The 55,022-nt window shown below is 69.3% G+C and carries 54 protein-coding genes and 1 tRNA gene (2 of these 55 only partly in view); 22 read left to right on the top strand and 33 right to left on the bottom strand.

The window, feature by feature from the left end:
• The 11 genes from ACO2TI_RS12035 to ACO2TI_RS11985 all read right to left on the bottom strand — a co-directional run.
• On the bottom strand, positions 1–1,169 hold the 5' portion of the coding sequence (locus tag ACO2TI_RS12035; protein WP_423284608.1) for an aldehyde dehydrogenase. It extends 337 nt beyond the left edge of the window; only the first 1,169 of its 1,506 coding nucleotides appear in the window; it begins with the start codon at positions 1,167–1,169; its stop codon lies off the left edge, out of view.
• Positions 1,170–1,384: 215 nt separating this feature from the next.
• Positions 1,385–2,836 carry a DUF3138 family protein gene (locus tag ACO2TI_RS12030; protein WP_423284605.1) on the bottom strand — a complete coding sequence of 484 codons (1,452 nt, stop codon included), beginning with the start codon at positions 2,834–2,836 and terminating at the stop codon, positions 1,385–1,387.
• A gap of 80 nt (positions 2,837–2,916) precedes the next feature.
• Positions 2,917–3,795, bottom strand: a complete 879-nt coding sequence (locus tag ACO2TI_RS12025; RefSeq protein WP_423284603.1) for an ABC transporter permease subunit — start codon at positions 3,793–3,795, stop codon at positions 2,917–2,919.
• Complete coding sequence (locus tag ACO2TI_RS12020) at positions 3,792–4,742, bottom strand: ABC transporter permease (RefSeq protein WP_423284748.1); 951 nt, start codon at positions 4,740–4,742, stop codon at positions 3,792–3,794. The genes ACO2TI_RS12025 and ACO2TI_RS12020 overlap by 4 nt, the downstream gene beginning before the upstream one ends.
• Before the next feature lie 40 nt (positions 4,743–4,782).
• Entirely contained in the window at positions 4,783–5,901 is a 1,119-nt protein-coding gene (locus ACO2TI_RS12015) for an ABC transporter ATP-binding protein (RefSeq protein WP_423284601.1), read from the bottom strand.
• Between the two features lie 109 nt (positions 5,902–6,010).
• Positions 6,011–7,132, bottom strand: a complete 1,122-nt coding sequence (locus ACO2TI_RS12010; RefSeq protein ID WP_423284599.1) for a polyamine ABC transporter substrate-binding protein — start codon at positions 7,130–7,132, stop codon at positions 6,011–6,013.
• A gap of 64 nt (positions 7,133–7,196) precedes the next feature.
• Entirely contained in the window at positions 7,197–8,597 is a 1,401-nt protein-coding gene (locus tag ACO2TI_RS12005) for an aspartate aminotransferase family protein (RefSeq protein ID WP_423284597.1), read from the bottom strand.
• A gap of 34 nt (positions 8,598–8,631) precedes the next feature.
• The gene (locus tag ACO2TI_RS12000; protein ID WP_423284596.1) at positions 8,632–9,999 is read right to left on the bottom strand and encodes a glutamine synthetase family protein; all 1,368 of its coding nucleotides are present in this window, start codon (positions 9,997–9,999) and stop codon (positions 8,632–8,634) included.
• A gap of 88 nt (positions 10,000–10,087) precedes the next feature.
• A complete protein-coding gene (locus ACO2TI_RS11995; RefSeq protein WP_423284595.1) occupies positions 10,088–10,891 on the bottom strand; it encodes a gamma-glutamyl-gamma-aminobutyrate hydrolase family protein in 804 nt (267 codons plus the stop codon).
• A gap of 82 nt (positions 10,892–10,973) precedes the next feature.
• Positions 10,974–12,335, bottom strand: a complete 1,362-nt coding sequence (locus ACO2TI_RS11990) for an NAD(P)/FAD-dependent oxidoreductase (RefSeq protein WP_423284593.1) — start codon at positions 12,333–12,335, stop codon at positions 10,974–10,976.
• A gap of 58 nt (positions 12,336–12,393) precedes the next feature.
• Positions 12,394–13,701, bottom strand: coding sequence for an aspartate aminotransferase family protein (locus ACO2TI_RS11985; protein ID WP_423284592.1), 1,308 nt, complete (start codon positions 13,699–13,701; stop codon positions 12,394–12,396).
• 190 nt (positions 13,702–13,891) lie between these two features.
• Between ACO2TI_RS11985 and ACO2TI_RS11980 the strand changes: the two genes are divergently transcribed.
• The 18 genes from ACO2TI_RS11980 (at position 13,892) to ACO2TI_RS11895 (ending at position 30,256) form a co-directional block, all read left to right on the top strand.
• A complete protein-coding gene (locus tag ACO2TI_RS11980; RefSeq protein ID WP_423284590.1) occupies positions 13,892–14,344 on the top strand; it encodes an Lrp/AsnC family transcriptional regulator in 453 nt (150 codons plus the stop codon).
• A gap of 63 nt (positions 14,345–14,407) precedes the next feature.
• The gene (locus ACO2TI_RS11975) at positions 14,408–15,433 is read left to right on the top strand and encodes an AAA family ATPase (protein WP_423284588.1); all 1,026 of its coding nucleotides are present in this window, start codon (positions 14,408–14,410) and stop codon (positions 15,431–15,433) included.
• Positions 15,430–16,311 carry a DUF58 domain-containing protein gene (locus ACO2TI_RS11970; protein WP_423284586.1) on the top strand — a complete coding sequence of 294 codons (882 nt, stop codon included), beginning with the start codon at positions 15,430–15,432 and terminating at the stop codon, positions 16,309–16,311. The genes ACO2TI_RS11975 and ACO2TI_RS11970 overlap by 4 nt, the downstream gene beginning before the upstream one ends.
• A 4-nt stretch (positions 16,312–16,315) precedes the next feature.
• Entirely contained in the window at positions 16,316–17,275 is a 960-nt protein-coding gene (locus tag ACO2TI_RS11965; RefSeq protein ID WP_423284585.1) for a hypothetical protein, read from the top strand.
• Between the two features lie 5 nt (positions 17,276–17,280).
• Entirely contained in the window at positions 17,281–18,357 is a 1,077-nt protein-coding gene (locus ACO2TI_RS11960) for a vWA domain-containing protein (protein WP_423284584.1), read from the top strand.
• On the top strand, positions 18,348–18,989 hold the full coding sequence (locus ACO2TI_RS11955) for a hypothetical protein (protein ID WP_423284582.1): 642 nt from the start codon (positions 18,348–18,350) through the stop codon (positions 18,987–18,989). Before ACO2TI_RS11960 ends, ACO2TI_RS11955 begins: the two co-directional genes overlap by 10 nt.
• Positions 18,986–20,101, top strand: coding sequence for a vWA domain-containing protein (locus ACO2TI_RS11950; protein ID WP_423284580.1), 1,116 nt, complete (start codon positions 18,986–18,988; stop codon positions 20,099–20,101). The genes ACO2TI_RS11955 and ACO2TI_RS11950 overlap by 4 nt, the downstream gene beginning before the upstream one ends.
• 266 nt (positions 20,102–20,367) lie before the next feature.
• Complete coding sequence (gene aceA / locus ACO2TI_RS11945) at positions 20,368–21,666, top strand: isocitrate lyase (protein ID WP_423284579.1); 1,299 nt, start codon at positions 20,368–20,370, stop codon at positions 21,664–21,666.
• 222 nt (positions 21,667–21,888) lie between these two features.
• Positions 21,889–23,808, top strand: a complete 1,920-nt coding sequence (thrS, locus tag ACO2TI_RS11940) for a threonine--tRNA ligase (protein WP_423284576.1) — start codon at positions 21,889–21,891, stop codon at positions 23,806–23,808.
• 86 nt (positions 23,809–23,894) lie between these two features.
• Entirely contained in the window at positions 23,895–24,443 is a 549-nt protein-coding gene (infC, locus tag ACO2TI_RS11935) for a translation initiation factor IF-3 (protein WP_423284747.1), read from the top strand.
• Positions 24,444–24,587: 144 nt separating this feature from the next.
• Entirely contained in the window at positions 24,588–24,791 is a 204-nt protein-coding gene (gene rpmI, locus ACO2TI_RS11930; protein WP_423284575.1) for a 50S ribosomal protein L35, read from the top strand.
• A 32-nt stretch (positions 24,792–24,823) separates the two neighbouring features.
• Positions 24,824–25,180 (top strand): 50S ribosomal protein L20, encoded by a 357-nt coding sequence (gene rplT / locus ACO2TI_RS11925; protein ID WP_423284574.1) that lies wholly within the window; start codon positions 24,824–24,826, stop codon positions 25,178–25,180.
• Between the two features lie 109 nt (positions 25,181–25,289).
• Positions 25,290–26,339: a phenylalanine--tRNA ligase subunit alpha gene (locus ACO2TI_RS11920; protein WP_423284572.1), complete on the top strand. Its 1,050-nt coding sequence runs from the start codon at positions 25,290–25,292 to the stop codon at positions 26,337–26,339.
• A 45-nt stretch (positions 26,340–26,384) separates the two neighbouring features.
• Positions 26,385–28,808: a phenylalanine--tRNA ligase subunit beta gene (pheT, locus tag ACO2TI_RS11915; protein WP_423284569.1), complete on the top strand. Its 2,424-nt coding sequence runs from the start codon at positions 26,385–26,387 to the stop codon at positions 28,806–28,808.
• Positions 28,809–28,841: 33 nt separating this feature from the next.
• A complete protein-coding gene (locus ACO2TI_RS11910) occupies positions 28,842–29,183 on the top strand; it encodes an integration host factor subunit alpha (RefSeq protein ID WP_423284567.1) in 342 nt (113 codons plus the stop codon).
• A 36-nt stretch (positions 29,184–29,219) separates the two neighbouring features.
• The gene (locus ACO2TI_RS11905) at positions 29,220–29,681 is read left to right on the top strand and encodes a MerR family transcriptional regulator (protein ID WP_423284565.1); all 462 of its coding nucleotides are present in this window, start codon (positions 29,220–29,222) and stop codon (positions 29,679–29,681) included.
• A gap of 58 nt (positions 29,682–29,739) precedes the next feature.
• Positions 29,740–29,816: transfer RNA gene (locus ACO2TI_RS11900), tRNA-Pro, on the top strand.
• A gap of 152 nt (positions 29,817–29,968) precedes the next feature.
• The gene (locus tag ACO2TI_RS11895) at positions 29,969–30,256 is read left to right on the top strand and encodes a DUF2249 domain-containing protein (RefSeq protein WP_423284563.1); all 288 of its coding nucleotides are present in this window, start codon (positions 29,969–29,971) and stop codon (positions 30,254–30,256) included.
• 37 nt (positions 30,257–30,293) lie between these two features.
• Here ACO2TI_RS11895 and ACO2TI_RS11890 read toward each other — a convergent pair whose 3' ends face one another.
• Positions 30,294–30,965, bottom strand: coding sequence for a response regulator (locus ACO2TI_RS11890; RefSeq protein WP_423284561.1), 672 nt, complete (start codon positions 30,963–30,965; stop codon positions 30,294–30,296).
• A gap of 15 nt (positions 30,966–30,980) precedes the next feature.
• The gene (locus tag ACO2TI_RS11885; RefSeq protein WP_423284559.1) at positions 30,981–32,870 is read right to left on the bottom strand and encodes a type IV pili methyl-accepting chemotaxis transducer N-terminal domain-containing protein; all 1,890 of its coding nucleotides are present in this window, start codon (positions 32,868–32,870) and stop codon (positions 30,981–30,983) included.
• Between the two features lie 157 nt (positions 32,871–33,027).
• On the opposite strand from ACO2TI_RS11885, the gene ACO2TI_RS11880 reads away from it, so the two are divergent.
• From ACO2TI_RS11880 to ACO2TI_RS11870, 3 genes are read left to right on the top strand one after another with little or no spacing between them, the layout of a single operon-like run.
• Positions 33,028–33,495, top strand: a complete 468-nt coding sequence (locus ACO2TI_RS11880; RefSeq protein WP_423284558.1) for an Rrf2 family transcriptional regulator — start codon at positions 33,028–33,030, stop codon at positions 33,493–33,495.
• Positions 33,492–33,827 (top strand): metal-sulfur cluster assembly factor, encoded by a 336-nt coding sequence (locus ACO2TI_RS11875; RefSeq protein ID WP_423284556.1) that lies wholly within the window; start codon positions 33,492–33,494, stop codon positions 33,825–33,827. Before ACO2TI_RS11880 ends, ACO2TI_RS11875 begins: the two co-directional genes overlap by 4 nt.
• On the top strand, positions 33,776–34,996 hold the full coding sequence (locus ACO2TI_RS11870) for a hypothetical protein (RefSeq protein WP_423284555.1): 1,221 nt from the start codon (positions 33,776–33,778) through the stop codon (positions 34,994–34,996). The genes ACO2TI_RS11875 and ACO2TI_RS11870 overlap by 52 nt, the downstream gene beginning before the upstream one ends.
• Here ACO2TI_RS11870 and ACO2TI_RS11865 read toward each other — a convergent pair.
• The 17 genes from ACO2TI_RS11865 to ACO2TI_RS11785 all read right to left on the bottom strand — a co-directional run bounded on the left by ACO2TI_RS11865 (position 34,906) and on the right by ACO2TI_RS11785 (position 53,427).
• Positions 34,906–35,475 carry a hemerythrin domain-containing protein gene (locus ACO2TI_RS11865; RefSeq protein WP_423284554.1) on the bottom strand — a complete coding sequence of 190 codons (570 nt, stop codon included), beginning with the start codon at positions 35,473–35,475 and terminating at the stop codon, positions 34,906–34,908. The genes ACO2TI_RS11870 and ACO2TI_RS11865 overlap by 91 nt on opposite strands.
• Before the next feature lie 7 nt (positions 35,476–35,482).
• Entirely contained in the window at positions 35,483–35,929 is a 447-nt protein-coding gene (locus ACO2TI_RS11860; RefSeq protein ID WP_423284553.1) for a universal stress protein, read from the bottom strand.
• Between the two features lie 16 nt (positions 35,930–35,945).
• Entirely contained in the window at positions 35,946–37,223 is a 1,278-nt protein-coding gene (locus ACO2TI_RS11855) for an NnrS family protein (RefSeq protein ID WP_423284552.1), read from the bottom strand.
• Positions 37,224–37,235: 12 nt separating this feature from the next.
• The gene (locus ACO2TI_RS11850) at positions 37,236–38,444 is read right to left on the bottom strand and encodes an NAD(P)H-dependent flavin oxidoreductase (RefSeq protein WP_423284550.1); all 1,209 of its coding nucleotides are present in this window, start codon (positions 38,442–38,444) and stop codon (positions 37,236–37,238) included.
• A gap of 114 nt (positions 38,445–38,558) precedes the next feature.
• Entirely contained in the window at positions 38,559–39,260 is a 702-nt protein-coding gene (locus tag ACO2TI_RS11845; RefSeq protein ID WP_423284548.1) for a carbonic anhydrase, read from the bottom strand.
• An 11-nt stretch (positions 39,261–39,271) separates the two neighbouring features.
• Complete coding sequence (locus ACO2TI_RS11840) at positions 39,272–40,057, bottom strand: peptidylprolyl isomerase (RefSeq protein ID WP_423284546.1); 786 nt, start codon at positions 40,055–40,057, stop codon at positions 39,272–39,274.
• The gene (gene narI, locus ACO2TI_RS11835) at positions 40,054–40,857 is read right to left on the bottom strand and encodes a respiratory nitrate reductase subunit gamma (protein ID WP_423284545.1); all 804 of its coding nucleotides are present in this window, start codon (positions 40,855–40,857) and stop codon (positions 40,054–40,056) included. The genes ACO2TI_RS11840 and narI overlap by 4 nt, the downstream gene beginning before the upstream one ends.
• 12 nt (positions 40,858–40,869) lie before the next feature.
• Positions 40,870–41,565: a nitrate reductase molybdenum cofactor assembly chaperone gene (narJ, locus tag ACO2TI_RS11830; RefSeq protein ID WP_423284543.1), complete on the bottom strand. Its 696-nt coding sequence runs from the start codon at positions 41,563–41,565 to the stop codon at positions 40,870–40,872.
• A gap of 3 nt (positions 41,566–41,568) precedes the next feature.
• Positions 41,569–43,092 (bottom strand): nitrate reductase subunit beta, encoded by a 1,524-nt coding sequence (gene narH, locus ACO2TI_RS11825; protein WP_423284541.1) that lies wholly within the window; start codon positions 43,090–43,092, stop codon positions 41,569–41,571.
• Between the two features lie 129 nt (positions 43,093–43,221).
• Positions 43,222–47,016: a nitrate reductase subunit alpha gene (locus ACO2TI_RS11820; protein WP_423284539.1), complete on the bottom strand. Its 3,795-nt coding sequence runs from the start codon at positions 47,014–47,016 to the stop codon at positions 43,222–43,224.
• Positions 47,017–47,037: 21 nt separating this feature from the next.
• Positions 47,038–48,474, bottom strand: coding sequence for an MFS transporter (locus ACO2TI_RS11815; RefSeq protein ID WP_423284537.1), 1,437 nt, complete (start codon positions 48,472–48,474; stop codon positions 47,038–47,040).
• 29 nt (positions 48,475–48,503) lie between these two features.
• Positions 48,504–49,778, bottom strand: a complete 1,275-nt coding sequence (locus tag ACO2TI_RS11810) for an MFS transporter (protein WP_423284535.1) — start codon at positions 49,776–49,778, stop codon at positions 48,504–48,506.
• A 254-nt stretch (positions 49,779–50,032) separates the two neighbouring features.
• On the bottom strand, positions 50,033–50,347 hold the full coding sequence (locus ACO2TI_RS11805) for a BON domain-containing protein (protein ID WP_423284532.1): 315 nt from the start codon (positions 50,345–50,347) through the stop codon (positions 50,033–50,035).
• 31 nt (positions 50,348–50,378) lie between these two features.
• Complete coding sequence (locus ACO2TI_RS11800; RefSeq protein WP_423284530.1) at positions 50,379–50,924, bottom strand: ferritin-like domain-containing protein; 546 nt, start codon at positions 50,922–50,924, stop codon at positions 50,379–50,381.
• Between the two features lie 23 nt (positions 50,925–50,947).
• The gene (locus ACO2TI_RS11795; RefSeq protein ID WP_423284528.1) at positions 50,948–51,403 is read right to left on the bottom strand and encodes a BON domain-containing protein; all 456 of its coding nucleotides are present in this window, start codon (positions 51,401–51,403) and stop codon (positions 50,948–50,950) included.
• A 241-nt stretch (positions 51,404–51,644) separates the two neighbouring features.
• The gene (locus ACO2TI_RS11790) at positions 51,645–51,872 is read right to left on the bottom strand and encodes a CsbD family protein (protein WP_423284527.1); all 228 of its coding nucleotides are present in this window, start codon (positions 51,870–51,872) and stop codon (positions 51,645–51,647) included.
• A 199-nt stretch (positions 51,873–52,071) separates the two neighbouring features.
• On the bottom strand, positions 52,072–53,427 hold the full coding sequence (locus ACO2TI_RS11785; RefSeq protein ID WP_423284525.1) for a CHASE3 domain-containing protein: 1,356 nt from the start codon (positions 53,425–53,427) through the stop codon (positions 52,072–52,074).
• A 61-nt stretch (positions 53,428–53,488) separates the two neighbouring features.
• Between ACO2TI_RS11785 and ACO2TI_RS11780 the strand changes: the two genes are divergently transcribed.
• Positions 53,489–54,121: a response regulator gene (locus ACO2TI_RS11780; RefSeq protein WP_423284522.1), complete on the top strand. Its 633-nt coding sequence runs from the start codon at positions 53,489–53,491 to the stop codon at positions 54,119–54,121.
• Positions 54,122–54,147: 26 nt separating this feature from the next.
• On the opposite strand, the gene ACO2TI_RS11775 is transcribed toward ACO2TI_RS11780, so the two are convergent.
• The 3 genes from ACO2TI_RS11775 to ACO2TI_RS11765 form a co-directional block, all read right to left on the bottom strand.
• Positions 54,148–54,525: a response regulator gene (locus ACO2TI_RS11775; protein WP_423284520.1), complete on the bottom strand. Its 378-nt coding sequence runs from the start codon at positions 54,523–54,525 to the stop codon at positions 54,148–54,150.
• A gap of 132 nt (positions 54,526–54,657) precedes the next feature.
• Positions 54,658–54,897: a hypothetical protein gene (locus tag ACO2TI_RS11770; protein ID WP_423284519.1), complete on the bottom strand. Its 240-nt coding sequence runs from the start codon at positions 54,895–54,897 to the stop codon at positions 54,658–54,660.
• A gap of 24 nt (positions 54,898–54,921) precedes the next feature.
• On the bottom strand, positions 54,922–55,022 hold the 3' portion of the coding sequence (locus ACO2TI_RS11765; protein WP_423284517.1) for a DUF1328 domain-containing protein. It continues 64 nt past the right edge of the window; the window shows 101 of its 165 coding nt (coding positions 65–165); the start codon falls outside the window, past its right edge; it ends in the stop codon at positions 54,922–54,924.

The following is a 55,022-nucleotide window of genomic DNA, read 5'->3' as shown; positions in this document are numbered from 1 at the left end:
AAGATGGTCGGCTCGACGTAGTAGCCGCCGCTCTCGCTGCGCGCCTGGCGACCGCCGGCGATGGCCTTGGCGCCTTCCTCGTGGCCGGCGCCGATGTAGCCGAGCACGGTCTTGAGCTGGGTGTCGTCGACCAGCGCGCCCATCACGGTCCTGGCGTCGAGTGGATCGCCCGGCTGGTACTTCGGCGCCTCGGCGGCGAGCTTCTTGGCAAAGTCGTCGGCGATGCTCTCGTGCACGAACAGGCGCGAGGGCGCGTTGCAGCTCTCGCCCTGGTTGAAGAAGATGCTGCCGGCAAGCGTCTGCGCGCAGCGGTCGAGGTCGTCGAAGTCGGGGAAGACGAGGAAGGCGCTCTTGCCGCCGAGCTCGTTGTAGACGCGCTTGAGGTTGCTGCGGCTCGCGTACTCCATCATGCGCCGGCCCACGCGCGTGGAGCCGGTGAAGCCGATCGCGTCGACGTCCATGTGCAGCGCGAGCGCCTCGCCGGCCTCGTGGCCGAAGCCGGGCACGACGTTGAACACGCCCTCGGGAACGCCGGCCTCGAGCGCCAGCTCGGCGAGGCGCAGGGCGGTCAGCGGGCTCTTCTCGCTGGGCTTGAGCACCACCGAGTTGCCGGTCGCGAGCGCGGGGCCGAGCTTCCACGCGGCCATGATCATCGGGTAGTTCCAGGGCACGATGCAGCCGATCACGCCCATCGGCTCGCGCGTGATCAGCGCCAGCGCCGAAGCCGGCGTGGGCGCGATCTCGTCGTAGACCTTGTCGATCGCCTCGGCATACCAGGCGATGGTGCGCGCGGTCGAGCCCACGTCGACGCTGAGCGAGTACTGGATGGGCTTGCCCATGTCCAGGGTCTCGGTCAGCGCGAGTTCGTCCTTGTGCTTCTGGATGAGCTCCGAGAACTTCATCAGGATGCGCTTGCGCGCGGCCGGCGCCTTGCCGGCCCAGCGGCCGTCGGCGAAGGCGGCGCGCGCGCTGGCGACGGCGGCGTCGATGTCGGCTGCGCGGCCGCGCGCGGCCTGGGCGAAGACGCGGCCGTCGATCGGCGAGACGCGATCGAAGGTCTCGCCGGTTTGCGCGGCGACGCGCTTGCCGCCGATGAGGGCGCGGCCGTCGAAGCGCGCCGCGGCAGCGCGGGCGCGCCAGTCGATGGGAGTGGATGCGGAAGTGGTCATCGCGAAGCCTCCTTCGGGCTCATGATCGCGTGGGGCTGGAACGGGGGGAGACGGATGGCCGGGATGTCCTGGATCAGGAGGTGGACGTTGCCCTCACCCCAACCCTCTCCCGCAGGCGGGAGAGGGCGTGCTCTGCATGCGCCGGACTGTCTTGCTCCCTCTCCCGCGCGCGGGAGAGGGCATGGGTGAGGGCTTGTCGCGGCCTTGCGCAGAGATCAGAAGAACACCACCACCGACGCGCCCAGCAGATGGTTCTTCTTCGCGTAGGTGCCGTCCTTCACGTCGTAGAACACCGCCTTGTTCGCTCCGTCGAAGCGGTACTCGGCCTTGAAGGTCGTATTCTGGTTGAACGCATACTTCATGCCGAACGTCAGGGCGTAGCGGTTGGCGCCCTTGCTGCAGCCGGCGAGGCTCGGGTCGTTGCCGCAGTCGAGATTGCCGTCCGGACCGACACCGTTACGGTAGTCGCCGAATGCCCCGTCGACGCCGAACTCAGGCCAGTAGCCGGTGTAGCCGAACAGGCCGCCACCGTTCTTGTCGTTGTTGATGTAGTCGGCGCGCGCCAGCAGCTGCAGGCGCGGCGTGATGTTGTAGCCCACCAGGCCCGATACGCCGAACCACTCGGCATCCCGGAACACCGGATTGCCGTCGGCGTCGAGCGCCGGGGTAATCGCCGCCTGCTTCTGCTTGCCGTAGCTGAACTGGCCCTGCACGGTCCAATCGCCGCGGATGAAGTAGCCGTCGATTTCGAACAGATGGGTAGTCGTCTTCTCGAACTCGGCGCAGTCGTCGTCGGCGCAGAGATTGAAGTTGGTGGTCTTGCCGTGCAGGCCGGCGAAGCCGAATCCGTTGAACTCGCCCTTCGAGTAGTCGACGCGGTAGACCAGCGCCGGCGCCTTGTCGCCCTGGTTGTTGCGGGTGTTGTTGACGTTGGCGAGCATCGCGCGGCTCCACCATTTGCCGCGCGTGATATCGACGCCGACGCCCGTGTAGCCGGTCGGCAGCGTCAGGTCGAACAGCAGGTTGTGGGTGGTGAAGGGGTTCAGCGTCGGCTGCTGGTACTCGTAGCCCGACCAGTCCGGCATTTGGCCGACGACCAGGCGGGTCTGCAAGTCAGATAGCGGGATCGACACCGTGGCCTCCTGCACCGGACCGGCGCCGATCAGCTCGCCGACGCCGCGCTGCGGCGAAAGGGTCAGCTTCCACCGGGTGCCGCTGTCGGTCTCCTTGGTGAAGTCGATCACCGCGGCGCCCATGTACGAGGTGTCGTAGAAGTAGCCATCGTCCTGCGAGTTGAGGAACTGGAAGCCGGCGCGGTCCTGCCGCTTGTTGTAGATGTACACCGGCTCGATGTAGCCCGAGATCGTCAGGCCCTTCATGCCCCACATCTCGAGGTTGTCTTCGGTGGCTTCGGTCTTCACCGCGATGCGGTTGAACTCCTGCACCTGCTCGGGCGTCATGCCCCATTGGGCGCTGCCCGCCGGGCCACCGGCCGCTGCCGGCTTGGCCTCGGCTTCCTTGAGCTTCTTCTCGAGCTCGAGCACGCGCGCCTTCAGGTCCTGCAGTTCCTTGAGCACGGCATCGGCGCTCGCCGCCTGCGCCTGCGCAAGGCCGGGGAAGGCGGCAGCGACCGCCACCGCGACGGCGCTGAGTTTCCAGGTTCTCATGGGTGTTCGCTCCTCTTGAAGAAGGTCGGGGGTTGCTTTGTCTGGATCGATCAGGGGGACGCTTGAACAGGGAAAGGGAATCAGCCGCCGCGCTGCGCCTGCGCGATCGCGCGCTGGCGCTCGCGCTCGGCGCGGGCGATGAGGTAGCTGGCGGTGATCGTGCCGATCGCGACCAGCGCGATGATCACGGTCGCCATCGCGTTGACCGAAGGGTTCAGGCCCAGCCTGGCGCGCGAGAAGATCACCAGCGGCATCGTGGTCGCACCCGGGCCCGAGAGAAAGGCCGAGAGCACGACGTCGTCGAGCGACAGCGTGAAGGTCAGCAGCCACGCCGAAGCCAGCGACTGCGCGATCATCGGCAGCGTGACGAGCATGAAGACCTGCGCGGGCCTCGCGCCGAGGTCCATGGCCGCTTCTTCAAGAGAAGGGTTCAGGTCGATCAGGCGCGCCTGGATGATCACCGTGGCGTAGGCCATGCCCAGCAGCAGGTGGCCGAGCCAGATGGTCATCATTCCGCGCTCGGGAAAGCCGAACAGGCGCTGCACCGAGACGAGGAACAAAAGCAGCGACAGGCCGACGATCACTTCCGGCATCACGAGCGGCGCATTGACCATGCCCGAGAACAGCGTGCGGCCGGTGAAGCGGCGGTACTTGACCAACGCGAAGGCGGCCAGCGTGCCGAGCACCACCGAGCCGCAGGCGGTGAGGAAGGCCACCTGCAGGCTTAAGCCAAGGCCGGCCAGCATCTCGCGGTCGCTGACCAGCGCGACATACCACTTCAGCGTGAAGCGGTTCCAGATGCTGGGCAGCGGCGAGTCGTTGAACGAGTAGACGACCAGCGAGACGATCGGCAGGTACAGGAACACGAAGCCCGCGGCCAGCCAGCCGCGGCCGAAGCGGCTGGCGAAGCGCTGGTCGAACCAGGCGCGCGAACGTCGCGTCACGGCAGCCGCGCTCATTTGCGCACCTCCTGGGCCTCGGCCTGGTAGCGGTTGAAGATCGCCAGCGGCACCAGGATCAGCAGGATCATCACGACCGCAACGGTCGAGGCCATCGGCCAGTCGTTGTTGCTGAAGAACTCGTCCCACAGCACGCGGCCGATCATCTGCGTCTCGGGGCCGCCGAGCAGCTCGGGGATCACGTACTCGCCGACGCAGGGAATGAAGACCAGCATCGAGCCGGCGATGATCCCCGCCTTGGACAGCGGCACGGTGATCTTCCAGAACGCGGTCCACGGCGTCGCGCCGAGGTCGGCGGCGGCTTCGAGCAGGCGCAGATCGAGCTTGGACAGCGTCGCGTACAGCGGCAGGATCATGAAGGGCAGGTAGGTGTAGACCATGCCCACCACGAGCGAGAACGGCGTGTTCATCAGCTTGCCGGCCGCGGGGATCAGCCCCGCCGCTACCAGCAGCATGTCGACGTGCAGGAACTCGATGATGTTGGCGATCCAGCCGTTCTCGCCCAGCAGGCCCTTCCAGGCGTAGACGCGCAGCAGGAACGAGGTCCAGAACGGCAGCATCACCAGCATCAGCAGCGTCGGCTGCAATGCGGCCTTGGCGCGCGCCATGAAGTAGGCGAACGGATAGCCGATCGCGAGGCACAGCACGGTCGTGACCGCCGCGTACTTGAGGCTGCGCACGTACGCATTGAAGTACAGCGAGTCCTGCGTGATGAAGATGTAGTTGCTGAACTTCAGCGTCAGCGTGGCCACGCCGTCCTGGATCGCGATCAGGTCCTTGACCGTCACGATGTCCATCTCGGAGATGCTGATCTTCGCGACGATCAGGAACGGAGCGAGGAAGAACAGCAGCAGCCAGACGTAGGGCAGGCCGATCACGGCGCTGCGCCCGCGCCACCAGCGCGGCGCGCGCAGCGCGTTGGCCGAGCTGCCGGGCAGGGCGGCCATTGCGGGCATGGAGTTCGCCTTGGCGCTCACGGCTTCGTCCTCACTGCGTCAGGACGACCTGCGACGAGGGCGTCCAGCTGGCCCACGCGGTGTCGTCCCAGGTCAGCTGGTCCTCGGGGTGGCGCTCGTGGTTGCTCTGGCTGATCTTGAGCACGCGTCCGCCGTGGGTCTGCAGGTGGTAGACCGTGAAGCTGCCGAAGTAGGCGATGTCGCGCACCTTGCCTTCGACGCGGTTGTGCGGCGCGAACTCGCCTTCCGGCGCGCGGCGCGTCAGGCGAATCTTCTCGGGCCGCACCGCCACCGACACCGGCATGCCCTCGGTGCCGGTGATGCCGTGGCCGACGTAGTGGCTGCAGTCGCCGCACTGCACGATCACGTGGTCGGCATGGTCCTCGGCAAGCGTGCCGTCCATCAGGTTGACGTTGCCGATGAAGTCGGCGACGAAGCGCGTGGCCGGCGTCTCGTAGATCTCGCTCGGTGCGCCGACCTGCAGGATCTTGCCCTCGCTCATCACCGCGATGCGCGAAGCCATGGTCATCGCCTCTTCCTGGTCGTGCGTGACCATCACGCAGGTCACGCCGACCTCCTCGATGATGTTGACCAGCTCGATCTGCGTTTCCTCGCGCAGCTTCTTGTCGAGCGCGCCCAGCGGCTCGTCGAGCAGCAGCAGCTGCGGACGCTTGGCGAGGCTGCGCGCAAGCGCGACGCGCTGCTGCTGGCCGCCGGAGAGCTGGTGCGGCTTGCGCTTGGCGTACTTGCCCAGCTGCACGAGCTTGAGCATCTGCTCCACACGCTGCGCGACGGCGTCCTTCGCCATGCCGTCGCGGCGCAGCCCGAAGGCGATGTTGTCCCACACCGTGAGGTGCGGGAACAGCGCGTAGGACTGGAACATCATGTTGATCGGCCGCTCGTAGGGCGGCAGGCCGGCGAGGTCCTGGCCGTTGAGCACGATGCGACCCGAGGTCGGCGTCTCGAAGCCGGCCAGCATGCGCAGCAGCGTGGTCTTGCCGCAGCCCGACGAGCCGAGCAGCGCGAAGATCTCGCCCTTGGCGATGTCGATGCTCACGTGGTTGACCGCGACGGCGCCGCCGCCGAAGTCCTTGACGACGTCCACGATCTGCAGGTACGCCGAAGCGCTGCTCGAACTCATCTCAAACATCTCCGAAACCCTTCCTCGCGCGGCGTGCGCCGGCCGCGCGCCGGGCGCCTTTCGCGCCGCGCCAGGAAATGCAGTGCCGTGTGCCGGGCCCGACCGCGGGCCCGTGCGATCACAGGCCGGTCTTGAACGAGGTGTACAGCCGCGTCATCGTGCGGCGCAGGTCGTTGTTGATCGCGTCCGGCGCGGCCATCTTGGCCATGTCCGCGTCGCTCGGGAACACCGTCGGGTTGCTCGCGACCTCGGGCTTGATGAACTTGCGCGACTCCTTGTTCGGGTTCGCGTAGAAGACCTTGTTGGTGAGGCTCGCGTGGACCTCGGGCTTCATGATGTAGTTGATGAACGCGTGCGCGTTCTCGGGATGCGGCGCGTCGGCCGGGATCACCATCACGTCGAAGAACAGCAGCCCGCCGGTCTTGGGAATCAGCGCCTCGATCTTCTGGCCGGTCTTGCCGTCGATGGCGCGCTGGCGTGCGATGTTGATGTCGCCCGACCAGCCCAGCGCCAGGCAGATCGAACCGTTGGCCATGTCATTGATGTAGCCCGAGGAGCTGAACAGCGTCACGTAGGGGCGGATGCTCTTGAGCAGCGGCGCCACCGCCGCGTAGTCGGCCTGGTTGCGCGAGTAGGCCGGCTTGCCGAGGTAGTGCAGCGCGGCCGGCACGACCTCGGTGGCCGAGTCGAGGAAGCTCACGCCGCAGCTCTTGAGCTTGGAGATGTACTCGGGCTTGAAGACGAGGTCCCAGACGTTGTCCGGCATCGGCGTGCTGCCCAGCGCTGCCTTGACCTTGTCGACGTTGATGCCGACCGTGGTGTAGCCCCACAGCCAGTTGACCTGGTACTGGTTGCCCGGGTCCAGCTTGGCCAGCTGGGCCAGCAGCGCCGGGTCGAGGTTCTTCCAGTTGGGCAGCTTGCTCTTGTCGAGCTTCATCAAGAGGCCGCCGTCGGCCTGCAGCTTGGCCCAGTACGAGGAGGGCACGACGACGTCGTAGCCGGTCTTGCCCGCCACCAGCTTGGCGTGGACGATCTCGTTGTTGTCGAAGTTGTCGTAGCGGACCTTGATGCCCGTTTCCTTCTCGAAGTTCGCGAGCGTGTCTTCGGCGATGTAGTCCGACCAGTTGTAGACGTTGAGGACCTTCTCCTCCTGCGCAGCCGCGGGCTGGGCGGCCATCAGACACGCGGCGGCCAGGGCTGCCAGGACACCGGCGGTTCGGTGCAGCGACTTGAGCTTCATCGTGAATCCTCCGAGGGGTTCGAACACGGGCACAAAGGTCAACGGAAATCGAATCTCTTGGACGTCAGAGCCAACCCTTGGCCTTGACGTCGGCCAGGGTCAGGTCGAGCGCGCGACGCACCAGGGCCATCATCTCGTCGATCTGCGCGCGCGTGATCACCAGCGGCGGCGCGATGATCATGCGGTCGCCGACCGCGCGCATGATCAGACCGTTGCCGAAACAGTGGCCGCGGCACACCATGCCGACTTCGAGTTCGGGCGCGAAGGGCGCGAGCAAGGCCTTGTTCTTGACCAGCTGCACCGCGCCCATCAGGCCGACGGTCTGCACTTCGCCGACGAGCGGATGAGCCTCCAGCGTCTTGAACTGTTCAGCAAGATACGGGCCGACGTCGTCGCGCACATGCTCGACGAGCTTCAGCTCGCGGATCAGCTTGATGTTGGCGATCGCGACCGCGCAGGCCACCGGATGACCCGAGTAGGTGTAGCCGTGGTTGAAGTCGCCGCCTTGCTCGATCAGCACCTTGGCGACGCGCTCGCCGACCATCACGCCGCCCAGCGGCACGTAGCCCGAGGTCACGCCCTTGGCGAAGGTCATCAGGTCGGGCTTGGTGCCCATGGTCTCGCAGCCCCACCAGTTGCCGGTGCGCCCGAAGCCGCAGATCACCTCGTCGGAGACGAGCAAGATGCCGTACTTGTCGCAGATGGCCTGCACCGCCGGCCAGTAGGTCTCGGGCGGCACGATCACGCCGCCGGCGCCCTGGATCGGCTCGCCGATGAAGGCGGCCACCTTGTCGGGGCCGACTTCGAGGATCTTGTCCTCGAGCCAGCCGGCGGCGACCTTGCCGAACTCGGCGCGGCTCATGGACTTGCCGTTCTCGAACCAGTGCGGCTGCTCGATGTGCACGATGCCCGGAATCGGCAGCCCGCCTTGTGCGTGCATGTAGCTCATGCCGCCGAGCGAGGCGCCAGCCATCGTCGAGCCGTGGTAGGCGTTCTTGCGGCTGATGATGACCTGGCGCTCGGGCTGCCCGAGGATGTCCCAGTAGCGGCGGACCATGCGCACGACGGTGTCGTTGCCCTCCGAGCCCGAGCCCGAGAAGAACACGTGCTTGAACTGCGCGGGCGTCACCTCGGCCAGCAGCTCGGCGAGCTCGATCGCCGGCGGCGTGGCGGTCTGGAAGAAGGCGTTGTAGAAGGGCAGCTCCTTGAGCTGGCGGGTCGCCGCGTCGATCAGCGCCTGCTGGCCGTAGCCGACGTTGACGCACCACAGGCCGCTCATCGCGTCGAGGATCTTGTGGCCCTCGCTGTCCCACAGGTAGATGTTCTCGGCGTGCGTGATGATGCGCGAGCCCTTCTTGGCGAGCGCACCGAAATCGGTGAAGGGGTGCAGGAAATGCTGGGCGTCGGCGCGCTGCCACTCTTGCGTGGTGCGGCCCGTCGCCTTGGGCGAGAGAACGGCATTCATGTCGGGTCTTTCGATGGCGGTGAGAGGCAGGAACTCAGACGTGGAGCAGAAGGTGCTCGCGCTCCCACGGCGAGATGACCTTCATGAACTCCGCGTACTCGGTCTCCTTGACCTCGGTGTAGACGGTGACGAAGTCCTCGCCGAGCACGCTGGCGAGGTCCTTGTCCTTGCGCAGCAGCTCGAGCGCCTCGCCCAGGCTGCGCGGCAGCTGGTAGTCGCCGAGATAGGCGTCGCCCTTGCATTCGGGCGTCGGCTCGATCTGGTTCTTGATGCCCAGCCAGCCGCAGGCCAGCGTGGCCGCGAGCGCGACGTAGGGATTGGCGTCGGCGCCGATCACGCGGTTCTCGATGCGCCGCGACGCCGGGCCGGCCACCGGCGAGCGGATGCCCACGGTGCGGTTGTCCGTGCCCCACTGGATGTTGATCGGCGCCGCGGTGTTGCGTGCCAGGCGGCGGTAGCTGTTGACGTAGGGCGCGAAGATCGCCATCGCGGCCGGCACGTGCTTCTGCAGCCCGCCGATGTACCAGTAGAACTCCTTGCTCGGCGTGCCGTCCTCGTTGGAGAACAGGTTGCGGCCGGTGGCCTTGTTGACCAGGCTCTGGTGCACGTGCATCGCGCTGCCCGGCTCGCCGGCGATCGGTTTGGCCATGAAGGTCGCGAACATGTCGTGGCGCAGCGCGGCTTCGCGCAGCGTGCGCTTGAAGAAGAACACCTCGTCGGCCAGGTTCAGCGGATGGGCGTGGAAGAAGTTGATCTCCATCTGCCCGGCGCCGATCTCGTGGATCAGCGTGTCCACGTTCAGGCCCATCTTCTCGCAGTAGTCGTAGACGTCCTCGAACAGCGGGTCGAACTCGTTGACCGCGTCGATCGAGTAGGCCTGGCGCGAGGTCTCGCTGCGGCCGCTGCGCCCGATCGGCGGCTTGAGCGGCATGTCCGGGTCGGTATTGCGCGCCACCAGGTAGAACTCCAGCTCGGGCGCGACCACCGGGTCCCAGCCCTGGCCGGCGAAGAGGTCGCACACGCGGCGCAGCACCGAGCGCGGCGCATAGGGCACGAGCTGGCCGTTGCGGTCGTAGCAGTCGTGGATCACCTGCGCGGTCGGATCGACCGCCCACGGCACGATGCGCACCGTCGACGGGTCGGGCCGCAGGTGCATGTCCATGTCGTTGGGGCTGATGACGTCGTAGTAGGGCCCCTCCTCGGGGAACTCGCCCGTCACGCCCATCGCGACCACGGCCTCGGGCAGCCGCATGCCGCGGTCTTCGGTGAATTTCTCGCGCGGCAGGATCTTGCCGCGCGCGACGCCGGTGAGATCGGGCACGAGGCACTCGATCTCGGTCACCCGCCGCTCATTGAGCCACTGCTCGAGTTCGCTGAATGTGAAGTTGTCGCGGACCACCATAAGTCACCTGTCAGGTTGTGCCGGTCTCTGCGCGGGACGCGCATCGACGCGATTCGTCGCGGGCCCGGTGCCCGTCGGCGACGACGACCTAGGGGACTCGAGGGCGCTCGCGCACGGTCTCGCGATTGCGCTCGCGGAAAGTGCGGCACGCGTCGCCGAAGGCGCGCAGCAGCTTGACCGAGATGGGGTTGGACCTGGCCTGCCACTCGGGGTGCCACTGCACCGCGAGGTTGAAGTTCGGCGCGTCCGGCAGGCTGAAGGCCTCCACAAGGCCATCGGGCGCGCGCGCCTCGACGCGCAGGCCGTTTGCCAGCCGCTTGATGCCCTGGCCGTGCACGCTGTTGACCTGGAACTCGGTGCTGCCGAGCAGCGTCTCGAGCAGGCCGCCCGGCTCGACGTGCACCGCATGCGCGAAGCCGTACTGCTCCTCGACCGGTGCATCCTCCTTGGCGCGGTGATCCATCAGGCCCGGCTGCTCCTGCACCGCCTGATGCAGCGCACCACCCAGCGCGACGTTGGCTTCCTGGAAACCGCGGCAGATCGCGAACAGCGGGATGCCGCGCTCGATCGCGCGCGGGATCAGCGGCAGCGTCCAGTCGTCGCGCAACGTGTCAAGCGGCAAGCTCGGGTCGCGCACGACCTCGTCGAAGTGGCGCGGATGCACGTTGGACGGAGAGCCGGTGAGGAACACGCCGTCGGCAAGGTCGAGCAGCTCGTCGATCTCGTGCGCCTGAGCCGAGGGCACGACCAGCGGCAGGCAGCCTGCGAGCCGCACGGCGTCGATGTATTTCTGGCCGGCGACGTGGTAGGGGTGGTGGCCGATCTGCCGGTTGCAGGCCGGGACCAGCACGACAGGGCGTGCCGGCGATGGGGAGGAGGCGAGGGCGTTCATGTGGCTTGCTGCGCGACGCGAAGCGCGCCGGTCGCATTGGGCTGTGCGCACAAGGTCAGTGCAAGTGACATGCCACGCTGCATCACAGCACGTCCCTCAGTCGGTAGTAGGCCATGCCGAGCACGAGCGCCGGCGTACGCAGCAGACGCCCGCCCGGGAACGCCCGGTGGCGGATGCGCGCAAAGGTGTCGAAGCGGCTCGCGTCGCCGGCCATGGCCTCGGCGACGAGGCGGCCGGCCAGGCCGGTGAGCGCCAGGCCGTGGCCCGAGAAGCCCTGCAGGTAATAGACGTTCGACACGGCGCTCGACGCACCAGCGCCGCTCTCGCGCGCACCGGGCGCGGGCAATCGCCCGAAATCGGGCGCGCGGTTCATCGAGATGTCGACGAAGCCGCCCCACGCGTACTCGATCTTCGCGTCGGCGAGCTGCGGGAAGGTGCCGACCATGCGGCGGCGCATGCTCTCGGCGACGTTCATCGGCGTGACGGTCGAGTAGCTCACGCGCCCGCCGTAGAGCAGGCGGTGGTCGCGCGTCGGGCGGAAGTAGTCGAGCACGAAGTTCGTGTCGCACACCGCCGAGCGCGAAGGGATCAGCGCGCGGCAGCGCTCCTCGCCGAGCGGCTCGGAGCAGACGATGTAGGTGCCGACGGGCATGATGCGCGCGTCGAGCCCGCTGGCGACCTGCGGCCCGAACTCGGGCAGGTAGACGTTGCCGGCCAGCAGCACCTGGTCGGCGGTGACGCTGCCTCGCGCGGTGCGCACCGTGCACGGCGCCGACGCCGTGGCGCCGTGCTCGAGCGCGGTGACCGGGGAGTGCTCGTGGATCGTCACGCCCAGCGCGGCTGCGGCGCGCGCGAGGCCCAGGCTGTACTTCAGCGGATGCAGGTGGCCCGAGCGCGCGTCGTGCAGACCGGCCACGTAGCGCGGGCTGGCGATCCAGCGCGAGACCGCGTCGCGGCCGAACCATTCGAGTGGATAGCCGTAGACGCTTTCGATGCGGTCGCGCCACTCGCGCAGATCACGCGCCTTCTTGTCGTTGACGGCGACGCCGAGGTAGCCGTCCTGCCAGTCGCAGTCGATGCCGAAACGCTCGATGCGCGCGCGGATGAGATCCAGCGCCTCGATCGACATGCCCCACACGCGCCTGGCCTCGTCGAGGCCGAGCTGCGATTCGATGGTCTCCTGGTCGCAGGCCAGGCCGTGGATCGCCTGGCCGCCGTTGCGCCCCGACGCACCCCAGCCGACTTCGCGCGCCTCGAGCAGCGCGACCGAGAAGCCGCGATCGGCCAGTTCGATCGCCGCCGACAGCCCGGCGAGTCCTCCGCCGACGATGGCCACGTCGCAGCGCCGGGAGCCTTCGAGCGGCGCAAAGCCTTGCTCGCGCGGCGCGGTGGCGGCGTAGTACGACTGGCGGGTGAGTTCCTGGTCGGCTCGAAGAAGACTCATACGGTATGCGCTAGGCAGGCCCTCGGTGGTTCGGATGGTGGCTGTTCGGTGCGTCGGCTCAGGCAGCGCGACGGATGGCCGCACGCAGCGTGTCGACGATGCGATCGATCTGCGGGCGTTCGATGATGAGCGGCGGCGACAGCGCAATCGTGTCGCCTGTGGTGCGGATCAGCACGCCTTGCTCCCAGCAGTCGAGGAAGACGCCGAAGGCGCGCTTGGCCGGTTCGTTGGCGAGGGGTGCGAGTTCGATGCCGCCCACAAGGCCGGTGTTGCGGATGTCGATCACGTTGGGCTCGCCCTTGAGCGAGTGCAGCGCCTCGGCGAAATAGCCTTCGAGTTCGGCCGCGCGCGTCAGCAGGCCTTCCTCGGCATAGGTGTCCAGCGTCGCCAGGCCGGCCGCGCAGGCCAGCGGGTGCGCCGAGTAGGTGTAGCCGTGGAAGAACTCGATCAGGTGCTCGGGGCCGTTCATGAAGGCGTCGTAGATCGAGCCCTTGGCGAACACCGCGCCCATCGGCACGCAGCCGTTGGTGATGCCCTTGGCCACCGTCATCAGGTCGGGCGTGACGCCGAAGCGCTCGGCCGCGAAAGGCGCGCCGGTGCGCCCGAAGCCGGTGATGACCTCGTCGAAGATCAGCAAGATGCCGTGCTTGTCGCAGATCTCGCGCAGACGCTGCAGGTAGCCCGCCGGCGGGATCAGCACGCCGGTCGAACCGGCGATCGGCTCCACGATGACGGCAGCGATCGTGCTCGGGTCGTGCAGCGCGCACAGGCGCTCGAGGTCGTCGGCGATCTCGGCGCCGTGCGCCGGCTGGCCGACCGTGAAGGCGTTGCGCGCCGGGTCGTGCGTGTGGCGGATGTGGTCGACGCCGGCCAGCAGCGAGCCGAACATCTTGCGGTTGGCGACCATGCCGCCGACCGAGATGCCGCCGAAGTTGACGCCGTGGTAGCCGCGCTCGCGGCCGATCAGGCGGGTGCGATGACCCTCGCCGCGCACGCGGTGGTAGGCCAGCGCCATCTTGAGCGCGGTCTCGACCGACTCCGAACCCGAGTTCGTGTAGAAGACCTTGTCGATGCCCTTCGGCGTGAGCTGCACCAGGCGCTGCGCCAGTTCGAAGGCCTTGGGGTGGCCCATCTGGAACGGCGGCGCGTAGTCCATCTCGCCGGCCTGCTGCTGGATGGCCCGGACGATCTTCGGCCGCGCATGGCCGGCGTTCACGCACCACAGGCCGGCCACGCCGTCGAGCACCTGGCGGCCATCGTCGGTCCAGTAGTACATGCCTTCGGCGCGCGACAGAAGCCGCGGCGCCTTCTTGAACTGGCGGTTGGCCGTGAAGGGCATCCAGTAGGCGTCGAGCTCGGTTCTCATGGCGTTTCGGCGTGCCGCGGGGCGGCCGGTCTTGTTCGTGCGATTGTTGGCAGTCTAGTGAGCCGCGCGCGCAATGTGGTTGCGCAATCGCCTGGGGCAGACCCGGGTTCTTCGAATAAAGTTCGAAGAAGTTGTCGTGGAGTCGAACAAAATGCCGAGCAGCCGGAATCGATCGCAATCCGATGTCGAAATGGACGCGATCGACCGCTCGATCCTTCGCGAGTTGCAGGCCGACGGACGCCTGTCCAACCTGGAGCTCTCGCAGCGCGTTCATCTGTCGCCCTCGGCGTGCCTCAGGCGCGTCAAGGCGTTGGAGGACGAGGGCATCATCGACCGCTACGTCGCCCTGGTCAGCCAGAAGGCGATCGGCCAGCCCGGCACCAGCTACACCATCGTCAACCTCGAGCGCCTGACCACGCCGGCGATCGAGGCTTTCGAGCGCGCGGTGCTCGACATCCCGTCCATCCTCGACTGCTTCTACGTCGCGGGCACCAACGACTACCTGATCCGCTTCACGTACCGGGACGCCGAGGATCTGGAGCGCTTCCATACCCACGTTCTGATGCGGCTGCCGGGGGTGCTGCGCTCGAACTCGATGCTGGTGCTTCGCACCGTCAAGCGCACGACGGCACTCGAGGTCTGACGGGGCTTGCCGCATGCCGCGCTTGCGGCCATGCTTGCCGCCAGTGCAGGCATCGGAGCGCGCATGGATCGAGGAATCGACGGGCTGCTGGCGAGCTGGCGGCCGAGGGCGCTGGCGATCGAGGAGGCGGTCGGCCGCGCGATGGTCGGCCAGGCGCGCGCAATCCGGCTGATCACGATCGCCACCTTCGCGCGCGGCCACGTGCTGCTGCAAGGCGACGTGGGGGTCGGCAAGACCACGCTGCTGCGCGCGTTCGCGCAGGTGCTGGGCGGGCGGTTCGGACGCATCGAGGGCACGGTCGACCTGATGCCGGGCGATCTGCTGTACCACACCTACATCACCGCCGAGGGCCGCCCGGCGGTCGAGCCCGGGCCCCTCACGCGCGAGGGCGAGGACCTCTCGATCTTCTTCTTCAACGAGATCAACCGCGCGCGCCCGCAGGTGCATGCGCTGCTGTTGCGCGTGATGGCCGAAAAGAGCGTCAGCGCCTTCAACCGCGAATGGCGCTTTCCGCATCTGCAGGTGTTCGCCGACCGCAACCGCGTCGAGCGCGAGGAGACCTTCGAGATCGCCTCGGCCGCGCGCGACCGCTTCATGATGGAGATCGCGATCGACCCGCCGGCCGACGACGCGGCGCGCCGCGCGCTGGTGTTCGACACGCGCTTCCACGATGTCGACCGCCTGGTCGGATCGCTCCCCGAGGCGCTGGTGCCGGTCGAGCAGCTCGGCGACATCGCCGAAGCGATCCAGCAGGGCGTGCAGGCCTCGACGGCGCTGCAGGACTACGTGCTGCGGCTGTGGCACGCGACGGTGTTGCCGCAGGACTTCGGCATCGACCTCGGCGACGTCGACACCGCCTCGGTGATCCTGGCCGGCGCAAGCCCGCGCGGGATGAGCTACCTGCTGCGCGCGGCACGCGTGGCGGCATGGCTGGCCGGGCGCGACCATGTCGTGCCGGAGGACGTGAGGGCGGTGTTCTCCGAGGTGATCTCGCACCGCCTGTGCTTCCAACCGGTGCACGAGCTGCGACGCGACGAGCTCGCACCGGCGCTGATGCACGGCATCCTGGCGCACGTTCCCGCACCATGACGGCCCTGCAGGAGTTCCACTACCGCACGCTGCGCCCGGCGGCCGGCCATTTCCCGGGCGCCCATCGCAGCAGCCGCGGCGAGACCGGCTTCGAATTCCGCGGCCATCTGCCACTTCAAGACGCGCCCGATGCGCGCCGCATCGACCTGCGCGCCAGCCTGCGCGATCCGCACGAGCAGTGGCTGGTGCGCGTGCATTCGCAGCGCATGACGGTGCCGGTCTACCTGATCGCCGACCTGTCCGCGTCGATGGCCTTCGAGGGCGCGCGCCGCAAGCTCGACGTGCTGGGCGACTTCGCACGGGCGCTGGCGTACTCGGCCGCGCGCCACGGCGACGCCTTCGGCTTTGTCGGCTGCGACCGCGGCATCCGCGAAGACCTGCTCCTGCCGCTGACGCGCGCACGCGGCGCCGGTCTCGACCTCGGCGACCGCCTGCGCCGGCTGGCCGACCGCGGCGGCCTCGACGCGGCCCGTGCGCACGGCGCGCAAGGCCTGGCGCTCGCTCACCGCCATCTGCGCCGCACGCGCGCGCTGGTGTTCCTCGCCTCCGACTTCCATTTCGGCGCGGCCCTGCTCGAGCGCGTGCTCGACTCGCTGGCGATGCACGAGGTGGTGCCGGTGGTGATCCGCGACGAGGCCGAGTACGCGCTGCCCGACGGCGGCGCCCTCGGCCACGCACTGGCCTGGGCGCGCGACCCGGAGACCGGAGAGCGCCGCCTGCTGTGGTCGCGACCGGCGCTGCGCGCGCGCTGGGCCGACCTGCAGGCGCGCTCGCGCGCGCACTTGCAGGCGCAGCTGCGTGAGCATCGGCTGCGGCCGCTGTTCCTCGAACAGGGCTTTCGCGCCGAGGCGGTCACGGCGTATTTCGTCTCGGGTTGAAGCGATGCGAAGCGCCGTGTTCAGCAAGGCCGCACGACGCCTGGCATGCCTCGCGGCGCTGGCCGTGCCGGCCGTGACCCTTGCGCTGGCCGAGCCGCTGCAGCTCGACCACCGCGTCGAGGACGAGCGCGCGTTTGGCTGGCGCGTCGGCGATGTCGTCGAGCGCGTCGTGCGCCTGCAAGTGCCGCCCGGCCTGCGCCTGGACGACGCGTCGCTGCCGGCCGCGGGCCGGCCCGGCGGTGCGATCGAGCTGCTGCGCATCGATCGCGAGGGTGAGCCGGGCGCGCGCGAACAGCGCCTGCGGCTTCGCTACCAGGTGTTCCTGGCACCCACGGCGCCGCGCGTGCTGGAGCTGCCGCCGATCGAGCTCAGCTTCGTCGGCGGCGCACGGGCACAGACGCTGCGCGTCGACGCCTGGCCGCTGGTGGTTGCGCCGATCACGCAGGATGAGCCATCGCCGCGCACCGGCCTGGGCCTGCTGCGCCCGGACCACGAGGCGCCGCCGATCGACATGCGCGCCGAGCGCGTCACGCTCGCGGTCTGCGCGAGCGCCGCGGCCGTGCTGCTCGGCTGGCTGCTGCTGTGGCCGCTGGGCAGCGCCTGGTGGCTGGCGCATCGGCGCCCGTTCGCGCGCGCCGAGCGGCGCCTGCGGCGCATGCTGCCGCGCGAGGGCGCGACGCCGGCACAGATCGAGGCTGCCTGCCGCGCGCTCCACGAGGCCTTCGACACGCAGGCGCGGCGCGTGCTGATGGCCTCCGACGTCGCGGCGCATGCGCGCAGCGTGCGCTGGATGGCGCCGCTGTCCGACGAGATCGCGCGCTTCTACAGCGCCTCGCGCACGCAGTTCTTCGCGCCCGACGGCGCTGCGCGCGCGCGCATCGACGCGACGACGCTGCGAGCCTTCGCCGCGCGGCTGCGTGAGGCCGAACGCGGCGGCGCGTCGCGCCCCGAGGCCATGGCCTGACGGCAATGGGCACGCCCTTCACCCTCGGGTTCGACCAGCCGCTGGCCCTGCTGGCCTTGCCGCTGGCGCTGCTGCCGCTGACGCAGCTGCTGGCCACGCCGTTGCGCGCCGGCAGCCTGCACGGCTGGCCGCTCGATCCGGCCTCGGGCGCGCTCGAGTGCGCGCTGCGCATGCTGGGCATGGTCGCGATCGGCGCGCTGGTGATCGCCCTGGCGGGGCCGTTTCGCCCCGAGCACGAGGTCGAGCGGCACGGGCAGGGCGCCGAGGTCGTGCTGCTGCTCGACCGCAGCCGCAGCATGGACCAGGCCTTCATCAACGCGGGGCTGCGAGGCACCTCGGGCGGCACCTACCACCCCCACTACCGACCCTCCAGCGAGCTCGAAGCCATCGCCGGGCGCGAGGGCCAGCGCGCGGGGCAGACCAAGGGCCAGGCCGCGCGCCGCGTACTGGCCGACTTTGCCGCGCAGCGCAGCACCGACCGCTTCGGCATGGTGGTGTTCAGCACGCTGCCGATCCGCGTGCTCGACTTCACCCAGAAGCCCGAGGCGATCCAGGCCGCCATTGCCGCCGGCGAAGTCGGGCGCGGGCTGTCGGAGACCGACATCGGCCTCGCGCTGCAGGAGGGCCTGCGCTTCTTCGAGGACCGCGCCTACACCGGCTCGCGCATCCTGCTGCTGGTCTCCGACGGCGGCGACCACCTCGACCCCGACCTGCGCGATCGCCTTGCGCAGCAGATGCGGCGGCTGCGCGTCTCGCTGTACTGGATCTACATCCGCTCGCTGCGCAGCCCCGGGCTGCTGGCCGACCGCGACACCCCGCCCGACCAGGCCGACACGGTGCCGGAGTACTTTCTGCATCGCTACTTCCAGGGCCTGGGCGTGCCGTACCGTGCCTACGAGGCCGAGAACCCGCAAGCGCTGCAGCGTGCGGTCGACGACCTGAACCGGCTCGAGAACCTGCCGATCACCTATCCCGACACGGTGCCGCGCCGCCAGCTCGACGGCCCGTGCCTCGCGGTCGCGCTGGCGGCCTTGCTGCTGCTCGGCGCGGCACGGTTGCTGGAGGTCGAGCGATGGCGCTGAGCCGCCTTGCCGCCAGCGCACCGCCGCGCCGCGCCAGTCTGCTGGTGCGGCGCACGCGCTGGATCGTCGCGCTGCTGGTCGTCACCGCGCTGGCGGCCGGCGCTGCCTGGCAGCGGCTGGAGGCCAAGCGCGCGATGAACGAGCGCATCGTCGCTGGCCGCGTGCTGGAAGTGATCGCGCCCGCGCCGGGCGCGTCGGCGGCGTCGCAGCCCGCGTCGGCCGACTGGCTGAACGACGGCCGACCGCCGCAATGGCGCTTCGCGCAGGCTTCGCTTCTGGCCAAGTCCGGCCGCGACGAGGCCGCGCTCGCGCGCTGGCGCAGCCTCTACGACGACCCGGAGCTCGGCGCCGCGGCGCGCTACAACAGCGCCAACCTGCTGATGCGCCAGGCCATCGCGCTGCGCGAGTCGACGCAGCCGGGCCAGGCGATTGCGCTGATCGAGCTGGCCAAGGAGACCTATCGCTCGGTGCTGCGCCAGCGGCCGGACGACTGGGACGCGCGCTACAACCTCGAACGCGCGCAGCGCCTGCAGCCGGACCCGGAGCCCGCCGACACCGCGCCCTCGGAGCCGCCGCAGGACGCCGAACGCGCGGCGACGACGATGCGCGGCGTCTCGCAGGGCCTGCCATGAACCAGCGGCAACGTCTTCGCGCGTGGCGCGGCACGCTGGCCGGCGTGGCGCGGCGCCATGCCTCGCGTCTGGCGCTGGCCGCGGCCGCTGCGCTGGTGGCGCTGGCGTGGTGGAACCCGTCGGTGCCCGGCAGCCGGCGGCAGATCGAGCTGCTGCTGGTGTTCGACATCACGCAAAGCATGGCGGTGGCCGACCAATGGAGCGGCGGCGAGACCGGCCAGCCGGGCGCCGTCTCGCGCCTGGCCAAGGCGCGCCAGCTCGTGCAGGCGGTGCTGCCCGAGCTGCCGTGCGGCTCGCGCGTTGGCGTCGGCGTGTTCACCGAGTACCGCAGCTTCCTGCTGCTCGCGCCGGTCGAGGTCTGCGACAACTACCGCGAGCTGAAGAGCCTCGTCACGCACGTCGACCACCGCATGGCGTGGAGCGGCAACAGCGAGGTCGCGAAGGGCTTGTACAGCGGCCTCAAGGTCGCCGCGGCGCTGCCGGGCCGCCCGGCGCTGGTGTTCATCACCGACGGCCACGAGGCGCCGCCCGTCAGCCCGCGCTACCGGCCGAGCTTCGACGGCGAGCCGGGCGCGGTGGCCGGGCTGATCGTCGGCGTCGGCGGCGATGCGCTGATGCCGATCCCCAAGCTCGACCCGAGCGGGCACCAGGTCGGCCAGTGGGACGCGCAGGAAGTGCTGCAGGTCGATCCGCGCAGCCTCGGGCGCGGCGGCAGCGTCGCAGGCGAGCAGATGATTGACGAGCCCGGCGCCGCGCCGGTCGCGCCGCTGCCAGGCGCGACGCCGGGCATGGAGCAGCTGTCGTCGCTGCGCGAGGGCTACCTGCGGCTGCTGGCGACCGAGACACGGCTGCGCTACCTGCGACTCGCCGAGGCGCCGGGCCTGCAGGCCGCGCTCGTCGATCCGGCGCTGGCGCACACGCAGCCGGCGCGGCTCGCGCTGCGCGCCCCGCTGACCGCGCTGGCGCTGCTGCTGGTGTGCGGGCTCTATGCGCGCGCGCCGCTGCGCACGGCCGCCCAGCGCATGGAAGAGGCCTGGCGCAGCCATCCGGCCTCGTCGCGGCGCATGCGGCTGGCGCTGGCCGCGCGCGCCTGGCTGGCGCAGCGGCGCTGAGACGCAAGCTTCGTCGGCGCGATTTCATGACTCAACAAAGACATGCCGCAATATGAAACCTTCGCGTGCTGCATTGCGTCAAGTTTTCCCATTGCGAAAGACGGCATTTCTTATTGAGAAACGTAAGCGCTAAGTTGTTGATTTAAAACAAAACAACTTTCAGTCTTCTATAAGACATAAGTCTTTCCGATCGGCAGGCACGCCGCTAATCTTGAGCCCAGGTTTTTCGCTTTCGATCCACCCGCTCACACACCAGGAGTCCTGCCATGAGCCAACCGACCCGCGAACAGCAAGCCGCCGCCCTCGAGAAGGACTGGGCCGAGAACCCGCGCTGGAAAGGCATCAAGCGCGGCTACAGCGCCGCCGACGTCGTCCGCCTGCGCGGCTCGGTCGCCATCGAGCACACGCTCGCCAAGCGCGGCGCCGAGAAGCTGTGGAACCTGGTCAACACCGAGCCCTTCGTCAACGCGCTGGGGGCGCTGACCGGCAACCAGGCGATGCAGCAGGTCAAGGCGGGCCTCAAGGCGATTTACCTGTCCGGCTGGCAGGTCGCCGGCGACGCCAACAGCAACGGCGAGATGTATCCGGACCAGTCGCTGTACTCGGTGGACTCGGTGCCCAAGGTCGTCAAGAAGATCAACGCGACCTTCCAGCGCGCCGACCAGATCCAGTGGTCGGAGGGCAAGAACGACATCGACTTCTTCGCGCCGATCGTGGCCGACGCGGAAGCCGGCTTCGGCGGCGTGCTCAACGCCTTCGAGCTCATGAAGGCCATGATCGAGGCGGGCGCGGCCGGCGTGCACTTCGAGGACCAGCTGGCCTCGGTGAAGAAGTGCGGCCACATGGGCGGCAAGGTGCTGGTGCCCACGCGTGACGCGGTCTCCAAGCTGGTCGCCGCGCGCCTCGCGGCCGACGTGATGGGCACGCCGACCGTCCTGGTCGCACGCACCGACGCCGAGGCGGCCGACCTGGTCACCAGCGACGTCGACGACAACGACAAGCCGTTCTGCACGGGCGAGCGCACCGTCGAAGGCTTCTACCGCACCAAGCCGGGCCTCGAGCAGGCCGTCTCGCGCGGCCTGGCCTATGCGCCGTACGCCGACATGATCTGGTGCGAGACCGGCAAGCCGGACCTGGCCTACGCGAAGAAGTTCGCCGAGGCGATCCACGCCAAGTTCCCGGGCAAGCTGCTGTCGTACAACTGCTCGCCGTCGTTCAACTGGAAGAAGAACCTCGACGACGCGACGATCGCCAAGTTCCAGCGCGAGCTCGGCGCGATGGGCTACAAGTTCCAGTTCATCACGCTGGCCGGCTTCCACAGCCTGAACTACTCGATGTTCAACCTGGCGCACGGCTACGCCCGCAACCAGATGAGCGCCTTCGTCGAGCTGCAGGAAGCCGAGTTCGCCGCCGCGGAGAAGGGCTTCACCGCGGTGAAGCACCAGCGCGAGGTCGGCACCGGCTACTTCGACGCCGTGACCACGACGATCGAGAAGGAAGCCTCGACCGCGGCGCTCAAGGGCTCCACGGAAGACGAACAGTTCTTCGACGCCAAGCATGGCTGACCTCGAGGGCAAGGCCCGGCTGGTAACATCCGGGCCTTCGATCGAGCAACGAACCAAGAGCGAGAAAGGCAGCACGGGTTATGACACCGCGAACTTCGACCCCCTTCAGTGAGGTTCGACGCCCCGCGGTCTGATCACGCCCGAACGCCCAGACGTTCGCACTCGATCCCTCAAAGCGCGGCTCACCCCCGCGCTTTTTTGTTTTCCACGAAGAGGTCTTCCATGGTTTCGATCACGCTTCCCGACGGTTCCCGGCGCGAGTTCCCCGGCCCGGTGACCGTCGCCGAGGTAGCCGCCTCGATCGGCGCCGGCCTCGCCAAGGCCGCGCTCGGCGGGCGCATCGGCGCGGGCGAGGGCGCGCGGCTCGTCGACACGAGCTATCGCATCGAGTCCGACACGCCGCTGGCCATCGTGACCGACAAGGATCCCGCCGGCCTGGAGATGATCCGCCACTCGACGGCGCACCTGCTGGCCTACGCGGTCAAGGAGCTGTTTCCCGAGGCGCAGGTGACGATCGGTCCGGTGATCGAAGACGGCTTCTACTACGACTTCTCCTACAAGCGTCCCTTCACGCCCGAGGACCTGGCGGCCATCGAGGCCAAGATGTCCGAGCTGGCGAAGAAGGATGAGAAGGTCGAACGCCGCGTGCTGCCGCGCGACGAGGCCGTGGCCTACTTCAAGGGTTTGGGCGAGCACTACAAGGCCGAGATCATCGCCAGCATCCCGGCCAACGAGGACGTCTCGCTGTACCGCGAAGGCGCCTTCGAGGACCTGTGCCGCGGCCCGCACGTGCCGAGCACGGGCAAGCTCAAGCATTTCAAGCTGATGAAGGTGGCCGGCGCCTACTGGCGCGGCGACCACCGCAACGAGATGCTCCAGCGCGTCTACGGCACCGCCTGGGCGACGAAGGAGGAGCTGCAGCAATACCTCGTGCGCCTGGAAGAAGCCGAGAAGCGCGACCACCGCAAGCTTGGCCGCGAGCTCGATCTCTTCCACATGGACGAGCACGCGCCCGGCCTGGTGTTCTGGCACCCCAAGGGCTGGACGGTCTGGCAGCAGGTCGAGCAGTACATGCGCGCCGTCTACCGCGACAACGGCTACCAGGAGGTCAAGGGACCGCAGATCCTGGACAAGTCGCTGTGGGAGAAGACCGGCCACTGGGACAAGTACCGGGAGAACATGTTCACGACCGAGAGCGAGAAGCGCGACTACGCCCTCAAGCCGATGAACTGCCCGGGCCACATCCTCATCTACAAGCAGGGCATCAAGAGCTACCGCGACCTGCCGCTGCGCTACGGCGAGTTCGGCCAGTGCCACCGCAACGAGCCCACGGGCGGCCTGCACGGCATCATGCGCGTGCGCGGCTTCACGCAAGACGACGGCCACATCTTCTGCACCGAGGACATGATCCTCGACGAGTGCGTGGCCTACACGGCGCTGCTGCAGAAGGTCTACAAGGACTTCGGCTTCACCGACATCATCTACAAGGTCGCCACGCGCCCGGCCGCGCGCATCGGCTCGGACGAGGTCTGGGACAAGGCCGAGCACGCGCTGATGGAAAGCCTGCGCCGCTCCGGTTGCGAGTTCCAGATCTCGCCGGGCGACGGCGCCTTCTACGGCCCCAAGATCGAGTACACGCTCAAGGACGCGATCGGCCGACAGTGGCAGTGCGGCACGATGCAGGTCGACTTCTCGCTTCCCGGGCGGCTCGATGCCGAGTACGTCGCCGAGGACGGCTCCCGGCACGCACCGGTGATGCTGCACCGCGCCATCGTGGGCAGTCTGGAGCGATTCATCGGCATCCTGATCGAGCAGCATGCCGGCGCCTTGCCGGCGTGGCTGGCGCCGACGCAGGTGGTGGTCATGAGCATCACCGACGCGCAGGCCGATACCGTTACTCAGATCGCGAAAACGCTTCAAAAACAAGGAGTTAGAGCGAGCGCCGATTTGCGGAACGAGAAAATCACGTATAAAATCCGCGAGCATTCGTTGCAAAAGGTCCCGTACCTCCTGGTCGTTGGCGACAAGGAGAAGGCGTCCGGGGCCGTTGCGGTGCGCGCCCGGGGCAACCAGGACCTCGGTGCGATGCCCCTGGAAGCCTTCATCCAAAGGATCACCGGTGACATCGCCAGCAAGGCGTGACGTGGAGTCTTTTCCCCGTCGCGCCTTGGTCGTCCCAGGCGCGTGAAGATGAGTATTGAGCCTCACGGCTCGGAAGGAAACCGACCATCGCTAACTTCTTTGAACGTCGCATTCGCAATGACGAGCGCAAGCATCGGCTGAACCGCGAGATCATGGCTCCGGAGGTGCGCCTCAACGGGCCGGACAACGAGCCGCTGGGCATCGTGTCGATCCAGGAAGCATTGCGCCTCGCCGGCGAGGCGGACGTCGATCTCGTCGAGATCTCGGCCACCGCGAACCCGCCGGTCTGCCGCCTGATGGACTACGGCAAGTTCAAGTACCAGGAGCAGAAGCGCGCGGCAGAGGCCAAGGCCAAGCAGCACGTCATCGAGATCAAGGAAGTCAAGTTCCGCCCCGGCACCGACGAAGGTGACTACCAGATCAAGCTGCGCAACCTGCGCCGCTTCCTGGAAGAGGGCGACAAGGGCAAGGTCACGTTGCGCTTCCGCGGCCGCGAGATCACGCACCAGGAGTTGGGCATGCGCCTCCTGGAACGCGTGCGGGACGACCTGACCGAGGTGTCGGTCGTCGAGAACATGCCCAAGCTCGAAGGGCGCCAGATGATCATGGTGCTGGCCCCGAAGAAGAAGAAGTGATTCAGCGCCGCGAGCCGCAAGGCTCGTGGCGGACAAGATGCCCGGGCGGCGGTTGGTCGCCGCCGCCCGGAGCCAGTGCCCGGCAGGCCCCCAAGTCCGCGAACGGTTCGCGGCGCCTGCGGGAACGACGAAGAAGGAGCAGTCATGCCCAAGATGAAGACCAAGAAGAGCGCGGCCAAGCGGTTCCGCGTTCGTCCGGGTGGCACCGTCAAGCGCGGTCAGGCGTTCAAGCGTCACATCCTCACGAAGAAGACCACCAAGAACAAGCGCCATCTGCGTGGCTCGGCCAACGTGCACGAGACCAACATGGGCCACATGGCCCAGATGCTGCCGTTCGCCGGCCTGTAAGCCGGGGTCCCCACTCGTAGAAGGAGCAAGACATGCCTCGCGTCAAACGTGGTGTCACCGCCCGCGCCCGCCACAAGAAGATCCTGGCCCTCGCCAAGGGCTTCCGCGGCCGCCGCAAGAACGTCTATCGCATCGCCAAGCAGGCGGTGATGAAGGCGGGTCAATATGCCTACCGTGACCGCCGTGCCAAGAAGCGCGTGTTCCGCCGTCTGTGGATCGCCCGCATCAACGCCGCGTCGCGCAGCTTCGGCGTCACCTACAGCCGCTTCATGGCGGGCCTGAAGAAGGCCCAGATCGAGATCGACCGCAAGGTTCTCGCCGACATGGCCGTGAACGACATCGCTGCCTTTAGCAGCATCGTCGACAAGGTGAAGGCCCAGCTCGCCTGATTTCGGTTCATCCCGATTCCCGGTGCCGTCCGCGACGGCGGCCCCGGCCTCATGCGAGAAGGCCTGCACCGAGTGCAGGCCTTTTTTTGTTTCCCCGCTTGATCCCCCAATGAACGACACCGTCTCCTCGCTCGCCACGCTGGTCGCCGATGCCGCCGCCGCGTTCGACGCCGCGCCGACGCCGGCCGAACTCGAGAACGCCAAGGCCCGCTTTCTCGGCAAGAGCGGTCGCCTGACCGAGCTGCTCAAGGGCCTGGCGGCGCTTGCGCCCGAGGAGAAGAAGGCACAAGGCGCGCGCATCAACGAGGCCAAGCAGCAGGTCGAGGCCGCGCTCAATGCGCGCCGACAAGCCCTGGCCGACGCCGAGCTCGCGCAGCAGCTGCGCGCCGAGGCGCTCGACGTCACGCTGCCCGGCCGCACGCCAGGGCAGGGCGGTCTGCACCCGGTCACGCGCGCGATGGAGCGCATCGAGCAGATCTTCGGCTCGATGGGCTTCGACGTCGCCGACGGCCCGGAGATCGAGGCCGACTGGTTCAACTTCACCGCGTTGAACACGCCGCAGGACCATCCCGCGCGTTCGATGCACGACACCTTCTACGTCGAAGGCGGCTACGTGCTGCGCACCCACACCAGCCCGATGCAGATCCGCTACGCGGTCCAGCACGTCAAGCGCCACAAGCACCTGCTCGACGCCGGCCTGCCGATGCCCGAGATCCGCGTGATCGCGCCGGGCCGCACCTACCGGGTCGACAGTGACGCGACCCACTCGCCGATGTTCCACCAGGTCGAGGGCCTGTGGGTCGGCGAGAACATCAGCTTCAAGGACCTGAAGGCGGTCTACGTCGATTTCATCCAGGCCTTCTTCGAGACCAAGGACCTCGAGATCCGCTTCCGGCCGAGCTACTTCCCGTTCACCGAGCCGAGCGCCGAGATCGACATGAAGTTCGCCACCGGCCCGCTGGCCGGGCGCTGGCTCGAGGTCTCCGGCTCCGGCCAGGTGCACCCGCAGGTGATCCGCAACATGGGGCTCGATCCCGAGCGCTACATCGGCTTCGCGTTCGGCTCGGGCATCGACCGGCTCGCGATGCTGCGCTACGGCGTCAATGACTTGCGCCTGTTCTTCGACGGCGACCTGCGCTTCCTGCGCCAGTTCGCCTGACGCGCGCGAAGAAACAGCCCCGAACGGTTTTCCAAGACAAGCACCATGCAATTCCCCGAGTCCTGGTTGCGCGACTTCTGCAACCCGCCCCTGTCCACCGCCGAACTGGCCGAGCTGCTCACGATGTCCGGCCTCGAGGTCGAGGAGCTGCGCCCGGTGGCGCCTCCGTTCTCGCAGGTCGTCGTCGCCAAGGTGCTCTCGGTCGAGAAGCACCCGGGCGCGGACCGCCTGAACGTCTGCCAGGTCGACGCAGGCACCGGCGCTGTGCTCAACATCGTCTGCGGCGCGCCCAACGTGCGAGCGGGCATCAAGGTGCCGTGCGCGCTCGTCGGCGCCGAACTGCCGCCCGCCGAAGAGGGCGGCGAGCCGTTTCGCATCAAGCTCGGCAAGCTGCGTGGCGTCGAGAGCCAGGGCATGCTGTGCTCGGCGCGGGAACTCAAGCTCTCCGACGACCACGGCGGCCTGCTGATCCTGGCCGACGACGCGCCGGTGGGTCGCAACATCCGCGAGCACCTCGCGCTCGACGACACGCTGTTCACGCTCAAGCTCACGCCCAACCTCGCGCATGCGCTGAGCGTCTACGGCATCGCCCGCGACGTCGCCGCGCTCACCGGCGCGCCGCTGTCGACGCCGGCCTTCCCGCCCGTCGCGCCGAAGCACGACGCCAAGCTGCCAGTGCGCGTCGAGGCTCCTGACCTGTGCGGCCGCTTCTCGGGCCGCGTGGTGCGCGGCGTGAACCCCAAGGCCGCCACGCCGGCCTGGATGGTCGAGCGCCTCGCGCGCTGCGGCCAGCGCTCGGTGAGCGCGCTGGTCGACATTTCGAACTACGTGATGTTCGAGTTCGGCCGCCCGTCGCACATCTTCGACCTCGACAAGATCCACGGCGGCCTCGTCGTGCGCTGGGGCCGCGCGGGCGAGTCGCTCGAGCTGCTCAACGGCAACACCATCACGGTCGACGAGCAGGTCGGCGTGATCGCCGATGGCGACGGCAGGGTCGAGTCGCTGGCCGGCATCATGGGCGGGCAGTCGACCGCGGTCTCGGACGACACGCGCAACATCTACGTCGAAGCCGCGTTCTGGTGGCCCAAGGCGGTGATGGGTCGCTCGCGCCGCTACAACTTCTCGACCGACGCCGGCCACCGCTTCGAGCGCGGCGTCGACCCGGCGCTCACCGTCGAGCACATCGAGCGCATCACCGCGCTCGTGCAGCAGATCTGCGGCGGGGAGGCCGGCCCGATGGACGACCACGTCGTCAACCTGCCCAAGCCGCAGCCGGTGACGATGCGCGTCGCGCGGGCAAGCAAGGTGATCGGCATGCCGGTCACGCAGGCGCAGTGTGCGGAGGTGTTCCGCCGCCTGGGCCTGGCCTTCACCGAAGCCGATGGCAGCCTGACCGTCACGCCGCCGAGCAACCGCTTCGACATCTCGATCGAGGAAGACCTGATCGAAGAAGTCATCCGCGTGCTGGGCTATCCCAGGCTGCCGGGCACCCCGCCGCTGGCGCCGGTGACCGCGCGCGTAGGTGCGGAGGCGCGCCGCTCGCCGCACGTGCTGCGCCATGCGCTGGCCGGACTGGGCTACCAGGAGACGCTGAACTACAGCTTCGTCGACGCGCGCTGGGAACGCGAGCTCGCCGGCTGCGACAACCCGATCAAGCTGCTCAACCCGATCGCCAGCCAGCTCGACGTGATGCGCACCAGCCTCATCGGCAGCCTGGTCCAGGTGCTGCGCTACAACCTGGCCCGCAAGGCCCAGCGCGTGCGCGTGTTCGAGCTCGGCAAGGTGTTCCTGCGCGATGCCTCGGTGCTCGAAAGCGACGCCACGGTCGCCGGCATCGCACAGCCGCTGCGCCTGGCCGGCCTGGCCGCCGGGCCGGCCGCGGAGCTGCAATGGGGCCAGCCCGAGCGCGCGGTCGACTTCTACGACGTCAAGGGCGACATCGAGGCGCTGCTGGCGCCGCGCGTCGCGCGCTTCGCCGCCGCCGAGCATCCGGCCCTGCACCCGGGGCGCAGCGCGCGCATCGAGCTGGACGGCGTGACGATCGGCCACGTCGGCGAGCTGCATCCGCGCTGGCGCCAGGCCTACGAGCTGCCGAGCGCACCGATCGTCTTCGAGCTCGACGCCGAAGCGCTGATGCGCGGCCGCCTGCCGCAGGCCACGCCGGTGCCGCGCCAGCTGCCGGTGACGCGCGACCTCGCGCTGATTGCCGGCGAGGGCGTGACGCATGACGCACTGATCGCCGCCGTGAAAGCCGCGCCGACCGACGGCCTGGTGCGCGACGCGCTACTGTTCGACGTCTACCGCCCGAAGACGCCGACGGCCGAGATCGCCGCCGGTGAACGCAGCCTCGCCGTGCGCCTCGAGCTGCTCGACGAGCAGGCGACGCTGACCGACGAGCGCATCGATGCGGCCGTGCAGGCCGTGGTGACACACCTTAGTAGCACGCTGGGCGTGCGCCTGCGCGGCTGATCCGACCAACTCCGGAAGACGATGAGCCAAGACATGGACCGAGTCATCCTCCCGACGCTCGAAACGCCGACGCTGACCAAGGCGGAGCTCGCCGAGCTGCTGTTCGAGCGCCTGGGCCTCAACAAGCGCGAGTCCAAGGACATGGTCGAAGCCTTCTTCGAGCTGCTGCACGAGCAGCTCGTGGCGGGCAATGACGCCAAGCTCTCGGGCTTCGGAAACTTCCAGATCCGCCGCAAGGCACCGCGCCCGGGCCGCAACCCGCGAACGGGCGAAGCGATCCCCATCAAGGCACGCAACGTGGTGACGTTTCATGCCAGCCACAAGCTCAAGGCCCTGGTGCAAGGCGAGATCCCCAACGGCGACGACTTCGAGTAAAGTCTGAACAAAACCCCCACACCTCATTGATTTCCAATGGAAAAAGCGCTGCCGCCCATCCCAGCCAAGCGCTATTTCACGATCGGTGAGGTCAGCGAGCTGTGTGGCGTGAAGCCCTACGTGCTGCGCTACTGGGAACAGGAGTTCACCCAGCTCAAGCCGATGAAGCGCCGCGGCAACCGGCGCTACTACCAGCACCACGAGGTGCTGCTGATCCGTCGCATCCGCGAGCTGCTGTACGACCAGGGCTTCACGATCAGCGGCGCGCGCAACCGGCTCGCGGAGTCCCCGATGCGCGTGCCGGCCGGCGCCGCGCTGCCACCCGAAGGCGATGACGAAGCGCTGGTCGAAGACGACGCGACGATGGCCGTCGCGCTGCTGAAGAAGGACTCGCCGGCCCCGGCCGCCCGCACCTCGGTTTCGGCCGGCGTCGAAGGTGACCCGTGGGCGCCGATCCGCGAAGAACTGATCTCGATTCGCGGCCTGCTCGCCGTGTGATCGCGAGGGCGCCGCAGCGCGAAGCGCATGAATCCTGCGGCTATAATGCGCGCTTCTTCGGGGCGTAGCGCAGCCTGGTAGCGCACTTGCATGGGGTGCAAGGGGTCGCGAGTTCGAATCCCGCCGTCCCGACCAAGAACGAGCAAGCCCGGTGTCGAAAGACACCGGGCTTTTTTCGTTTCGGGTCTGCTTTCGTTTCGAGCTTGACCTGCGTCAGAACGCCCGCGCCGCTGGCTTCCTACATTGCTGCATCCGAAATGCATCTTCAGTCGCAGGAGCGAGCAGCCATGACCCTGACCAACTACGGCACCAAGATCGACGTGCGCGAGATCGCGCCGCGCGAGCGCCATCCGCTGATCTTCAACACCTTCCGCAGCCTGGGCGGCGGCGAGACGCTGGAGCTCGTCAACGACCACGATCCCAAGCCGCTGTACCACCAGATGCAGGCCGAGAAGCCCGGACAGTTCGCCTGGGACTATCTCGAGCGCGGGCCCGAAGTCTGGCGCGTTCGCATCACCAAGCTCGCCGCAGCGCACGCCGATGGCAATTGCTGCGGCAGCTGCGGCGGCCATTGAGGCTTTGTCGATGATCGACGCCGACGCCGGCGCCGGGTCAGGCGCTGGCGCGGTAGGTCGCCGCCACCACCGCGGCCTGCACGCGCGAGCTGAGCTGCAGCTTGCGCAGGATGTGCTGCACGTGGATCTTGACCGTGGTCTCGGCGATCGCCAGTTCGCGCGCAATCTCCTTGTTGCTCCGGCCCGCGGCGATCAGCTCGAGGATCTCGCGCTCGCGCGCCGACAGGCTGTCGATCGCATGCGCCGGCACGGCGGGCTCGGCCTGCGCCGACGCGGCGGCCGTGAACTGGAAGGCCGCCGCCAGCTTGGCCGTCATCGCCGCGCTCACGCTGGACTGACCGCGCGCGGCGCGCTCGATCGCGTCGCCCAGCTCGTCGCTGTCGGAGGTCTTCAGCAGGTAGCCTGACGCGCCGGCGCGCATCGCGTCGGCGAGGTCGCGCTCGTCCTCGCTCATGGTCAGCATCAGGATGCGCATGCCCGGGGCGGCGCGCAGCAGATCGGGCAAGGCGTCGACGCCGCGCGCGCCGGGCAGGTGGTTGTCCAGCAGCATGACCTGCGGGCGCAGCTGCGCCGCGAGCTGCTGCGCCTTCGCGGCGTCGCCGGCCTCGGCCACGACCTCGAATCGGCCGTCGCTGACCAGCAGCGCGGTCAGCCCGCGCCGAAAGAGCGTGTGGTCGTCGACCACCATGACCTTGATCGCATCGCTCATGGACTCGCTCCTTCTTCACGCGGCCTGCGCTTCGCGCTCGGGCAGCGAGACGACGACGCGAGTGCCCGCGCCCGGCGCGGAACGCACATGCACCTGTGCGCCGATGCCGGCAGCGCGCTCGCTCATGATGCGCAGGCCGACATGCGTCTCGTCGGGCTGCGCATCGGTGCCGGTATCGAAGCCGAGACCGTCGTCGCGCACCTCGATGCGCCAGTTCGGTTGCTGCTGAACGTCGAGCCAGACCTTGGTTGCACCGGCGTGCTTGCGCACGTTCGACAGCGCTTCCTGCACCACATGCAGCAGCTGCACCTGGACATCGGGCGCGAGCGGCACGCCGCGGCCGTGGACGTCGATGTGCGTCTCCAGGCCGGTCTGGTGGTGGAACTTCTGCAGCGTGGTCTTGAGCGCCGGCACGATGTCGTCGCCGTTGGTGCGGGTGCGAAAGTGCAGCAGCAGCTCGCGCACGTCGGCCGTGCTCTCGCGCACGCCGGCATCGATCTCGTCGACGGTGCCCAGGGCCAGCGCGGCCTCGCCGCGCTCGAGTGCGCGGCGCAGCAGCTGCACCTGGATCTTCATGAATGCCAGCCCCTGGGCGATCGAGTCGTGGAGCTCGCGCGCGATCAGGCTGCGCTCCTCGGCCACCGCGGCCTCGCGCTCGAGCGCGGCCGCACGCAGTCCTTCCATGCCGCTGGCAAAGTGGCTCGCCAGGCTTTCGAGCAGCTGCAGGTCTTCGCTCGCGAGCGCTGCGCCGTTGCCGCGGAACAGCAGGTTGACCTCGCCCAGCGATTGCTCGTGCAGGCGCACCGGCACGGCCACCATGCGATCGAAGCCGAAGCGCTCGCAAGGCGTCGGCGCACCTGCGTCGGCGGCGCGAATCGGGATGCTGCGCACCGCGCTCGTCTGCGGCTCGCTGACGCAGTGGCAGCCGCCGTCGGACAGGCAGCGTTCATGCTCGAGCAGGCCCGCAGGCACGCCCTCGGAAGCCAGCAGCACGTGCTCGCCGTGCTGGCCGTCGCGCCAGCGCAGCATCGCCGCATCGGCGTGCACGGCCCGGCGCATGCGCCCGGCCAGGCCTTCGGCCAGGGCCTGCAGATTGGCGGCGCGACCGACGAAGGCGCTGGCGTCGTACAGCAGCGCGAGCCGCTCGCGCTCGGCGCGCAAGGTCTCGGTCTTGCGGCGCACCTTGTCCTCGAGGTCGCGGTAGAAGCCCTGCAGCGTGGCCGCCATGCGGTTGAAGCTTTGCGACAGGTGGCCGAATTCGTCGTGGCTGGCCACGTCGACGCGCGCGCCGAGGTCGCCGGCCTCGATGCGCGCCAGGCCGGCCTGCAGCCGCGCCAGCGGATTGAAGACGAACAGGTAGGCGGCGTAGAGCAGCGTCACGCCGCCGGCGATGGCCAGCGCCATCAGGCCGAGCTGGAACAGCGTCAGCAGCGTGGTCCAGCGCGCCAGCCGGTGCTCGATCGCATCGACGAAGGCATCGACGGCGGCGACCATGTGTTCGGCCCGCGCGGCCGCCTGCGCGTTCGACGGCGCCGTGCCCGACTGCCAGTCGCCGCGCAGCGCAGCCCAGCGCTCGCGGACCTGCCCGAAGGCGGCGCGGGTGAGGGCGTCGCGCGGCACAAACAGCGGCCGCGCCGGATCGCCGCTGCCGAGCAGCTCGAGCGTGGCCTCGTACTGCCGAACGAGCTCCGCGTGGCGCGCGGCGTCGCCGCTGCCCACCCCCTGCGCCAGGCGCCAGGTCTGCATGCGCAGCCGTCCCGCCTCGTTGACGGCGGCAGCGCCGCCTTCGAGCTGCCACGTCACCCACAGCGTCAGCGCGATCGAACCAAGCGCCAACGCGAGCAGCGCGGCGCCGATGATGCCGAGCTTGGCCGACAGCGGCGCGGTGCGCAGAAGCTTGTGCATCGCCGGCAATGTAGGCGGCGTGCCGCGTCGCCGGCTTGCGACGCGTCAATCGGCGTCTGCGTGGGCGGGGCGAGCGCCTTGATCGCCGTCAAAGCTGCATCGCATCTGCACCTTTACGCTGCATCGCTCCCGTATGCCGCGGCCTGCCGCAGCGCCAATGAAACTCACCGCCTTCACCGACTACGCGCTGCGCGTGCTGATCTACCTGGCCGCGCAGCCGCAGCGCCGCGCGACGATCGCAGAGATCGCCGCCGTCTTCGATGTGAAGGAGAACCATCTGACCAAGGTCGCGCACTTCCTCGGCAGGAACGGGCTGCTGCACAACGTGCGCGGCAACGGCGGCGGGCTGGAGCTCGCGCGCGAGCCGCAGGCCATCGTCGTCGGTCAGGTGGTGCGGCTGACCGAAGGCGCCGCGATGCCGGCGCAGTGCTTCGGCGATGCGCCGGGCGCGTGCCGCATCGCGCGCCAATGCCGGCTGCGCGACGCGCTGGGTCGCGCCGTCGACGCGTTCTACGCGGTGCTCGACGACTGCACGCTCGAGGACCTGGTACACGAGCAGCCCGCGCTCGGCGTGCTGCTGCGGCCGGGGCGGCCCGTCGCGCGCATCCACGTGCCGCTGCCATGACGACGTCCAGCCCCTTTCCCTACGAAGGCCCGCCCGAGCTGCGCGAGGCCGTCGGCGCCGCGCTGTCGCGCGTGATCGACCCCGAGGTCGCGCTCAGCATCGTCGACGTGGGGCTGGTCTACGGCGTCACGATCACGCCGCAACGCATCCACGTGCGCATCACGATGACCTCGGCCGCCTGCCCGGTGGCCGACGTCGTCGTCGACGACATCCACGCCGAACTCGGGTGCACCATGCCTGAGGGCCGCGAGATCGAGGTCGAGCTCGCCTGGGAGCCGGCATGGACGCCCGAACGCCTGAGCGAGCGCGCGCGGCGCTTCCTGCAGTGGTAGGCGCGGCCATCGCGCTGCGCCTGCTGGTCGGCGCCGCCGTCGCGACCAGCCTGGCGGCCGGCATCGTCGGCGGCCTGTGGCGCGCCGGCGCTCCGGTGGTCGCGGGCAGCTGGCTCGCGCAGGCGGTGCCGTTCCACGCGGCGCTGATGATCGGCGTCTTCTTCGGCAGCGTGATCGGCCTCGAGCGCGCGGTCGCGGTCAAGCGGCGTCTCGCGTTCACTGCGCCGCTCGCGGCCGCGCTTGCCGGGCCGTGCCTGCTGGCGGGCCGCGTGACGGCGGGGCAGGCGCTGCTGGTTGTCGCGGGCATCGCCTTCGTCGCGGTCAACGTCGCGATCGTGCGCCGCCAGCGGCAGGCTCACACGGTCTTGCTGCTGGTCGCCGCGCTGGCCTGGCTGGCAGGCAACCTCGGTTTCGCCGCGGGCGAAGCCGGTCCCGCGACGCTCTCGTGCTGGTTCGCCTTCCTGGCGCTGACGATCGCTGCCGAACGCCTGGAGATAACGCGCCTGCTGCGCCGCCGTCCCGGCGCGCTGGCCACGTTCTTCGCCATCGTCGCGGCGCTGCTGGCTGGCGCCGCGCTGTCGGCCGTCGCACCGGCGGCGGGCGGCATGGGCTTTGGCGCGGCGCTGTCGTTCTGGCTGATGCGCCACGACATCGCACGGCGCACCGTGCATGCGCAGGGGCTCAGCCGCTACATGGCGGTGTGCCTGCTGGCCGGCTATGCGTGGCTGGCTGTCGCGGGCCTGGCCTGGGTCGCGCTGGCCGCCGGTGCCTTTGCAGCGCGCGATGCAGCGCTGCATGGCCTGGGCATCGGCTTCGTGCTGAGCATGGTGATGGGCCATGCGCCCGTGATCCTGCCGGCGCTGGCGCGCGTGAAGGTCGAGTTCGGCCCCTGGTTCTATGCGCCGCTGGCGCTGCTGCACGGCTCGCTGCTGCTGCGCCTGGCCGGTGGTGCCGTCGATCCGGCGTGGCGCGCGCGGTGCCGAGGGCAATGCCTGGGCCTTGCTGCTGATCGCCGCGGCCATGGCGGCCGGTGCGCTCGCCTGGCGCCGGCGGCACTGAGGCGGCCTGCCGCGTCGGCTCAGGGCTGCGGCAAGCCGCGGCGCGCCGCCATCTCGTCGCCCATGCGACGCAGCGCCTCGGCGCTGCCGTGGGCCTGCACGAGCGGATAGGCCTGCCGCTCCTCGGCCACGATGTGTCGCTCGTACAGCGTGGCAAAGGCTTCCCAGCGCTGCCGCTGGCCGGGCGCGTGGCCAGCATGCCAAACGCCCGCCGCGATGCGGGCCAGGTCGCGGCGGATCGCCTGCCACTCGCTTTCCATGCGGCGGTGCTCGCGCACCAGCCGCTGCGCAAGCGCGGCACGGCCGTGGGCCGCGAGCCAGGGGATCACGTGGCGCTCCTCGTCCTCGTGGTGGGCCGGCGCGGCGATGTCGAAATAGCGCATCACGTCGCGCGCGGCGCCCACCGCGCCCGCGTCCACGCCGTGGCTTTCGAGGTGACCGGCCAGCAGCGTGAGCAAGCGCAGCATGCGATGCACGCGCTCGTGGCAGGCCTGCAGCATCTCGAACGGCTGGGCAAAGCCCACCGCCGGCTCGCGTTGAAGCAGCGCCCGCGGGGCGCGCGGTTCGCCCGGTTCGGCGATGTGCACCATGGCCGCCTCAGTGCAGCACGAGCAGCGGCAGCTTGCTGCCCGCCAGCACGGCCTTGGTCTGCGATCCGAACAGGAACTCGCCGAACGCGCCGCGGCCGTGCGTGACCATCACGATCATGTCGCAGCCATGCGATTCGGCCGCTGCGATGATGGCCTGGTCGACCCGGGGCACCTGGTCGAAGACGCCTTCGAAGGGCACGCCCGCGGCGCGCGCGGCGGCTTCGAAGCGGCTGAGCAGCGGACGGGCGTGGGAGGCCGCCGCCGCGTCGTACCAGGCGTTCTCGTTGTCCATCAGCGCCTTCAGGCGTGGCGTCGCCGGCAGCGGCGGCAGCGGTTCGGCGACGAAGGCCGTGACCGCCGCGCCAAGCTGCCGGGCCAGCGACAGGCTGTGCTCGATGGCCTTGTCGGTGAGTTCATTGCCGTCGACCGGCACGAGGATGCGCTTGACGTGCATGGCATTTCCTTTCTGATCAACCGGCGCGGCCATCGACGCGCGGGCGGCCCAGCCAGCCGCCGTAGCGCCAGGCCCAGCCGGCACAGGCGGCGCTCCAGCACAGCGCGGCGGCCATGAGCAGCGTCGCCGCGGCCTGCGGCCACAGCTCGGCGCCCACGCGCAGCACCGTGGCCGCCTGCAGCACGAGGTACAGCGTCCAGGCGACGTTGTCCGCCGCCAGCGGTCGGCCGCTGTGGCCGGCGGCGACGCGCGTGACCATCGCGATCAGGGTCGCGCCCAGATAGCCCATGGTCAGCGCGTGCAGCGGCGCCAGGCCGAGCGAAGGCAGCCCGGGCCACGCGAAGGCGCGCAGGTTCTCGGCACCGGCCAGCGCGAGCGCGAGGCCGAACCAGAGGAAGCCGCCGTGCAGCATTGCCAGCAGGCGGATGCGCAGGCTTTGCACCAGGCCCCAGCGCAGCGCGAGCCACAGCAGCAGGGCCGCCGCCGGCCACTGCAGGGCGGCCAGCGCCAGGTGCGCGGCGCGGGGCAGCGGCCACCACAGCAGCGCCGCGATTGCGCCGCAGGCACTGGCGGCCAGCGCCGCCAGCATGGCCCACAGCAGCCAGGTCGGCCGCCATGCGTCCAGCAAGGGCAAGGCGCTCGCGGTGAAGAACGGGATCATGCGGTGCGAAACGATCGCGAAGGTCGGCGCGAGAAAGCCCCACAGCGCCAGCTGCGCCGCGACGCGTGCCAGCGTGGCATCGCCGGCGCCGACGGACCAGGCGCCCAGCGCCATCGCCAGTGCGCCGACGCTGCCGGCCGCGAGCACGGCCTTGGCATGCAGGCGGTCCGGCGCGCGGCTTTGGCGCACCAGGCGCGCGAAGCGCAGCCCCAGCGTCGTCCAGGCGAGCGCGGCGCTCGCCATGCCCGCCGCCGCCAGCCTCGGCTCGAACGCGAAGCCCGCCAGCGCGAGCAGCCAGCCGCCCGCATAGCCGCTCACGCCGAACAGCAGTCGCGCCGCCGGCACCTCGGGCAGACCCAGCCAGCGCGGACCGGCGGTGAAGGCAAAGCCGACGATGAACATCGGCATGAAGCCCAGCGACATCGCCAGCCCATGCGCGGCGGCCGGCGGCACGGACCAGGGCCAGTGCCAGCCGGCGTGGCGTGCGGCCAGCGCCAGCGTCCACCACAGCGCGGTGGCGGCCATCAGCACGGCCGCGGCGAAGAAGCCCAGTCGATGCGGGGCGCTGGCCACGCGGGCGACGTGCCAGCGGCCATCCGCGGCGCCGGCGGCGTGGACCGGGATCGTGCTCATCGCTGCATTCCTTCAAGCGGCGGCCGGCGTGCCCAGTGCAACGCCGGGCGTGAGCAGCCGCTCGATCAGCTGGCGCACGCTCGCGATCTGCCTGCCGAACGGCAGCTCACCGGTGCCGCGGAAGAACAGGCCCTTGGCCAGGTCGCCGCGCAGCGCGGCGGCCAGCTGGCGGTCGATGCAGAACTGGCCCCATCCGATCAGGCCGTCGCGCAGCCCGCATTGCGCGAGGCAGTCGAACGCCAGCGTGCAGCGCGACTTCGCATGGACCGTGGCCTGCAGCCGCGGCAGCGCCTGCAGGTAGCGCTCCAGCCACGGCGTGCGCACCGCGCGCGCGGGCAGGCCGGCGACGCTGACGAACTCGACCAGGTCCTCGTCGCGCGCCTCGGCGAGCACGCGCTTGAAGACCGGATCGGCATCGCATTCCTCAGTGGCCACGAAGGGCGTGCCGAGCTGCACCGCCGCGGCGCCGAGCGACTGCAGCCGCGCGATGTCCTCGAAGCGGCGCACGCCGCCGGCGGCGATCAGCGGCACCTCGCGCTCGATGCCGGCGCTGCGCAGGAACTCGATCGTCTGCGGAATCACGCGTTCGAAGTCGAAGCGCGGATCGCGCAGGTCATCGACCTTGGCCGCGCCGAGGTGGCCGCCGGCCAGACCCGGATGCTCGATCACGATCGCATCGGGCAGGCGCTGGCGCCGCTCCCACTTCTTGACCACCAGCGCGACGCCGCGCGCGTCGGACAGGATCGGCACCAGCAGCGCCCTCGGATGCTCGCGCGCGAGCTCGGGCAGGTCCAGCGGCAGCCCCGCGCCGACGACCACCGCGTCGATGCCGGCCTCGAGCGCGGTGCGCACCGAGGGGGCGTACTCGCCGACCGCACGCATCACGTTGACCGCGAGCAGACCGCGACCTTGCGACAGCTTGCGCGCCGCGGCGATCTCGCGCTGCAGCGCCTCGAGGTTCGCGGCGTCGATCACGCGCTTCTTCTCGGGCCCCGGGCCGAGCTCGCGGCTGCGCGCCAGCAGGTCCGGGTGGTGGCGACGCAGGTCGACCGAGGAGATCGTGCCCACGGCGCCGTGCGCCGCGACGCTGCCGGCCAGCCGGTGCGCCGACACGCCCACGCCCATGCCGCCTTGCACGATGGGCAGCAGCGTGCGCCCGCCAAGGCGCAAGGGTGCGAGCTGGCGCGCGGCCAGCAGGTCGAAGAGAGGGTTCGTGGGCATGGCGAGAGCTTCGAAAGACGATTGCCGCAACCGTAGTTCGCCGCGGCGCTGCTGTCCTTGACGTGGGCCAAACCTCGCCGACAACGCGGCTCGAAACACGGCCGTCGGCACAATTCAAAGGCCGCAGGGCACGCCGCTCGCGTCGAGCAAGTCCGCGTTGGCGCCGGGGTCGCTCACGCGGTACGGACCCGTGCCGGCGTGCTCGGACTGCGAGGCCGGCACGAAGCCGCCGCGCACGACGTCGAAGACATGCACTTCGCCGTCCTCGATGACGTAGTGCCAGCCGTGGAGGCTCAATCGGCCGGCCTCGACGCGCTCGCGCACCATCGGGTAGTCCATCAGCCGTTCGAGCTGTAGCACGACGGCGCGCTGCTCGGTGCGCCGCAGGACCTCGGGCCCCGGATCGGCAACCGGCAATGCGGCCTCGCGGCCCAGCTCGAGCCATTGCGCCAGGTGCCGCGCCTGCGGCGCCACGTCGCCGTAGAGCGCGCGGATCGCACCGCAGTGGCTGTGGCCGCACACGACGATGCGGTGCACATCGAGGTTGAGCACCGCGAACTCGATCGCCGCCGCGGTGCCGTGGAAACCTTGCGACTGATCGTGCGGCGGCACGAAGGCGCCGACGTTGCGCACCAGGAACAGCTCGCCCGGCTGCGCGCCGGTGAGCAGGTAGGGCACGAGTCGCGAGTCGCTGCAGCCGATGAACAGGGTCAGCGGATGCTGGCCGTCGTCGACCAGCAGGCGGAAATGAGAGCGGTACTTCGGAAACGCGTCGTCGTGGAAGCGCCTCAGCCGCTCGATCAGCTCGTCTGGCATGGCGCAATGCGCTACTGCTGCAACGGCGATTCGTTGCCGTCGAGATCGACGCCTTCCACGCAGGCGGCAGCGGCCAGGCGCTGCAGGTACTGGCGCAGCGCGGTCGCAAAGGCCTGGCGCTCGAGCGCGAGCCGAACCTCGGCCTGCACTTCCTCGAAGGCGCGCTGGCGTCCCGCCTCGCGGGCGAGCACCTCCACCACGTGCAGGCCGAAGCGGCTGTGCACCAGGCGCGGCAGCACGCCGATCTCGCTGTGCGCGAACACCTCGTGCGCGAACTCCGGCGCGCAGTCCTCGCGGCGCAGCCAGCCCAGGTCGCCGCCTTGGGCGCCACTGGGGCAGTTGGACCACCGAGCGGCGGCGTCGGCGAAGCGGTCGCCACCGCCGCCGGCCGCGGCGATCTCCTCGCGGCTGCGCGCGCGCAGGTCGATCAGGCAGGCTTCGGCGCGAGTGCGCAGCGCGCTCACGTCGACCCCCGGCGTGACCGCGAACAGCACGTGGCGCACGCGCACGCGCTCGCCGTGCGCATAGCGCTGCGCGTGGGCGGCGTGGTAGCGGCGGCAGGCCTCGTCATCCGCGACCGGGCGCGGCAGCTCGCGCTCGAGCAAGGCCTCGATCGCGGCACTCGCGGCTTCGCTGATCGCCTCGTCGCGCGGCGCCGGGTCGGCGGCGGCCAGCAGCCCCTGCGCGATCGCCTCCTGGCGCAGCAGTTCGAGGTGGGCCCGCTGGCGCAGGCGCTCGCTGTCGAGCAGTTCGTGGGCCGCGGCGATCGGAACGCCGTTGATCGCGGCGGCGTTCATTGGTGCCCCCTTTGCGTCGCGCGCTGTGCCCCCAGCAGTGGCGCGCGAGTCGTTTCGGGCTGCCGTGCGGCAGGCTTGTGCGCCTGCCCGGCGGCAGGGCGGCGCTCGGCCGGCAGGTTCAGCCGGCGCGAGCGCACGATCTGGTACGGCCGCAGCAGGTAGGCCACCGAGGCCAGGCCGCTCCACACGTGCACCAGCCGGCTGAACGGGAACAGCAGGAAGATCGTCATGCCCAGCACCATGTGGACCTTGTAGGGCCAGGCGATCGCGGCGAGCGCGCTGGCGTCGGGATTGAGCGTGACGATGCGCTGCGCCCAGTCGGACAGGATCAGCATCACCGAGCCGTCGCTGTGAGACAGCGAATAGGGCAGGGTGATCAGGCCGAGGCTCAACTGCAGCCACAGGATCAGCAAGATGGCGAGGTCGGTGCGGTGGCTCGTGAGCCGCACCCGCGCATCGCTGACGCGGCGCCAGATCAGGCCCGTCAGGCCGATGAAGCAGATCGTGCCCGCCACGCCGCCGGCCACCACCGCCAGCAGCTGCTTTTGCGCCGGCGTGATGAAGTGCTCGTAGAGCCCATGCGGGGTCAGCATGCCGACCGTGTGGCCGACGAACAGGAACAGGATGCCTGCGTGGAACAGGTTGCTGGCCCACTTGAGGCTGCGCCCGCGCAGGAGCTGCGAGGAGTCGCTTTTCCACGTGTACTGGTCGCGGTCGAAGCGCGCCAGGCTGCCCATCAGGAACACCGCGAGGCAGATGTAGGGGTAGACGACGAACAGGAAGTTGTTGAGCGCATTCATCGTGGCTCCTTGTCAGGCGGCGCTGCGCGTGGCCGCAGGCTGCGGCCGCACGACGCGAATCGGCTGCGGCTGGCCCGGACGCGACTGGCCCTGGGTCGAGCAGCCGCCGAAGGCCTCGGGCTCGGCCCAGCTCTCGTCGAGGCTGGGCTCTTCGGGAAGCGTCACCTTGTCGCAGCGTTCGCCCGCGAGGTCGAGCACCGCGGCGGCCACGCTCGCGTAGGCGCTGCGCCGCTCGAGCAGCGCCGTGAACAGCGCACGCACGATGTGCGCGGTCTCGCGCAGGAACTCGCGCGCCTCGGCCTGCGGCTGCGTGCTGGCGAACTCGAGCACCACCGGCAGGTAGTCGGGCAGCTCGCCGGGCGCGAGCAGCAGGCCGGCGCGCTCGTAGGTCTGCGCCAGGTCGACCATGGCCTGGCCGCGCTCGCGGCTGTCGCCGTGCACGTGCTCGAACAGGTGCAAGGCGGTCCGCCGGCCGCGGTCGAACAGCTCGACGTAGTCGGACTCGGCGCGCAGCGCCGGCGCATGGGCGAGGCGGTCGATCAGGTCGTCGAGCTCGACCAGGCGCCCGGCGATCAGCGCGCGCTCGTCGTGCAGCGCCTCGCTCAGCGCAGGCAGCGCGGCGCGCATCTCGTCGTCGGGATAGCGCAGCAGCCAGGCGAGCGCGCGCAGGCTATGGCTCATGCGGCGGGGAGAGTTGAGCAAGGGCATGGTTCAGATCTCCGCCTTGATGGGAATGGTCCGCTTCTTCTCGCTGCCGAACAGGCTGGTCTCGGTCGTGCCTTCGCTGCAGCCGTTGCCGAACGAGAATCCGCAGCCGCCGCGCACGTTGAAGGCGTTCTCGGCGTACTCGCGGTGCGTGGTCGGGATGACGAAGCGGTCCTCGTAGTTGGCGATGGCCATCACGCGGTACATCTCCTCGACCTCGGCCTCGCTGATGCCGACCTGCTCGATCGCAGCGCGGTTGGCCGCGCCGTCGACATGCTTGGCGCGCTGGTAGGCACGCATCGCGAGCATGCGTTCGAGCGCGCGCTCGACCGGCTGCGTGTCGCCCGCGGTCAGCAGGTTGGCGAGGTACTTGACCGGAATGCGCAGCTGGCGCACGTCGGGGATCTCGCCGTTGGCGCTGACGTGGCCGGCGTTGGCCGCGGCGGTGATCGGCGACAGCGGGGGCACGTACCAGACCATCGGCAGCGTGCGGTATTCGGGGTGCAGCGGCAGGGCGACCTTCCACTGCACGGCCATCTTCCACACCGGGCTGGTCTTGGCGGCTTCGAGCCAGTTGTCGGGCACGCCATCGCGGCGCGCCTGCTCGATCACGGCCGGGTCATGCGGGTCGAGGAAGCAGTCGAGCTGCGCCGGGTAGAGGTCAGTGTCCTTCTCGACGCTGGCGGCTTGCGCGATGCGGTCGGCGTCGTAGAGCAGCACGCCGAGGTAGCGGATGCGCCCGACGCAGGTCTCCGAGCACACGGTGGGTTGGCCCGCCTCGATGCGCGGATAGCAGAAGATGCACTTCTCGGCCTTGCCGCTCTTCCAGTTGTAGTAGATCTTCTTGTACGGGCAGCCCGAGACGCACATGCGCCAGCCGCGGCACTTGTCCTGGTCGATCAGGACGATGCCGTCTTCCTCGCGCTTGTAGATGCTGCCGCTCGGGCACGAGGCCACGCACGCCGGGTTGAGGCAGTGCTCGCACAGGCGCGGCAGGTACATCATGAAGGTGTTCTCGAACTGGCCGTAGATGTCCTTCTGGATGTCTTCGAAGTTGCGGTCCTTCGAGCGCTTGGAGAACTCGCCGCCCAGGATCTCTTCCCAGTTCGGGCCCCACTCGATCTTCTCCATGCGCTGGCCGGTGATCAGGCTGCGCGGGCGCGCGGTGGGCGCGGCCCTCATCTCCGGCGCCGACTGCAGGTGGTCGTAGTCGAAGGTGAAGGGCTCGTAGTAGTCGTCGATCTCGGGCAGGTTGGGGTTGGCGAACAGGCGCATCAGCAGCTTCCACTTGCCACCCTGGCGCGGCTCGATCGAGCCGTCCTTCTTGCGGACCCAGCCGCCGTTCCACTTGTCCTGGTTCTCCCACTCCTTGGGATAGCCGATGCCCGGCTTGGTCTCGACGTTGTTGAACCAGGCGTACTCCACGCCCGGACGGCTGGTCCACACGTTCTTGCAGGTCACGCTGCAGGTGTGGCAGCCGATGCACTTGTCGAGGTTGAGCACCATGCCGATCTGTGCGCGTACTTTCATTGCTTGGCTCCGATTCGGATGACTCCCTCTCCCGCCTGGCGGGAGAGGGTGGGGGTGAGGGTTCGGGACGGCCCGCGCACGGCCCTCACCCCAGCCCTCTCCCGCGCGCGGGAGAGGGAGCAAGCCCGCTCATGGGTTCTCTCCTTGAGACTGGTACGCCTTCGCCAGGTGGTCGTCGCGCGGCGTGTCGAGCCAGTCGACCTTGCTCATCTTGCGCACCACCACGAACTCGTCGCGGTTCGTGCCGATGGTTCCGTAGTAGTTGAAGCCGTACGAGAGCTGCGCGTAGCCGCCGATCATGTGGGTCGGCTTGGTGACGATGCGCGTCACCGAGTTGTGGATGCCGCCGCGCACGCCGGTGATCTGCGAGCCGGGCGTGTTGATGATCTTTTCCTGCGCGTGGTACATGAGGGTCATGCCTGGCTTCACGCGCTGGCTGACCACCGCGCGCGCGGCGATCGCGCCGTTGACGTTGAACAGCTCGACCCAGTCGTTGTCCTCGATGCCGGCCTCGCGCGCGTCGTCCTCGCTGAGCCAGATCACCGGCCCGCCGCGGTTGAGCGTAAGCATGATCAGGTTGTCGGAGTAGGTGCTGTGGATGCCCCACTTCTGGTGCGGCGTGATGAAGTTCAGCACCACTTCCTTGTGGCCGTTGGGCTTGCGCTGCAGCATCTCGGCGGTGGCCTTCAGGTCCACCGGCGGGCGGTAGCTCGAGAAGCCCTCGCCGAAGGCGATCATCCAGGGGTGGTCCTGGTAGAACTGCTGGCGCCCGGTCAGCGTGCGCCAGGGGATCAGCTCGTGCACGTTGGTGTAGCCGGCGTTGTAGGAGACCTTTTCGCTCTCCAGGCCCGACCACGTGGGACTGCTGATGATCTTGCGCGGCTGCGCCTGCACGTCGCGGTAGCGGATCTTCTCGTCCTCGCGGTGCAGCGCCAGATGCGCGTGCTCGCGGCCGGTGGCCTTGCTCAAGGCTTCCCAGGCCTTGACCGCGACGTGGCCGTTGGTCTCCGGCGCGAGCTGCAGGATGACCTCGCAGGCGTCGATGTCGGTCACGATGCGCGGGCGGCCGGCGGCGTCGGTGCCGTTGAGTTCGCCGAGCTGCTTGACCTCGGTCTGCGTGTTCCAGGCGATGCCCTTGCCGCCGTTGCCCACCTTGGCCATCAGCGGTCCGAGCGAGGTGAAGCGTTCGTAGACCGCCGGATAGTCGCGCTCGACCACCGCGATCTGCGGCGCGGTCTTGCCGGGCACCAGATCGCACTGGCCCTTCTTCCACTCGCGCACCTCGAAAGGCTGCGCCAGCTCGCCCGGCGTGTCGTGCATCAACGGCGTGAGCACGACCTCCTTCTCGACGCCGAGGTGGCCGCGGCAGACCTCGCTGAAGGCGCGCGCGAAGCCCTTGTAGATCTCCCAGTCGGAGCGTGACTGCCACACCGGGTCCACCGCCGCCGACAGCGGGTGGATGAAGGGGTGCATATCGCTGGTGTTGAGGTCGTTCTTCTCGTACCAGCTGGCCGTGGGCAGCACGATGTCGCTGTACAGGCAGGTCGTGCTCATGCGGAAGTCGAGCGTGACCAGCAGGTCGAGCTTGCCTTCGGGGGCCTTGTCGTGCCACTTGACCTCGCCCGGCTTGGCATCGTCGGGGCCCAGGTCCTTGCCTTGAACGCCGTTCTCGGTGCCCAGCAGGTGCTTGCAGAAGTACTCGTGGCCCTTGCCGCTGGAGCCCAGCAGGTTGCTGCGCCAGACGAACATGTTGCGCGGCCAGTTCTCGGGCGCGTCCGGGTCCTCGCAACTCATCTGCAGCGTGCCGTCCTTCAGGCCGCGGACCACGTAGTCCTTCGGGTCCATGCCCGCCGCGTGCGCGTCCTTCACCAGCTGCAGCGGGTTGGTCTTCATCTGCGGCGCGCTCGGCAGCCAGCCCATGCGCTCGGCGCGCACGTTGTAGTCGATCAGGCTGCCGCCGAACGCGGCCTTGTCGGCCAGCGGCGAGAGGATCTCGTCGACGCCCAGGCGCTCGTAGCGCCACTGGTCGGTGTGGGCGTAGAAGAAGCTGGTGCTGTTTTGCTGGCGCGGCGGGCGGACCCAGTCGAGCGCGAAGGCGAGCGCGGTCCAGCCGGTCTGCGGGCGCAGCTTCTCCTGACCCACGTAGTGCGCCCAGCCGCCGCCGCTTTGGCCGATGCAGCCGCACAGCATCAGCAGGTTGATCACGCCGCGGTAGTTCATGTCGGCGTGGTACCAGTGGTTCATCGCCGCGCCGATGATCACCATCGACTTGCCCTGCGTCTTGTCGGCGTTGGCGGCGAACTCGCGCGCGACGGTGATCACCTGCGCGCGCGGCACGCCGGTGATGCGCTCCTGCCAGGCCGGCGTGTAGGGCGCGTCGTCGTCATAGCTCGCAGCCCCGCTGCCCAGGCCGCGGTCGATGCCGTACTGCGCCGCCTGCAGGTCGAACACGGTCGCCACCAGCGCGTGACGCTCCTCGCCGGCCTTGCCCAGGCGCAGGTGCACCGCCGGCACGCGGGCGAGGTGGATCTCGCCGCCTTGCTGCGGACTGGCCTGGAAGTGCGGCACCTCGGCGCCGGCGAAGTAGGGGAACGCGACATCGACGACCTCGTGCGCCTGCTCGCCGTCTTCCAGCACCGAGAGCTTGAGCCTCACGTCGGCGCCGTGGCGGGCCTCCTTGGCCTCGAGGTTCCATTTGCCGGCGTCGGCGCGCCCGTCGGGGCCCCAGCGGAACCCGATCGAGCCGTTGGGCAGCACCGCGCGCCCCGCGGTGTCGAAGGCCACGGTCTTCCACTCGGGATGGTTGACCTGGCCGAGCTTGCCGTTGAAGTCGCTGGCGCGCAGGTAGCGGCCCGGCACGAGGGTCTTGCGGCCGTCGGGCAGCGTCTTCTCCTCGAGCGTCAGCAGCAGCGGCAGGTCGGTGTAGCGGCGCGCGTAGTCGTCGAAGTACGCGCTGCGCTTGTCGAAATAGAACTCCTTGAAGGCCACGTGGCCCATCGCCATCGCGAGCGCGGCGTCGGTGCCCTGCTTGGGATGCAGCCACAGGTCGGCGAGCTTGGCGACCTCGGAGTAGTCGGGCGTCACCGCCACCGTCTTGGCGCCCTTGTAGCGGACCTCGGTGAAGAAGTGCGCGTCGGGCGTGCGCGTCTGCGGGACGTTGCTGCCCCAGGCGATGATGTAGTTCGAGTTGTACCAGTCGGCCGACTCGGGCACGTCGGTCTGCTCGCCCCAGATCTGCGGGCTGGCCGGCGGCAGGTCGCAGTACCAGTCGTAGAAGCTCATGCACACGCCGCCGATCAGGCTCAGGTAGCGGCTGCCCGCGGCGTAGCTCACCATGCTCATCGCCGGGATCGGCGAGAAGCCGATGATGCGGTCCGGCCCGTGCTGCTTGATCGTGTAGACGTTGGCCGCGGCGATGAGCTGGTTGACCTCGTCCCAGCTGCTGCGCGCGAAGCCGCCCATGCCGCGCACCTGCTGGTAGTCGCGCCGCGCCTGCGGGTTCTCGACGATGCTCGCCCAGGCGTCGACCGGCGACCTGGCGAGCTTGAGCGCGGCGCGCCAGCGCTCGAGCAGGCGGGCGCGCACCATCGGGTACTTCACGCGGTTGGCGCTGTAGAGGTACCACGAGTACGAGGCGCCGCGGGCGCAGCCGCGCGGCTCGTGGTTCGGCAGGTCGGCTCGGGTGCGCGGGTAGTCGGTCTGCTGGGTTTCCCAGGTGACGATGCCGCCCTTGACGTAGATCTTCCAGGAGCAGCTGCCGGTGCAGTTCACGCCGTGCGTGCTGCGCACGATCTTGTCGTGCGCCCAGCGGTTGCGGTAGGCGTCCTCCCAGGTGCGGTCTTCGCCGGTGGTCACGCCATGCCCGTCGGCAAAGTTCTCCTTGGGCAGCGTGAAGTGCGTCAGGCGGTCGAGGAAGTGGCTCATGTCTGGTTCTTCCTTGTCGGGTCAGCAGGGCATCTCGGCGTCGCGGCGGGCATAGAACCACCACGTGATCGCGACGCAGGCCAGGTAGAAGGCGAAGAAGACCCACAGCGCGGCCTCGGGGCCGCCGGTGGCAGTGATCGAGGTGCCGTAGCTCTTGGGGATGAAGAAGCCGCCGTAGGCGCCGAAGGCGCCGGCGAAGCCGACCGCCGCCGCGCCGAGCACGGTGCCTTCCTTGAGCGCCTGGGCCTTGGCGGCCGCGTCGGTGGCGCGCGCTTCGCGCTGCTTGAGCGTGTTGAAGATCACCGGGATCATCCGGAAGGTGGAGCCGTTGCCGATGCCGGTGGCGACGAACAGGACCAGGAAGCTCGCGAAGAAGCCCGCGAAGCTGCCGTCGACGGGCCCGAAGCCCAGCGCGTAGGTGCCCGCGCCCTTGGGCAGGAAGTACAGGACGCCGAGCACGCCCGCGGCCAGCAGCCAGAAGTCCCACAGCGTCACGCGCGCGCCGCCGAGCTTGTCGGACAGCCAGCCGCCGAAGGGCCGCACCAGCGCGCCGACCAGCGGGCCGAGCCAGGCATAGGCGAGCGGGTTGACCTGCGGAAACTGGCTCTTGATCAGGAGCGGAAAGCCCGCCGCGAAGCCGATGAAGGAGCCGAAGGTGCCGAGGTACAGCACGCACATCAGCCAGTTGTGCTTGCGCACGAAGATCTCGGCCTGCGCGGCGAAGGATGCCTTGGCGTCGGCCACATCGTTCATCGCGAACCAGGCGGCGATCGAGGTGATCGCGATCCACGGCACCCAGATGAAGGCGGCGTTCTGCATCCAGACCTGGGTGGCCTGGCCGTTCTTGACGATGGTCTGCGCCTCGCCGCCGAACACGCCCAGCACGCCGACCGTGACGACGATCGGGCTCAGGAACTGCACGACCGACACGCCCAGGTTGCCCAGCCCCGCGTTGACGCCCAGCGCCGAGCCCTTGCGGTCCTTGGGGAAGAAGTAGCTGATGTTGGCCATGCTGGAGCTGAAGTTGCCTCCGCCCAGGCCGCACAGCAGCGCCAGCACCAGCATCGTCGGGTACGAAGTGGTGTTGTCCTGCACCGCGAAGCCGATGCCCAGCGCCGGGATCAGCAGCGAGGCGGTCGAGATCGCCGTCCATCGCCGCCCGCCCACCAGCGGGATCATGAAGGAGTAGAAGATGCGCAGCGTCGCGCCCGACAGCGCCGGCGCCGCGGCCAGCCAGAACAGCTGGTTGGTCGAGTACTTGAAGCCCAGGCCGGGCAGGCTGACGGCGACCACGCTCCAGACCTGCCACACGGCGAACGACACGAACAGCGCCGGCACCGAGATCCACAGGTTGAGCTTGGCGATGGCTTCGCCTTGCTGCTGCCAGAAGGCCTTGTCTTCGGGCGTCCAGACGGTCAGCGTGCGACCGGCCTGGGCGGCCAGGGAGCGGGAGGTCATGAGTTCACCTTCGGGGGAAGCGATGCGCTTCAGGCGCGCACCAGGGGCGAGGGGGCCGCATGCGGGCCGATGACTTCGGTCTTGCGCACCTCGGTCCAGTACATCCAGATCAGCGAGACCCAGACCACGCCGTACATCAGCATGAAGGCGCTGGAGCGAATGCCTGTCAGGTCGAGCAGGGCGCCGAACATGATCGGCAGCACGAAGCCGCCGAGCCCGCCGGCCAGGCCGACGATGCCGCTGACGGTGCCGATGCTGTGCGGGTACTCGTCACCGATGTACTTGAACACGCTGGCCTTGCCGAAGGCCCAGGCCACGCCCAGCACCGCCATCAGCGCCGTGAAGGCGTAGACGTTGAGGCCCACCGTGAAGCTCGCCGGGCCGTTGACCGTGGTCACGGTGAACGCGGTCTGCGGGTAGGACAGCAGGAACAGGCAGATCCAGCTCACCCACATCACCCACCAGGTGACCTTGTGGGCGCCGTACTTGTCCGACAGCACGCCGCCGACCGCACGCAGCACGCCGCCGGGCAGCGAGAAGCACGCCGCCAGCAGCGCCGCGGCGCGGATGTCCAGGCCGTACTCGCCGACGTAGTACTGCACCATCCACAGCGCGAGCGCGACGTAGCCGCCGAACACGATGCTGTAGTACTGGCAGTACTTGAGGACCCGGGGATCCTTCAGCATGCGCAGCTGGTCGACGAAGCGCGTGTTGCTCGGCACCAGATGCTTGGGATCGTGGTGGCTGAACAGCCAGAACAGGATCGTCGCGCCCAGCATCACCGCGGCATAGACCTTGGGCACCATGGTCCAGCCAAAGGCGACGAGCAGCGCCGGCGCGACGAACTTGTTGACCGCCGAGCCCGAGTTGCCCGCGCCGTAGACGCCCATCGCCATGCCCTGGCGCTGCTTGGGGAACCAGCGCGCGACGTAGGGCGTGCCGACCGAAAACGAGCCGCCGGCCAGGCCGACGAACAGGCCGATGGCGAGAAACTGCCAGTACTCGGTGGCATAGGCCATCAGCCAGATGGCCGGCACGGTGGCCGCCATCAGCAGCGTCATCACGACGCGTCCGCCGTACTTGTCGGTCCAGATGCCCAGCGGTACGCGGATCAGCGAGCCGGTCAGCACCGGCGTGGCGGTGAGCAGCCCGAACTGCGTCGCGTTGAGGCCCAGCGACTGCTTCAGCGGGATGCCGATGACGCCGAACATCATCCACACCATGAAGCAGACGGTGAACGCCAGCGTGCTGACGATGAGCACGCTCCAGGCTTGGCGGGACGGTCGGGCAGATGGCGAGGCCATGAGGCTTCCTTTCCACGGATGCCTCACTTTCGCCGTCGAGCAGCGCAGCGAACATCCTTCGGTGGGGCCCGCGCCGCGCGGCGCAAGAACGATGGCGCCACGCCGGCCATCGTTCGCAAGGAGTAGTCGCCGCGCGCGTTCGCGCCGGCTTGCGCCGGATCAAGGCCGACGCTGGGCGAGCGGATTACAAGGCGCGATGAAAAAGGCCCGGCGACTTGCCGTCGCCGGGCCTTCGAGCGAAAGCGGAAGTTCGCTCAGCTGCGCACGATGATGTCGTTGCGCACCGCAACCACACCCGAGGTCGAACGTGCCAGCTTCTCGGCCATCATCCGTTCGTCGTTGCTCTTGGCGAAGCCCGAGAGCTGCACCACGCCATTGAGCGTCTCGACGCTGATCGCCATCGCGCTGACGGTCTTGTCCTCGGCGAACTTGGCCTTCACGCGCGAGGTCACGACCGCGTCGTCGACGTAGGCGCCGGCGGTCTGCTGGTCGCGCATCACGGTACAGGCGGGCAGGGTGATCAGCGAAGCGGCCGAGACGATCGCGGCCATCAGGATGCGTGCTTTCATGGCAATCTCCTTCTCAAGGTGACACAGGTTCTCAACGGTCGAGCCAGTCGCGCAGTTCGTCGGCGTGCCGCTCTTCCTCGGCCAGCACGTCCTCGATCAGGCGGCGCGTGGTCGGATCCTTGTCCGCCAGCAGCTGGACCATCTGGCGATAGCTCTCGACCGCCACGCGCTCGGCCACGAGGTTGGAGCGGATCATCGATTCGAGCTGGCGCGACTCGTCGTAGCCGGCGTGGCTGCGCTCGAGCAGCGAGTTCGGCTGGAAGTCGGGCTCGCCGCCCAGCTGCACGATGCGCCGCGCGATGCGGTCGGCGTGCGCGAGTTCCTCGTTGGCATGCACGAGGAACTCCTCGGCGATCTTGGGCGACTCCAGGCCCACGGCGGTGAAATGGTGGCGGCGATAGCGCAGGACGCACACCAGCTCCGTGGCCAAGGCGTCATTGAGCAGCTGGAGGATGTCATCGCGCCACGGTCCGTAGGTCGGGGTGACGGCTCCGTCGAAGACATCCTGGCGGGCCGCGCTGAGGGCGGTCTCGTCAAGGGCCAGGCGCTGAGGCGCCGCGGTGCGGTGGTCGTTCATGCGCGATCTCCTTCGGCGTGCCTTCAGCTCGACCTGATCTGCAGCTGGTTGTCGACGCTGCGGACGCCCTCGACCGCGGCCGCGATCTGCGTCGCGCGGTCGCGCGCGGCCAGGTTCGGCGCCGTGCCGCGCAGGGCCACGCGGCCGTCGGACGTGTCGACATTGATGCGCAGTGCGCTGAGCTCCTTGTCGGCCGCGAGCTTGGCGTTGACCGACGCCGTGATCGTGGCGTCGCTCACCGAGCTCTTGATGTCGTTCGCCGCCTGCTTGGCCTCGCTCTTGATCTCGCCGGCCGCCTGATTGGCTTCCTGGCGGGCGTCGTCCATCTTGCGTTCGGCAGAAGCGGTCGCGGAGTCGACCCGTTCGCCGGCGGTGCGCGAGTCGTCGGCACGGTTGCAGGCGCCCAGCGTCGTGGCCGCCAGCAGCGCCGCCACGGCGCTCAGTGCCGTCAGCGGACGAGACGTGGTTCGTGCGTTCATCGATCACTCCTTCGGTTGACGCCGCGCTGCGGCGATGAAGAAACGATAGGTGCGGCCCGTCGCGGCGCAGGTCGGCGCCCAACGGTTTGCCGTGTCGGACGGCGCTGACAGGCCGTGTGCGTCCGGCGAACGCCGCAGCGGCCAAAGCCCACGGCCGGCACAACGCAAACCGGCCGCGCACCTCGCGGTGGCGGCCGGCCGCAATTCAAGACGGGTGCTCAGGCTGACGAAGCCTCAGGCCTCAACGGCGAGCCCCGTTGAACCAGTCGTCCGAGGCGCTGTCTTCCCACGCCGAGATCTGGCGCTCGGCCTCGTCCTTGGCGACGCCGTAGCGCTCCTGGATCTTGCCGGCCAGCAGGTCCCGGCGCCCCGCAACGACGTCGAGGTCGTCATTGGTCAAGCGCCCCCACTGCTCGAGGGCCTTGCCCTTGAGCTGCTTCCAGTTGCCTTCGATGCGATCCCAGTTCATTGAACCTCTCCTCGGCGGGCGAAGCGAATCCTTCCGACGCGCCAGGACGGCCCACCTTCGTCCCGCGCGCACCGCGGACCCGGGGGCCTCGCGGCCGGGCATCGGCATCGACACCCTTGGGTTCACTCTAGGGGGGCGCGTCACCGCGCCGTGTCGGCCGCGATCGACCGCGCATGTAGGACTGGACCGCACCCCGCGCTCAGGACAGCGGCAGCGTCGCCTCGATGACGGTGCCGCGTCCGGGTGCTGATGACAGCACCATCGCGCCGCCGGCCGAGCGCATGCGAAAGCGCATGCCGGCCAGGCCGTGTCCGCCGGATCGCAGGCCGGCGGTGTCGAAGCCGCGGCCGTCGTCCGTCACGCGCACCACCACGCGGCCGTCGGCGGCCTCGAGGCTCACCTCGACGCGGCGCGCCTGCGCATACTTGGCCACGTTGGTCAGCGCCTCTTGCACGAGCCGGTAGACCGACAGGGCGCGGTTGGGCGGCAGGCGGACCTCGTCCAGCCGCGTGTCCACCTGGATCTCGCTGCGCTTGGCGAACTCCGCGCACAGGATCTGCAGCGCCGGGTTCAGCCCGAGGTTGCTGAGCGAGGAGGGCCGCAGGTCTTCGATGATGCGCCGCTTGAGCGCGATGCCGGCATCGAGCGACTTCACCAGGTGCGCCAGGCGCTCGGCGACCTCGGGCGATGTGGCCGGGCCGAGGCGGTTCTTGACCCGCGCGACATCGAGCTTGGCGGCCGTCAGCAGGCCACCGAGCTCGTCGTGAAGTTCGCGTGCGAGGTGGCTGCGCTCGTCCTCGCGCACCGTCTGCAAGTGGTTCGCCAGTTCGGTGAGTTCGCGCGTGCGGCTTTCGACCTCGCTTTCCAGCTTGTCGCGCTCGCCCTGCAGCTCGGCCTGGCGCTCGAGGCGCTCGCGCTCGCGCTCGTGCGCCAGCCGCAGCGCGGTGAACACCGCCGCCAGGCACAGCAGCACCAGCACCGCGATGCCGACGCGCCCGATCATCATCGCGCGGTCGCGCTGCTCGCCGGCGGCCGTGAAGGCGGCGGTCTCGGCCGCCGCCACCTGCGCGACGAGTCGGTCGATGACCACCATCTGCTCGCGGCCGATGTCGGTCAGCAGGAGCGACAGCGCGTTGTCGCGCTGCCCCGCCTCGACCAGCCGGATCACCTCGCGCATCTCGTCGAGCTTCTTTTCCGCCGCCGCCGCCAGCATCTCCAGCGACTCGCGGTGTGCAGGCCGCTGCGCGGCCAGGACCTTCACGCGCTCGATCACCGCGAGCAGCTCGCCGAGGTTGACCGAATAGGGCTCCTTGTAGTCGTCGCGCTGCGTCAGCAGGAAGCCGCGCTGCGCCGACTCGGCGTCGGCCACCAGCAGGCGCAGGCGGTTGACGACCACTCGCACCTGCAAGGCCTCGTCGCGTGCCTGGGTCGACTCGCGCACCCGCTGGTAGCCGATCTCGTTGATCGTCACGACGATCACCGCGAACGCCAGCGCGATCGGCGCGGCGAGCCGGCTGCGCGTCAGGCGCCGAAGCCGCTCAGGCAAGCCCGCCATGCCGCGCTCCGGGTGGCGCCGTACACTGCTTTGCACGATCCATGCTCCGTTCCTCGCAGCCATGATCCGCATCGGCATCGTCGACGATCACGCCATTGTGCGCACCGGATTGCGCCAGTTCCTTTCGGAGCAGGTGGACTTTCGCGTCACCGGCGAGGGCGCCAACGGCCGCGACGCGCTCGAGCTCGTGCGCGGAGGCGAGATCGACGTGCTGCTGCTCGACATCTCGATGCCCGACCAGAACGGCATCGACGCGCTGGCGGCCATCAAGGCGCGCCGGCCCGATCTGCCGGTGCTGATCCTCAGCGGCTTTCCGCAGGCGCACTACGCGGTGACGCTGCTGCGCCAGGGCGCCAGCGGCTACCTGAACAAGGAGTGCGACCCGGAGGAGATCGCCACGGCGATCCGCACCCTGGCCCTCGGGCGGCGCTACGTGACGCCCGAGGTCGCCGAGTTGCTGGTCGACGGCATGGCCGCCGGCGGCGACCGGCCGCCCCACGAGGCGCTCAGCGAGCGCGAGCTGCAGGTGTTCCTGCGCCTGGCGCAGGGCGAGACGGTCAGCCACATTGCCGACAGCATGTGCCTGAGCGTCAAGACCGTCAGCACCTATAGGGCACGCGTGCTCGAGAAACTCAAGCTCGAAAGCAACAGCGACCTGACCTACTACGCCTTGAAAAACGGGCTGATCCAGTAGCCCTCGGTGCGGCGCGGCCATTCAATTCAGTTGGGCCGGGCCAGTTGCGCACAGTAGGCCACCAGCGCCTCGATGTCCGAGGACTTGTCGAACACCTGGCTGGCGCCAAGTTCAAGGCAGCGGCGGCGGATGTCCGGCGTGGCGTAGTTGGTCAGCACGACACGCTCGGCGCGGTGCTCGCGCTGCGCGAGCGCACGCAGAAGGTCGATGCCCGAGCCTTCGCGCAGGAAGACGTCGATGATGACCACGTCGCAGGGATGGCCCGAATCGAGCCAGCCGAGCGCGCTGGGCACGTCCTCGGCCTGCCCGACCACCTGCAGCGGGACCAGCTCCTCCAGCGCCGCCGCGAGGTTTTCGCGGATCACCTGGTTGTCTTCGACGATGAAGGCTTGGAGCGCTGTCATGACACCGGCCGGGAGATTGCATTCAGGAATCGAACCGGTGAGGAGTCTATGGCGGACGCGGGCGGGCGCCGTGTAGGACAGCTCCGACACGCGGCGCCCGCGCCAGCCCTTCGGCGGGGTTGCAGGGTTTCATCAGTGGCGGCGCATCATCAGCGCGCCCAGGGCGATCAAGCCGGTCAGCATCGCACCGAAGGCGGTGGCGATCATCAGCGACTTCAGCGGCTCGTCCTGCACGTACTGCTGGGTGCGCGTGCTCAGTGCCCGGGCCTCGTCGCGCACGGCATCGCCTGCGCGATGCATCAGGTCGACGCTGGCCGAGGGCAGCTGGCCCAGCACCCCGTTGGGCGCCTGGGTGGCGACAGTGGTTCTCATGGCTTGCTCCTCGGTGCGCGGGCGCTATCTGCCGCGGAAGGCGTTGATGATGAAGCTGGCGATGGCCAGCACCAGGAACACCACGAACAGGATCTGGGCGATGCCCGCCGCCCCGGCGGCAATGC

The sequence above is a fragment of the Caldimonas sp. KR1-144 genome, assembly GCF_049446155.1.
GTDB lineage: Bacteria > Pseudomonadota > Gammaproteobacteria > Burkholderiales > Burkholderiaceae_C > Rivibacter.
Note: the sequence above shows the minus strand (reverse complement) of the source record. Positions and strands in the feature narration are given on the sequence as shown.

Excerpts from the sequence above, each read along its gene's own strand:
- ACO2TI_RS12030 (WP_423284605.1), bottom strand. The coding sequence starts at position 2,836 with ATGAGAACCTGGAAACTCAGCGCCGTCGCGGTGGCGGTCGCTGCCGCC.
- ACO2TI_RS12025 (WP_423284603.1), bottom strand. The coding sequence starts at position 3,795 with ATGAGCGCGGCTGCCGTGACGCGACGTTCGCGCGCCTGGTTCGACCAG.
- ACO2TI_RS12020 (WP_423284748.1), bottom strand. The coding sequence starts at position 4,742 with ATGGCCGCCCTGCCCGGCAGCTCGGCCAACGCGCTGCGCGCGCCGCGC.
- ACO2TI_RS12015 (WP_423284601.1), bottom strand. The coding sequence starts at position 5,901 with ATGTTTGAGATGAGTTCGAGCAGCGCTTCGGCGTACCTGCAGATCGTG.
- ACO2TI_RS12010 (WP_423284599.1), bottom strand. The coding sequence starts at position 7,132 with ATGAAGCTCAAGTCGCTGCACCGAACCGCCGGTGTCCTGGCAGCCCTG.
- ACO2TI_RS12005 (WP_423284597.1), bottom strand. The coding sequence starts at position 8,597 with ATGAATGCCGTTCTCTCGCCCAAGGCGACGGGCCGCACCACGCAAGAG.
- ACO2TI_RS12000 (WP_423284596.1), bottom strand. The coding sequence starts at position 9,999 with ATGGTGGTCCGCGACAACTTCACATTCAGCGAACTCGAGCAGTGGCTC.
- ACO2TI_RS11995 (WP_423284595.1), bottom strand. The coding sequence starts at position 10,891 with ATGAACGCCCTCGCCTCCTCCCCATCGCCGGCACGCCCTGTCGTGCTG.
- ACO2TI_RS11990 (WP_423284593.1), bottom strand. The coding sequence starts at position 12,335 with ATGAGTCTTCTTCGAGCCGACCAGGAACTCACCCGCCAGTCGTACTAC.
- ACO2TI_RS11985 (WP_423284592.1), bottom strand. The coding sequence starts at position 13,701 with ATGAGAACCGAGCTCGACGCCTACTGGATGCCCTTCACGGCCAACCGC.
- ACO2TI_RS11980 (WP_423284590.1), top strand. The coding sequence starts at position 13,892 with ATGGACGCGATCGACCGCTCGATCCTTCGCGAGTTGCAGGCCGACGGA.
- ACO2TI_RS11975 (WP_423284588.1), top strand. The coding sequence starts at position 14,408 with ATGGATCGAGGAATCGACGGGCTGCTGGCGAGCTGGCGGCCGAGGGCG.
- ACO2TI_RS11970 (WP_423284586.1), top strand. The coding sequence starts at position 15,430 with ATGACGGCCCTGCAGGAGTTCCACTACCGCACGCTGCGCCCGGCGGCC.
- ACO2TI_RS11965 (WP_423284585.1), top strand. The coding sequence starts at position 16,316 with ATGCGAAGCGCCGTGTTCAGCAAGGCCGCACGACGCCTGGCATGCCTC.
- ACO2TI_RS11960 (WP_423284584.1), top strand. The coding sequence starts at position 17,281 with ATGGGCACGCCCTTCACCCTCGGGTTCGACCAGCCGCTGGCCCTGCTG.
- ACO2TI_RS11955 (WP_423284582.1), top strand. The coding sequence starts at position 18,348 with ATGGCGCTGAGCCGCCTTGCCGCCAGCGCACCGCCGCGCCGCGCCAGT.
- ACO2TI_RS11950 (WP_423284580.1), top strand. The coding sequence starts at position 18,986 with ATGAACCAGCGGCAACGTCTTCGCGCGTGGCGCGGCACGCTGGCCGGC.
- aceA (WP_423284579.1), top strand. The coding sequence starts at position 20,368 with ATGAGCCAACCGACCCGCGAACAGCAAGCCGCCGCCCTCGAGAAGGAC.
- thrS (WP_423284576.1), top strand. The coding sequence starts at position 21,889 with ATGGTTTCGATCACGCTTCCCGACGGTTCCCGGCGCGAGTTCCCCGGC.
- rpmI (WP_423284575.1), top strand. The coding sequence starts at position 24,588 with ATGCCCAAGATGAAGACCAAGAAGAGCGCGGCCAAGCGGTTCCGCGTT.
- rplT (WP_423284574.1), top strand. The coding sequence starts at position 24,824 with ATGCCTCGCGTCAAACGTGGTGTCACCGCCCGCGCCCGCCACAAGAAG.
- ACO2TI_RS11920 (WP_423284572.1), top strand. The coding sequence starts at position 25,290 with ATGAACGACACCGTCTCCTCGCTCGCCACGCTGGTCGCCGATGCCGCC.
- pheT (WP_423284569.1), top strand. The coding sequence starts at position 26,385 with ATGCAATTCCCCGAGTCCTGGTTGCGCGACTTCTGCAACCCGCCCCTG.
- ACO2TI_RS11910 (WP_423284567.1), top strand. The coding sequence starts at position 28,842 with ATGGACCGAGTCATCCTCCCGACGCTCGAAACGCCGACGCTGACCAAG.
- ACO2TI_RS11905 (WP_423284565.1), top strand. The coding sequence starts at position 29,220 with ATGGAAAAAGCGCTGCCGCCCATCCCAGCCAAGCGCTATTTCACGATC.
- ACO2TI_RS11895 (WP_423284563.1), top strand. The coding sequence starts at position 29,969 with ATGACCCTGACCAACTACGGCACCAAGATCGACGTGCGCGAGATCGCG.
- ACO2TI_RS11890 (WP_423284561.1), bottom strand. The coding sequence starts at position 30,965 with ATGAGCGATGCGATCAAGGTCATGGTGGTCGACGACCACACGCTCTTT.
- ACO2TI_RS11885 (WP_423284559.1), bottom strand. The coding sequence starts at position 32,870 with ATGCACAAGCTTCTGCGCACCGCGCCGCTGTCGGCCAAGCTCGGCATC.
- ACO2TI_RS11880 (WP_423284558.1), top strand. The coding sequence starts at position 33,028 with ATGAAACTCACCGCCTTCACCGACTACGCGCTGCGCGTGCTGATCTAC.
- ACO2TI_RS11875 (WP_423284556.1), top strand. The coding sequence starts at position 33,492 with ATGACGACGTCCAGCCCCTTTCCCTACGAAGGCCCGCCCGAGCTGCGC.
- ACO2TI_RS11870 (WP_423284555.1), top strand. The coding sequence starts at position 33,776 with ATGGACGCCCGAACGCCTGAGCGAGCGCGCGCGGCGCTTCCTGCAGTG.
- ACO2TI_RS11865 (WP_423284554.1), bottom strand. The coding sequence starts at position 35,475 with ATGGTGCACATCGCCGAACCGGGCGAACCGCGCGCCCCGCGGGCGCTG.
- ACO2TI_RS11860 (WP_423284553.1), bottom strand. The coding sequence starts at position 35,929 with ATGCACGTCAAGCGCATCCTCGTGCCGGTCGACGGCAATGAACTCACC.
- ACO2TI_RS11855 (WP_423284552.1), bottom strand. The coding sequence starts at position 37,223 with ATGAGCACGATCCCGGTCCACGCCGCCGGCGCCGCGGATGGCCGCTGG.
- ACO2TI_RS11850 (WP_423284550.1), bottom strand. The coding sequence starts at position 38,444 with ATGCCCACGAACCCTCTCTTCGACCTGCTGGCCGCGCGCCAGCTCGCA.
- ACO2TI_RS11845 (WP_423284548.1), bottom strand. The coding sequence starts at position 39,260 with ATGCCAGACGAGCTGATCGAGCGGCTGAGGCGCTTCCACGACGACGCG.
- ACO2TI_RS11840 (WP_423284546.1), bottom strand. The coding sequence starts at position 40,057 with ATGAACGCCGCCGCGATCAACGGCGTTCCGATCGCCGCGGCCCACGAA.
- narI (WP_423284545.1), bottom strand. The coding sequence starts at position 40,857 with ATGAATGCGCTCAACAACTTCCTGTTCGTCGTCTACCCCTACATCTGC.
- narJ (WP_423284543.1), bottom strand. The coding sequence starts at position 41,565 with ATGCCCTTGCTCAACTCTCCCCGCCGCATGAGCCATAGCCTGCGCGCG.
- narH (WP_423284541.1), bottom strand. The coding sequence starts at position 43,092 with ATGAAAGTACGCGCACAGATCGGCATGGTGCTCAACCTCGACAAGTGC.
- ACO2TI_RS11820 (WP_423284539.1), bottom strand. The coding sequence starts at position 47,016 with ATGAGCCACTTCCTCGACCGCCTGACGCACTTCACGCTGCCCAAGGAG.
- ACO2TI_RS11815 (WP_423284537.1), bottom strand. The coding sequence starts at position 48,474 with ATGACCTCCCGCTCCCTGGCCGCCCAGGCCGGTCGCACGCTGACCGTC.
- ACO2TI_RS11810 (WP_423284535.1), bottom strand. The coding sequence starts at position 49,778 with ATGGCCTCGCCATCTGCCCGACCGTCCCGCCAAGCCTGGAGCGTGCTC.
- ACO2TI_RS11805 (WP_423284532.1), bottom strand. The coding sequence starts at position 50,347 with ATGAAAGCACGCATCCTGATGGCCGCGATCGTCTCGGCCGCTTCGCTG.
- ACO2TI_RS11800 (WP_423284530.1), bottom strand. The coding sequence starts at position 50,924 with ATGAACGACCACCGCACCGCGGCGCCTCAGCGCCTGGCCCTTGACGAG.
- ACO2TI_RS11795 (WP_423284528.1), bottom strand. The coding sequence starts at position 51,403 with ATGAACGCACGAACCACGTCTCGTCCGCTGACGGCACTGAGCGCCGTG.
- ACO2TI_RS11790 (WP_423284527.1), bottom strand. The coding sequence starts at position 51,872 with ATGAACTGGGATCGCATCGAAGGCAACTGGAAGCAGCTCAAGGGCAAG.
- ACO2TI_RS11785 (WP_423284525.1), bottom strand. The coding sequence starts at position 53,427 with ATGGCGGGCTTGCCTGAGCGGCTTCGGCGCCTGACGCGCAGCCGGCTC.
- ACO2TI_RS11780 (WP_423284522.1), top strand. The coding sequence starts at position 53,489 with ATGATCCGCATCGGCATCGTCGACGATCACGCCATTGTGCGCACCGGA.
- ACO2TI_RS11775 (WP_423284520.1), bottom strand. The coding sequence starts at position 54,525 with ATGACAGCGCTCCAAGCCTTCATCGTCGAAGACAACCAGGTGATCCGC.
- ACO2TI_RS11770 (WP_423284519.1), bottom strand. The coding sequence starts at position 54,897 with ATGAGAACCACTGTCGCCACCCAGGCGCCCAACGGGGTGCTGGGCCAG.